Source organism: Stieleria sedimenti (assembly GCF_025060895.1).
GTDB classification, from domain to species: Bacteria; Planctomycetota; Planctomycetia; order Pirellulales; family Pirellulaceae; genus Stieleria; species Stieleria sedimenti.
The window spans coordinates 14,893-67,695 of record NZ_JANZKV010000099.1 but is presented as its reverse complement, the minus strand read 5'-3'; the positions used below and the strand labels follow the sequence as shown (position 1 = coordinate 67,695).

37 protein-coding genes are annotated in these 52,803 nt (G+C 60.3%); 18 read left to right on the top strand and 19 right to left on the bottom strand.

Annotated features, from left to right (window positions below):
- Positions 1-434 precede the first annotated feature (434 nt).
- Together hrpA and NZK35_RS14175 are read left to right on the top strand one after the other, a co-directional pair.
- A complete protein-coding gene (gene hrpA, locus NZK35_RS14180; protein ID WP_259633189.1) occupies positions 435-4,610 on the top strand; it encodes an ATP-dependent RNA helicase HrpA in 4,176 nt (1,391 codons plus the stop codon).
- Positions 4,611-5,094: 484 nt separating this feature from the next.
- Positions 5,095-5,304 (top strand): hypothetical protein, encoded by a 210-nt coding sequence (locus NZK35_RS14175; protein ID WP_259633188.1) that lies wholly within the window; start codon positions 5,095-5,097, stop codon positions 5,302-5,304.
- A gap of 244 nt (positions 5,305-5,548) precedes the next feature.
- Here NZK35_RS14175 and NZK35_RS14170 read toward each other — a convergent pair whose 3' ends face one another.
- The 6 genes from NZK35_RS14170 to NZK35_RS14145 all read right to left on the bottom strand — a co-directional run bounded on the left by NZK35_RS14170 (position 5,549) and on the right by NZK35_RS14145 (position 13,556).
- Positions 5,549-6,781, bottom strand: a complete 1,233-nt coding sequence (locus tag NZK35_RS14170; protein WP_259633187.1) for a M16 family metallopeptidase — start codon at positions 6,779-6,781, stop codon at positions 5,549-5,551.
- Positions 6,782-6,900: 119 nt separating this feature from the next.
- A complete protein-coding gene (locus NZK35_RS14165; RefSeq protein ID WP_259633186.1) occupies positions 6,901-8,166 on the bottom strand; it encodes a M16 family metallopeptidase in 1,266 nt (421 codons plus the stop codon).
- Positions 8,167-8,572: 406 nt separating this feature from the next.
- Entirely contained in the window at positions 8,573-9,982 is a 1,410-nt protein-coding gene (miaB, locus tag NZK35_RS14160) for a tRNA (N6-isopentenyl adenosine(37)-C2)-methylthiotransferase MiaB (protein WP_259633185.1), read from the bottom strand.
- Between the two features lie 3 nt (positions 9,983-9,985).
- Positions 9,986-11,428 carry a dihydrolipoyl dehydrogenase gene (gene lpdA, locus NZK35_RS14155; protein WP_259633184.1) on the bottom strand — a complete coding sequence of 481 codons (1,443 nt, stop codon included), beginning with the start codon at positions 11,426-11,428 and terminating at the stop codon, positions 9,986-9,988.
- 179 nt (positions 11,429-11,607) lie between these two features.
- Positions 11,608-12,216, bottom strand: coding sequence for a 30S ribosomal protein S4 (gene rpsD, locus NZK35_RS14150; protein WP_259633183.1), 609 nt, complete (start codon positions 12,214-12,216; stop codon positions 11,608-11,610).
- Positions 12,217-12,443: 227 nt separating this feature from the next.
- Positions 12,444-13,556 (bottom strand): 3-oxoacyl-ACP synthase III, encoded by a 1,113-nt coding sequence (locus tag NZK35_RS14145; RefSeq protein WP_259633182.1) that lies wholly within the window; start codon positions 13,554-13,556, stop codon positions 12,444-12,446.
- 1,024 nt (positions 13,557-14,580) lie between these two features.
- Here NZK35_RS14145 and NZK35_RS14140 point away from each other — a divergent pair.
- From NZK35_RS14140 to NZK35_RS14110, 7 genes are all read left to right on the top strand, one after another.
- Positions 14,581-15,354 (top strand): gamma-glutamyl-gamma-aminobutyrate hydrolase family protein, encoded by a 774-nt coding sequence (locus NZK35_RS14140; protein ID WP_259633181.1) that lies wholly within the window; start codon positions 14,581-14,583, stop codon positions 15,352-15,354.
- Between the two features lie 592 nt (positions 15,355-15,946).
- A complete protein-coding gene (locus tag NZK35_RS14135) occupies positions 15,947-16,648 on the top strand; it encodes a GntR family transcriptional regulator (protein WP_259633180.1) in 702 nt (233 codons plus the stop codon).
- Positions 16,645-17,598: a dihydrodipicolinate synthase family protein gene (locus tag NZK35_RS14130; protein WP_259633179.1), complete on the top strand. Its 954-nt coding sequence runs from the start codon at positions 16,645-16,647 to the stop codon at positions 17,596-17,598. The genes NZK35_RS14135 and NZK35_RS14130 overlap by 4 nt, the downstream gene beginning before the upstream one ends.
- An 80-nt stretch (positions 17,599-17,678) precedes the next feature.
- Complete coding sequence (locus NZK35_RS14125) at positions 17,679-19,124, top strand: sulfatase (RefSeq protein ID WP_259633178.1); 1,446 nt, start codon at positions 17,679-17,681, stop codon at positions 19,122-19,124.
- Positions 19,124-20,719, top strand: coding sequence for a sodium:solute symporter (locus NZK35_RS14120; RefSeq protein WP_259633177.1), 1,596 nt, complete (start codon positions 19,124-19,126; stop codon positions 20,717-20,719). The genes NZK35_RS14125 and NZK35_RS14120 overlap by 1 nt, the downstream gene beginning before the upstream one ends.
- The gene (locus tag NZK35_RS14115; RefSeq protein WP_259633176.1) at positions 20,716-22,185 is read left to right on the top strand and encodes a sulfatase; all 1,470 of its coding nucleotides are present in this window, start codon (positions 20,716-20,718) and stop codon (positions 22,183-22,185) included. The genes NZK35_RS14120 and NZK35_RS14115 overlap by 4 nt, the downstream gene beginning before the upstream one ends.
- Before the next feature lie 178 nt (positions 22,186-22,363).
- On the top strand, positions 22,364-25,345 hold the full coding sequence (locus tag NZK35_RS14110; protein ID WP_259633175.1) for an exo-alpha-sialidase: 2,982 nt from the start codon (positions 22,364-22,366) through the stop codon (positions 25,343-25,345).
- A gap of 48 nt (positions 25,346-25,393) precedes the next feature.
- On the opposite strand, the gene NZK35_RS14105 is transcribed toward NZK35_RS14110, so the two are convergent.
- The 3 genes from NZK35_RS14105 to NZK35_RS14095 form a co-directional block, all read right to left on the bottom strand.
- On the bottom strand, positions 25,394-27,238 hold the full coding sequence (locus tag NZK35_RS14105) for a sulfatase-like hydrolase/transferase (protein ID WP_259633174.1): 1,845 nt from the start codon (positions 27,236-27,238) through the stop codon (positions 25,394-25,396).
- A gap of 340 nt (positions 27,239-27,578) precedes the next feature.
- Entirely contained in the window at positions 27,579-28,847 is a 1,269-nt protein-coding gene (locus NZK35_RS14100) for a PQQ-binding-like beta-propeller repeat protein (protein ID WP_259633173.1), read from the bottom strand.
- Positions 28,848-28,974: 127 nt separating this feature from the next.
- Entirely contained in the window at positions 28,975-29,595 is a 621-nt protein-coding gene (locus NZK35_RS14095; RefSeq protein ID WP_259633172.1) for an RNA polymerase sigma factor, read from the bottom strand.
- Between the two features lie 463 nt (positions 29,596-30,058).
- On the opposite strand from NZK35_RS14095, the gene NZK35_RS14090 reads away from it, so the two are divergent.
- Positions 30,059-33,805, top strand: coding sequence for a family 16 glycoside hydrolase (locus NZK35_RS14090; RefSeq protein ID WP_259633171.1), 3,747 nt, complete (start codon positions 30,059-30,061; stop codon positions 33,803-33,805).
- A 257-nt stretch (positions 33,806-34,062) separates the two neighbouring features.
- Here the strand turns inward: NZK35_RS14090 and NZK35_RS14085 are convergent, their stop codons facing one another.
- From NZK35_RS14085 to NZK35_RS14075, 3 genes are all read right to left on the bottom strand, one after another.
- A complete protein-coding gene (locus NZK35_RS14085; RefSeq protein WP_259633170.1) occupies positions 34,063-34,674 on the bottom strand; it encodes a peptidylprolyl isomerase in 612 nt (203 codons plus the stop codon).
- A 373-nt stretch (positions 34,675-35,047) separates the two neighbouring features.
- On the bottom strand, positions 35,048-36,448 hold the full coding sequence (locus NZK35_RS14080; RefSeq protein WP_259633169.1) for a DUF1501 domain-containing protein: 1,401 nt from the start codon (positions 36,446-36,448) through the stop codon (positions 35,048-35,050).
- Position 36,449: 1 nt separating this feature from the next.
- Complete coding sequence (locus NZK35_RS14075; protein ID WP_259633168.1) at positions 36,450-39,338, bottom strand: DUF1553 domain-containing protein; 2,889 nt, start codon at positions 39,336-39,338, stop codon at positions 36,450-36,452.
- 765 nt (positions 39,339-40,103) lie between these two features.
- Between NZK35_RS14075 and NZK35_RS14070 the strand changes: the two genes are divergently transcribed.
- The 7 genes from NZK35_RS14070 to NZK35_RS14040 all read left to right on the top strand — a co-directional run bounded on the left by NZK35_RS14070 (position 40,104) and on the right by NZK35_RS14040 (position 44,971).
- Positions 40,104-40,595 carry a 3-hydroxyacyl-ACP dehydratase FabZ family protein gene (locus tag NZK35_RS14070; RefSeq protein ID WP_259633167.1) on the top strand — a complete coding sequence of 164 codons (492 nt, stop codon included), beginning with the start codon at positions 40,104-40,106 and terminating at the stop codon, positions 40,593-40,595.
- A gap of 85 nt (positions 40,596-40,680) precedes the next feature.
- Positions 40,681-41,070, top strand: coding sequence for an acyl carrier protein (locus tag NZK35_RS14065; protein WP_095737163.1), 390 nt, complete (start codon positions 40,681-40,683; stop codon positions 41,068-41,070).
- Complete coding sequence (locus NZK35_RS14060) at positions 41,070-41,579, top strand: 3-hydroxyacyl-ACP dehydratase FabZ family protein (protein WP_259633166.1); 510 nt, start codon at positions 41,070-41,072, stop codon at positions 41,577-41,579. Before NZK35_RS14065 ends, NZK35_RS14060 begins: the two co-directional genes overlap by 1 nt.
- Before the next feature lie 22 nt (positions 41,580-41,601).
- Positions 41,602-42,900, top strand: coding sequence for a beta-ketoacyl-[acyl-carrier-protein] synthase family protein (locus tag NZK35_RS14055; RefSeq protein ID WP_259633165.1), 1,299 nt, complete (start codon positions 41,602-41,604; stop codon positions 42,898-42,900).
- 2 nt (positions 42,901-42,902) lie between these two features.
- On the top strand, positions 42,903-43,298 hold the full coding sequence (locus tag NZK35_RS14050; RefSeq protein WP_259633164.1) for a hypothetical protein: 396 nt from the start codon (positions 42,903-42,905) through the stop codon (positions 43,296-43,298).
- Positions 43,299-43,418: 120 nt separating this feature from the next.
- Positions 43,419-43,625, top strand: coding sequence for a small basic protein (locus tag NZK35_RS14045; protein WP_259633163.1), 207 nt, complete (start codon positions 43,419-43,421; stop codon positions 43,623-43,625).
- 317 nt (positions 43,626-43,942) lie between these two features.
- The gene (locus NZK35_RS14040) at positions 43,943-44,971 is read left to right on the top strand and encodes an acyl-CoA desaturase (RefSeq protein ID WP_259633162.1); all 1,029 of its coding nucleotides are present in this window, start codon (positions 43,943-43,945) and stop codon (positions 44,969-44,971) included.
- Positions 44,972-45,275: 304 nt separating this feature from the next.
- Here the strand turns inward: NZK35_RS14040 and NZK35_RS14035 are convergent, their stop codons facing one another.
- The 6 genes from NZK35_RS14035 to NZK35_RS14010 form a co-directional block, all read right to left on the bottom strand.
- Positions 45,276-45,581, bottom strand: coding sequence for a hypothetical protein (locus tag NZK35_RS14035; RefSeq protein WP_259633161.1), 306 nt, complete (start codon positions 45,579-45,581; stop codon positions 45,276-45,278).
- 97 nt (positions 45,582-45,678) lie between these two features.
- A complete protein-coding gene (locus NZK35_RS14030; RefSeq protein ID WP_259633160.1) occupies positions 45,679-46,491 on the bottom strand; it encodes an inositol monophosphatase family protein in 813 nt (270 codons plus the stop codon).
- Between the two features lie 164 nt (positions 46,492-46,655).
- A complete protein-coding gene (gene infA, locus NZK35_RS14025; RefSeq protein ID WP_094411247.1) occupies positions 46,656-46,877 on the bottom strand; it encodes a translation initiation factor IF-1 in 222 nt (73 codons plus the stop codon).
- Positions 46,878-46,892: 15 nt separating this feature from the next.
- The gene (gene rpsI, locus NZK35_RS14020; protein ID WP_259633159.1) at positions 46,893-47,306 is read right to left on the bottom strand and encodes a 30S ribosomal protein S9; all 414 of its coding nucleotides are present in this window, start codon (positions 47,304-47,306) and stop codon (positions 46,893-46,895) included.
- A gap of 85 nt (positions 47,307-47,391) precedes the next feature.
- Positions 47,392-47,823 (bottom strand): 50S ribosomal protein L13, encoded by a 432-nt coding sequence (gene rplM / locus NZK35_RS14015; protein WP_095737125.1) that lies wholly within the window; start codon positions 47,821-47,823, stop codon positions 47,392-47,394.
- 375 nt (positions 47,824-48,198) lie between these two features.
- Complete coding sequence (locus NZK35_RS14010; RefSeq protein ID WP_259633190.1) at positions 48,199-49,584, bottom strand: cryptochrome/DNA photolyase family protein; 1,386 nt, start codon at positions 49,582-49,584, stop codon at positions 48,199-48,201.
- Between the two features lie 186 nt (positions 49,585-49,770).
- Between NZK35_RS14010 and NZK35_RS14005 the strand changes: the two genes are divergently transcribed.
- Positions 49,771-51,129 carry a prepilin peptidase gene (locus NZK35_RS14005; RefSeq protein ID WP_259633158.1) on the top strand — a complete coding sequence of 453 codons (1,359 nt, stop codon included), beginning with the start codon at positions 49,771-49,773 and terminating at the stop codon, positions 51,127-51,129.
- Here the strand turns inward: NZK35_RS14005 and NZK35_RS14000 are convergent.
- Positions 51,046-52,506, bottom strand: coding sequence for a GntP family permease (locus NZK35_RS14000; RefSeq protein ID WP_259633157.1), 1,461 nt, complete (start codon positions 52,504-52,506; stop codon positions 51,046-51,048). The genes NZK35_RS14005 and NZK35_RS14000 overlap by 84 nt on opposite strands.
- Positions 52,507-52,803 lie beyond the last annotated feature (297 nt).

Here is a 52,803-nt window from a genome sequence, read left to right as displayed (position 1 = left end):
CAACCCGCCTAGGAATCACCCTGGTCTGCGATGCGGCGAAGGTGCTTGGTGCCCTCCACCGGCCCGCGTCGCCGGAGGGGCGTTTGAACCGAGCGGTTGTCGTCCAACACCCATTCGGACATCGCAGCAATGCCTCAAAAAACCTCGGTCCTGAGTGATTAGCCATTAAAATCCGCGAAGAACCCCCAGAGGGAGAGAATCTAAATCGGTTGCCAAATCCTGCAGTAAAAGAAGCGACGTCCCGCAGGGAGGGTCGATCGCAGCGAGGATGACGTCCAACCCGGAACCGGCGTCTGCGCGAACCGGCGGGTGTCCTGCCAGTGTCGCTGGGGCTTGTTCGTTTGCCTGCCCCGCCCACTGTCAGGCCGGCGATAATTTCGTACCGTGTGGTCTTCCACCTGACTTCTTCGCCGCGTTTTCTGTTCCCCTGCTCCATGAATTTCAAACCTTCCAGCCCTCGATTGGAGCCTCAGCCCGAGCCCGACGAGGCGACCTCGGCATCGTCGGGTGGTGACGAGGGCGACGTTGCCCGACCGGAAGCGTCCGCGAAAGCCCCCGCGTCTGAATCCCCGACCCAGCTCGACGCCGCCGACATTCCCCACGACCAACTGGTGATCGAGTACGCGATGCGGGCCGACCAGTTTCGGCTCCGCCGCCAACAAAAGCGTCTTTCCAACGAAGAATTTGAATCGCGTTTGGCCAAATCGATCGCCCGACGCCGACAACGCGAATCGTACACACCGCGGCTGGACTACCCGGCCGAATTGCCGATCACCGGCTACAAGGATCAGATCATCGAACTGATTCATTCGCGTCAAGTGATCGTGGTGTGTGGCGAAACCGGCAGCGGCAAAAGCACCCAATTGCCCAAGTTCTGTTTGGAAGCCGGTCGCGGTCGCGCCGCGATGATCGGTCACACCCAACCGCGACGGCTGGCCGCCCGCAGCATCGCCACGCGGTTGTGCGAGGAGATGCAATGTCCACTCGGACAGCAGGTCGGTTACCAAGTTCGCTTCGGCGACCAGACCGGTCCCGAAACGATGATCAAACTGATGACCGACGGCATTCTGCTGGCGGAAACCGGTTCGGATCGATTCCTGGATCAATACGACACGATCATCATCGACGAAGCTCACGAACGCTCGCTGAACATCGATTTCTTGCTCGCGTACCTGCGGGGGCTGCAACAAAAACGCGCGGATCTGAAAATCATCATCACCTCGGCAACGATCGACGCCGAACGGTTCGCCGAACATTTTGGTGACGAACAAGGGCCGGCACCGATTTTGACCATCGAAGGCCGCGGTTATCCCGTCGAGATGCGGTATCTTCCTTGGGAAGACGTCGCCGACGAGAACCGTTCGTATGACCTGGCGCACCATGTGATCGCTGGGATCAAAGATCTGTCGCGCGGTCACAGCGGCGGCGGTGACACGCTGATCTTTCTGCCCACCGAACGTGACATCCGTTTGGTGTCGCATCGCGTGGCCGGTCACTACAAACGTCTGGGACTGGAGGGACGTGTCGAGATCTTGCCGTTGTACGCGCGGTTGCCGCAAAAAGATCAACAGCGGATCTTTCATCCCAGCGGCCAGAAACAACGGTTGATCTTTGCGACCAACGTCGCGGAAAGCTCGCTGACCGTGCCCGGCATTCGCTCGGTGATCGACACGGGCACCGCACGCATCAGCCGCTACAGCCCACGCAGCAAACTGCAACGATTGCCGATCGAACCGGTCAGCCGTGCGAGTGCGGATCAACGCGCCGGTCGCTGCGGCCGCGTCGGTCCCGGCGTCTGCGTGCGTCTGTATTCACCCATGGACTTTGAGTCCCGTGATGCCTTCACGACACCCGAGATACGTCGGACCAACTTGGCTTCGGTCGTGCTGCAAAGCAAGATGCTGGGATTCGGATCGCTGGACTCGTTGCCGCTGTTGGATGTGCCGCGACCGGAATCGATCCGCGAAGGCGTGCAGACGTTGCTGGAACTCGGTGCGATCGACGAACAGCAAGAATTGACGGTGATCGGAAAGTCACTCGGCCGCATGCCGGTCGATCCGCGGATTGGACGCATCATCCTCGCTGCGGATGAACTGGGTGTGCTGCCGGAAATCTTGCCGATCGCGGCGGCGATGGAAATCCCCGATCCCCGACAACGTCCGCAAGACCAGCAGCAGGCGGCCGACCAGGCGCACGCGGAATTCCGCGATGCCGAAAGCGATTTCCTTTCGTTCCTCAGGCTGTGGCGGTACTACGAACAGGCCCGCGCCGATTGCTCACGGGCCAAGCTCACACGACAACTGCGTCGGCGTTTCCTGTCACCGACACGCATGCGGGAATGGGCCGATACCTACCGGCAACTCCGCGAAATCGCCTCCGACCTGAACCGCTCGCGGGTCGCGGCCACGTCGTCCCCGCGACGGCGAATCGGTGCGATTGAGTTCGCCGACGATCAAACCAAACACACGATCGACAAAGAACGCTATGCAGCGGTCCACCAGGCGCTGCTGAGCGGTTTCCTGTCCGGCGTCGCCATGGCCGGCGAAAAAAACGTCTACCTGGGTCCACGCAATTTAAAGCTGTTCCTGTGGCCGGGCAGCGGCGTGTTCGATTCCAAACCGAAGTGGATCGTCGCCGCCGAACTGGTTGAAACCAGCAAACAATATGCCCGCACCGTAGCGAAGATTCAGCCGCAATGGGTCGAAGCCGTCGCTGCCCACCTGCTCAAGTCGTCGTACAGCGATCCACACTGGAGTCAGAAGTCCGGCGGTGCGTTTTGTTACCAACGTCAATCCTTGTTCGGACTGCCGATCGTCGTCCGCCGCCGCGTGCCGCTGCCTCCGGTCGATCCGGCCACGGCACGCGACCTGCTGATCCAGCACGGGCTGGTCGAACAGCAATTGCAAACCAATGCCAGATTTGTGCGACACAACCGATCACTCCGAGAATCGTTCGAAGTGCTGGCGGCCAAGACGCGACGACGCGACATGGTCGTCGATGACTTTGTTGTCGCGCAGTTCTACCAACAACGCTTACCGGCCGAGGTTTGTGACAAGGGACGTCTGGAGAAACTGGCCAAAACGATGCCGGTGCCCGATTGGGCCCGCCGGCTCACCGATTCGTCGGCGCTGTCGGCCTGGTTGCATGACCGGCCGGACGTGCCAGACGACGAGACCACGTTGTTCATGATGCCGTCCGATTTGATCGACATCACGACGGATGAAATCTCCGGTGACGCGTTTCCCGACCAGCTGACCGTCGGTAAAACCGAACTGCCGCTGCAGTATCGGTACGAACCCGGCGCCGAAGATGATGGTGTCAGCTTGCGGATCCACCAAGCGGCGGTCTCGCAAATCAGCGACGATCGACTCGGTTGGCTCGTCCCGGGCCTGCTGCCGGGCAAGATCATCGCGATGATCAAATCGCTGCCCAAGCGGATTCGTCGCAACCTGGTTCCGGCGGCCGACGTCGCCCAGCAACTCTACGAAGAACTGTTGCCCCAATACGGCCAAGTCCCCTTCATGCCCGCGCTGTGCAGTGCGATGTCACGCCATGCGGAAATGACGATCAGCGAATCTGATTTTCAAGACGAAAAACTGGACGATCATCTGCGGTTCCTGATCTCGGTCGTCGATGACGAGGGCAAGCTGATCGCGCAAGGTCGATCGGTCGATCCGCTGGCCAGGCAATTCGGAGGCAGTGGTGGCGAAGCATCCAACGACGCCGGCGGCCCGGTGGATGCCGATTTGCCGAGCGAGCCGATGCGTTCCTTCGATCTGGATCATTTGCCGGTCGATGTCACGCGGCAGCGCGGCGGGGTGCGGGTCGCGCAGTATCCAGCACTCGTCGACCAGGGGGATCATGTCACCATCGGATTGTTCCCCGACCAAGCCACCGCCGATTCCATCATGCGGCAAGGCCTGACCCGACTGTACGCGATCAGCGAACGCGCAGAACTGAGACGCCAAGTCCGTTGGTTGCCGGAATTGAACGAAACCAAAATCCGACTCGCCGGCGCGGTTCCAGCGGCCCAGTTCGAACCGTCGTTGATCGACCTGCTGGCACGGATCGCGTTTGTGGAAAACCAAGACCTGGTGCGGAGCCGCGAGGCATTCGAAGCGCGCAGGATCGATCGCGTGGAACGCATTTCCGTCGCCGTTCAAGAAGTCGCCAAATGGCTGACCCCGTTCGGCCAGTCGTACTTGAACATGCGGAGCGAAATCGAATCGCTTTCCAACTCGCGGTTCTCCGCCGCCGGCAAGGACGTGCAGCAACAGCTCCGCTGGCTGGTTCATCCTGACTTCTTCTCTGTCACACCCTGGCGGTGGCTTCAGCACTACCCACGCTATCTGTCGGCGATCACCTATCGGCTGGACAAACTGCGTAGCGGTGCCGGATCACGCGATCAATCCGGTGCGGAAACCATCGGGGAGCTCTGGCAGCAATGGATCGCACGTTTTGCCGATTCGGAACAGCATCCCAAAGCCCGCTCCGCGGACGAATTTCGCTGGATGATCGAAGAATTGCGAGTCAGCCTGTTTGCCCAGCCGCTAGGCACCTCGATCAAAATTTCCGCCAAACGCTGCGAAAAATGGCTGGCGAAACAGTGACCGTGACCCCTACCGCTTCATTGACCCTGGTAATCCGAGTGCTAAATCGGCCAAAAAAATATTTAAAGTCGCAACGGGCTCCTTTATCAGACGATAACGGAGTATTCTATGGCAGTGCGGTCTCTTTGAGCAATCGGAGGCGTCCGCTGCATGAAGAAGTGGCAGTTTTGAAACAAACCGTCGCCAGAACGACACACCCCTGGTTGCATCGGAATCGGTTCGAGATTGCCAAAAATAAATTTTCGAGTTGTTTTGCGAGTGAAAAGAGGATGAATTCCACGGTCAGTCCCCAAGAAGGGCGCGGCAACGCCGAAAAAAGGCATGCGGCTTGCTGCGACTGAAACAACATTCCCCAAAGAACCTTTGTTATTACGATGAACCCCGAGCTTGGTGGGCGCGTCTAACTGGCAGAGACGAGGTGGGACTGAGATTCAGTTTCCAGATTTGATCACATCATAACCACCCCCAACCGGAGGGTTTCGATATGTCGACATCCAGCGACAAACAAACGCCAAGTTTGAAGAGCGAATCGGCCAAGCAGGTGATCACGACCAATTGGGATCAGTTCACCGCGCTGGTCGAAGGCGTCTCGCGGGCGGAGTTTGCCACGTGGCTCGACGAAGAGCTGATCCAACTGGAAAAGGATCTGGATCGGTTCGTGACCAGCAACTCCCGGTACAGCGGTCGTCGGTAGGCGTTGATGATCGATGCGCCCGCGCGTCTTGGCGGGCCCATCGCGCAATGGCATGCGCGACTCGTTTTTTAGCGGCAGGGCGCAAGCGGGCTGTCGTTTTTGTGAGCCGCGACGCGTCAGCGGCCGGGCATTCCGACGCTGCCCGAGGCCTTACGGCCAGTGGCTCACCATTGACTCAACCGATCCCGATGAAGTCGACAGACCGCTCGCGCCCTTCCGCTCACGAAGGCTTCGCAACATTGCCTCACAAGGCCAAGATTTCCGTCGGTTCTTCGGACAAATAGGTTTTGGCGACCTCGGCGATCGCGGCCTGATCGACCGACCGAATGTTGGTCAGGGATTGATCCAGGTCGACGTATTCGTTGTGGATCAACCAGCGGCTGCCGATGCTAAACAATCGATTGCTCGGTCGTTCGCTCTGCATGATGTAGCCGGCCGCCGTCTTGTTGACCGCTTGCTCGAGCTCTTCTTTGGTGACGCCTTTCTCGACGACGCTGTGGATGATTTCGCGCATGAAGCGTTGGTTGCTTTCCAAATCGTCGGGCACGCAAACCAGGTAATTGAACCAGGCGCCGCAATCACTGAATTCCTGTGGCCAGCACGTCGCCACTTCGGCACGCCCGGTGTCGATCAAATCCCAGAAGAACCGGCTGCCGCCTTCGTCGCCCAGGATGGTTGCCAGCAACCGCGCCGCATGCCGCTGGCTGCTGCCTGAGGAGGGGCCGTTGCCGATCTGGATGCAGTAGGCCTGCACCGCATCGGGTGTCACGACTCGATGGGACAACTCGATTCCTTCGGGGATCGAATCGGCGTCATCGGCGGGGAGCGTTTCCGCGGCCACTCGGTCCGCCCACGATGCCGTGCGTTTATCGATCTCACCGACCAGAGCGTCAAAGTCGACGTTGCCGGAGGCGGCCAGCACGATGTTCTCGGGGCGATAGCGTTGCTTGAAATAGTCACGCATCCGTTCGGCCGTCATCGCTTCGATCGATTCGCTGGTGCCGAGCACCCGTCGTCCCAGCCCACGCGGCGAAAAGTAGATTTCCATCGCGCGTTCGAATCCACCGAAGGGAGGCTGATCTTCGTACTTGGCGATCTCTTCCAAGATGACGTTGCGTTCGGTCTCGAATTCGTCTCCATCGAGAATCGGCGACATCATGTCGGTCAACAAGTCGACGATTCGGTCCTGGAACTTGGGCAGCACGGTCGCGTAGTACACCGTTTGTTCTTCGGACGTGTAGGCGTTGGATTGGCCGCCGAGTTCGTCGAGTTCGCGGTTGACGTCTTCGGCACTCCGCCGCTGCGTCCCCTTGAACATCATGTGTTCAAGAAAGTGGCTGAGCCCGGATTGTGGGTCGAGTTCGTTTCGCGATCCGGCCTGGACGAAGTACCCCAAGGACATCGAGTAATTTCGCGGATCCGTTTCGGCAACGATGCGCAGTCCGTTGGCGAGGGTGGCTTGCTGGAACTTGGGCATTTGAAATTCAGACGAGGGGTGTCGTTCGGTGGTGTTTGGGGGCGGACCGGCCTTCGGTCGCGGGCCGACGGGCGATCGGCCTTTCAACCCGACGCGCAAAGCGAAAGCGTCGCAGCGGGTTAAACGTTGAGCTTCTCGGGTCCGAGGGTGACGATCCGATAGTCCGACGGCGGGTGTTTTTCCCAATAACCCTTCACGTCATCGAGCGTCAACGCTTCGATGATCTCACTCAGTTCGGCCGTCGGCATCGCCCTGCCGATCTGATAGAAATCGCTGGCCAGGGAACTGGCCCGCGAAGCACTGGATTCCTGTTCCATGATCAGCCCGCTTTCGATGCGAACCTTCCAACGGTCCAACTCGCTTTGCTCCAAGTCGCTGGGCAGATTCCGGATCTCTCCCAGCGTGACATCCAACGTTTCTTGGGCGCGGGCGGGCGTGGTTCCGGCGTAGCCGAACACACCGCCGGCATTGATCAGCGAATGGCAACTCGCCGAGACGGTGTAACACAGCCCGCGTTTTTCGCGGACGCGATCGAACAGCCGGCTGCTCATTCCGTCGCTCAGGATGCCGATGCCCGCACGCATGGCGAAATAGTCCGGGTGACCGTAAGGGATGCTCGGGAACGCGAACGCGATGTGGGTTTGGCTGCTGGCCGCTTGGATGTGTTCATACACCGGTGCGCCGCTGGGCAACGGGGCGTCGTCAACGTCCTCCGTTCGCCAGTCTCCGAATGCTTCCTGGGCGAGCTGCACCACCGTGTCGGCTTCGACGCGCCCCGCAACGGTCAGGATCGCACCACCGGCGTGATAGGTGGCTTGATAAAACTGTCGAATGTCATCGCTATTGATCGCGGCCAACGACTCCATCGTTCCTTGGTTGCCGCGTCCCAGTCGAGAGCCATAGTGCAGCTCGCGGACACGCTTCATCACCCGCTGTGTCGGCTCGTCTTCGATCGCACGCAGCTCCTGGATCATCATCATCCGGGCATCTTCGATTTGATCCGCCGGCAGATGCGGCCGCCGCACGATGTCCGCGTACAGGTTCAACGCTTCACCGAACGATTCGGCCGGCATCGCGGCACCAAACGATGACGTCGCTGTCGAAACACCGCTGTTGCGATCCATGCCCAGATTGTCCTGCATCGCGACCAGGTCACGGCTGCTGAAGCTGCCGGCCCCGCGCTGGACCATCTCGCAGACCATCGACGCCAGACCGGCTCGGTTCTCCGGCTCGGTCTGAATGCCGCTGCGGAGCGAGAGGGTGAAGGCCGCGGTTCGTAGCCAAGGCATCGGTTGAACCAGGACCGTCATTCCGCACGGCAGCGGATGCGTCGTGATCTCGCTCTGGGAGGATGGGTCCGCCGAGGATTGGGTAGAAGTGGACATAGGTATGTTTTGTAGGGGAGAGTGCCCGGATTGTCACGAATGCGGGCGGCGAAGCACAGGGGGCAACGGCGAGCAGCACGACGCCCGGGGACCCTGCGGGAAAACCGTCATCGATCGTGTCCCGGTTGCCCCGGCCGGTGGGTCGCAAGGGTGATTTCTCACCCTCACCTTCCGTTTTTTGTTAGCGGCAGGGCGCGAGCCCCTTTGGTTTTTCAAAGTGTTTTCAGGCTGAAACCGGACGGTTTGCGGGCTGTCGGTTTTGTGAGCCGTGACGCGTAAGCGGCCGGGCAATCGGGCGCCCGCCCGAGGCCTTACGGCCAGCGGCTCACCATCAACTCAGCAGATCTCGATTAAATCGACCGGACGGCTGGCGCCGCTCACTGCACTGTGCCGCACGAGCTACCCGCTACATCCCGATCGAGACGACGTCGACGGTTTTGACTCGGCCGATCAAGGTGTGGCTGCTGACGTCGTCGACATGGATGTCCAGCAACTGTCCCGCCTGGCGACGATTGCCGTCGAACACGACGATGCGATCACAGGGGGTCCGCCCGGTCATTTGAACGACGGGGCTGTCTGCATCGGCGTCGGCGGCTTTCTTGCTGGGGCCTTCGACCAACACCTGAACCTCGCGGCCGATCATTGTGGCGTTTTCTTCTTTCGCGATCCGGTTCTGGACCTCCAGCAAGCGATGGTTCCGCTCGGCTTTGACCTCCCGCGGCACGTCGTCTTCCAATCGTTCGGCGGCTTTGGTGCCGGGCCGGACGCTGTATTGGAAGATGAAGCTGTTCTTGAAGCGGCAACGTTCGACCAGCGCGACGGATTTTTCAAAGTCCTCGTCCGTCTCGCCGCAGAACCCGACGATGAAGTCGCTGCTGACGGCGGCCTCGGGCAAGATCCGCTCGATCCGCTCGAACATCTCCATGTAGTCGGCGATCGTGTAGCCGCGTTTCATGCGTTTGAGCACGTCGTCGCTGCCGCTCTGGGCGGGCACGTGCAAATACGGCGAGACCTTCGGCAAGTCGCGGACGGCCACCAGCAACCGTTCGGTCATGTCTTTGGGGTAATTGGTGACGAACTTGATCCGCTCGATCCCATCGACATCGTGCAGCATTTCCAACAGCGACGTCATGTCCGTCGTTTCGCCATCGGCGGAATACTGGTAGCTGTTGACGGTTTGACCGAGCAACGTGATTTCGCGGCATCCCTGTTCGGCCAGCACCTGCGCCTCGGAGACGATTTGCCGGGGCGGACGACCTTGCTCGGGACCGCGCGTGTTGGGGACGACACAGTAGGTGCAAAACTTATCGCAACCGATCTGGATCCGCAGGTACGCCTGGAACGGGGTCGGCCGCATCGTGGGGTCACGGAGCGGGTCGAACGTCTCGTGGCTCCGCGCGACGACGGCTTGTTTGTCGTCCTTGCGGCCCAGCGAGATCGCCATCTGGCGGCCTTCGCCGTTTCGCAGTTTGGTCAGCAGATCTGGGATCGTGTGCAGTTGCCCCGGGCCGACGACCATGTCGACGTACGGCGCACGTTTGAAAATGATCTCCTGATCCTTCTGGGCCATGCAGCCCATCACGCCGATCAATTTGTCCGGATGATCCTTCTTGGATTCACGGATCTTGCCCAACGCGCTGTAGACCTTTTCCTCGGCATGCTCGCGGACGCTGCAGGTGTTGTACAGCACGCAGTCCGCTTCTTCGTGCGAGTCCACGACGGTGTAGCCGTGACGTTTCAAGTCAGCGATGACCATTTCGCTGTCCAGCACGTTCATCTGGCAGCCGACGGTTTTGATGTAGACGCGTTGTGTCATGGATCAACCCACTGACGCAGGTTTTCGTTTGGGTTTGAAAATTTCGGTGGCGGTGCCGAAGTGCACTTCACCGGCATTCATCAACGTTTCACTGAGCGTCGGGTGCGGGTGCACGCTTTCGGTCACGTCATGGACTTCGCATCCCATCTCGATCGCCAAGACGGCTTCGGCGATCAATTCACCGGCCCCCGATCCGACGATCCCACAACCGATCACGCGTCCGGAGTCCGGATCGACGAGCCACTTGGTCAACCCTTCGGTGATCCCCAGAGCCTGAGCCCGTCCGCTCGCCGCCCAGGGATAGACCTCCACCGCGACCTTCACGCCGTCTCGCTTGGCTTCGGTTTCGGTGATGCCCGCCCAAGCGATCTCGGGATCGGTGAACACCACCGCCGGGATTGCTTTCTTGTCAAAGCTGGCGGCTTTACCGGCCAGGACTTCGGCGGCCACCCGGCCTTCGTGCGTCGCTTTGTGGGCGAGCATCGGATCCCCGGCGACGTCACCGATGGCCAGGATGTGTGGATCGGCCGTGCGTTGCCGGTCGTCGCATTCGACGAAGCCCCGCTCGTTGACGACGACGGAGGTGTTTTCCAGTCCCAGGCCGCGGGTGACCGGACGCCGACCGATGCTGATCAGCACACGATCAAATTGCTCGTGCCCGAAATGGGCCGGCCCTTCAAACGTCACTTCGATCTTGTCGCCGACTTCGGTCAACGAGCCGACCTTGGTGTTCGTCAGCACGCGGCCTTCGCAAAGTTTGTCAATGCGTTTGGCGAGCGGTTTGACCAGATCACGGTCCGCTCCAGGCAACAAGCCCTCGGCCAATTCGACGACCGTGACCTTGGAACCCAGATGGGCGTACACGCTGCCCATTTCCAGTCCGATGTATCCGCCGCCGACGACCAGCATCGATTCGGGGATATCCGCGAGCGCCAGTGCACCGGTACTGTCCATCACGCGGTCGCTGCCGATGTTGAACGCCGGCGGCATCGCGGGGACGCTGCCGGTGGCCAGGATGCAGTGGTCGAACGTCAGTTGTCCGCCGACGGGGATCGATTCGTGGTCGCCTTCCAATTGCAACGTGGTCGAGTTGACAAAGCTGCCGCGGGCTTGGATCACGGTGACGTTGCGACGCTTGGCCAGATTGCCGAGTCCGCCGGTCAGGTTGGAAATCACCTGGTCCTTGCGGGCCCGCACCTTGTCGATGTCGATCGTCGGTTTGCCGGGGTATTCCACGCCCCAATTGGCTCTCAAGTCGTCCACTTCGTGGATCACTTTGGCGACGTGCAACAGCGCCTTGCTGGGGATACATCCGCGCAACAAGCAGGTCCCGCCGAGCCGGGGTTCCGCTTCGACAATGGTGACGTCCAATCCTTCATCGGCGGCCAAAAACGCGGCCGCATAACCACCGGGACCACCGCCCAAGACAACAACGGGACAATGCATTTTTCTCTATTCGATTGGCGAGGAAGACTGTTGGTTTGGGAGACCACCGTCGGAGCAAAAAAGAACGGACGCCGAGGCGTCCGCGACGGAAGCTGAATTGTACTGTCAAACCGCAACTTGGCGTATGCTTCCAGCCTGCGAAACCCCGTGAAGGCAAGCTGGACGCCACACCGATTCGATTAACGAGACAGGAATTCGACGACGGAGTTCGCGTCGACCGGCAAGCTGATGTCGCTCGCACCGGGCATCCCCAGCATCGTCGCCTTCAAGCTCTCGCTGTCAAACGCGACCCAGTCCAGTGCATCGGGGGCCGCGTTGGCGATCACACCCCGGTACAGGTTCTTCAGGTTCTCGCGGTTGCGGACTTCGACAATGTCGCCCGGACGCAGGATGTAGCTGGGCTTGTCGACCTTCACGCCGTTGACCAGAAAGTGGCCGTGCGCGACGCCTTGACGGGCCTGGGGACGGGTCTTGGTAAATCCGACTCGGCGAACCACGTTGTCCAGCCGACGCTCGCACATCAGCAACAACAGCTCACCGGTGTTGCCCGACTTGCGACCGACGGCGTCAAAGTAGCGACGCAGCTGGCGTTCGCCCAACCCGTAATAGTGCTTGATCTTTTGCTTTTCTTGCAATGCCGCACCGTAGTTACTCGGGCGACGGCCGCGGACATGCATCCCGGGCGGCGTGTTGCGACGGTCGAGCGCACGAGCGGCACCCGCGGTTTCATAAATCAGGGTGCCGAGTCGACGGTTGACGCGTGCTTTAGGGCCGGTGTAACGAGCCATAGACGGTGATTCTCCTGGGTGTCCGCAATCAGCCCCACTGACGGATCGGCAAAAAACCAAGCCGCGGGTGGACCGCTACAGATCAATAAAGGGGGGCGGGCTGCGGGACGAACGGTTTATCCAAACCGATCGAAACGCTGCCGGCGCGATCCGCTGTTTTCACCCGGAGAGACGATTCTCCGAGGGCGGTCGCGCGTCGGTTTTGGGAAGCGGCAGAGTGTCGCCGCTCAGCTCGGGATTTTCAAGGCCAACGGGACATTTTGAATCGCTTTGATGTTTCCCGCGATCGCAGTGCTTCCCCAGCGGGCCGCCAGCATCACGCTGTTGATCCCCGACCCGATCCCCAACATCGCTACCCGGTCCCCCCCGGTTAGGTCGCCTTGCTCGGCCGCCGACGCGACCGTCAGGGGCAGCGCAACCGAGCCCGTGTTGCCGAGTTGGGGGAATGAAACGCTGTCCCGCTCGGTGGAAAGCCCCATCGATTCCAGCATCGCCACCCGATGACGCGTCCCGACCTGGTGGCAAACCGTTCGCTCGATCGAACTGCGGTCCCAGCCGCTTTCGGCCAACAGTTTTTCAAAGGCCGCAGCCCCTGTGGCGATCCCCTCGGCCATCAGCTTCTCCGAATCCGTCTCCATCAGCGGCTGCATCGCCGCGCCGGCCGAGTCGCTGTCGCTGACGCACAGATCGTGAAATCGGGTGCGGGCCTCGGCGATGCCGACTTCGATCGAGGTCGCCTCGGGCGCCAAACGCTCGTGGGTCAGCAGCCAGGCACAACTGCCCGATCCGATCGTCAGCGACGCAAACGCGCCCTTGATGTCCTTGCGCCGCAGCGACGTGTCCCCGTTGAGGGCCTGGATCGTCGATTCGAGCAGCATCCGGCTGTTTTCGGTGCCCACCACCATCCCGGCGTCGATCGCGCCGCTCTGGATCATCATCGCGATCTGAATCGCGCCGTTGATCAGGCCCAGGCAGGCATTGGAAACGTCATAGACCCAGCAATCCGAGGACAGCCCGATCCCGTGGTGCACCCGCGATGCCGTCGCCGGCTCCAGAAAATCACGACACACGCTGGCGTGAATCAGGCAGCCGATCGATTCGACGCCCACCCCGGCAGCCTGGACGGCCAGCTTCCCCGCTTCGATGCTGGGCCCACTGGGGACAGTCCCCGCCGGCCAGACGCGGCGCCGGGCGATTCCCGACATCAGCTCCAATCGGCCTTCGGGCAACTTCAGACGCTGGTAGAGCGGTTGCAGACGCTGTTCGATCTGATCGCTCGACCAAACCTCGTCGGGGACCAACGCACCGATGGCCGCCAGTCGAACGTTTTCAAATTTCACGGACGCGTTTCCTTGTCGGTTGAATTTTTGTCGGTTGAATTTTCAGGACTGATTCTCTGCCTGATTCTCTGACGCTCTGTTTCAGCTGAGTTGCGGTAGTCTACCCCGGCAGCATTCTCAGGGAGAGGCGTCGCGGAGGCCGTCGGTGGCCTGGCGATGGAATCCAGATCACACGTGGGATTAGCCGTATCGCGCTAGCGTACGGGCCACAGCCCGATACCGCTAAATCGAGATTTAGCGCCGCGCGGACGCTGCCGTTCTCCTTTGACACCAAACGCAGTGATGCTTGTGAGCGGCAGGGTTCTGCGCTTGTCAAAACCTTGTCGATTGAGCGGTATTGGGCGCGAGCCGTCCGGCTTCAGCTTGGAAACACCGTGAAAGACCGGAGGGCTCGCGCCCTACCGCTAACAAAAAACACCCCGGTTGGTGTCAAAGTATGTGGCATTGGGCGCGACGCTACGGGCCAAACCCGAGGAAACGATGTTCAAGGTAGCATTCCGGTCGCGTTCCGGGTTGATTCCGGGTTGATGCCGGTAGCCATCGGCATCCAAACGCCGCATTGATAGCAAAAAAGCGTATTGCTAGCACTGTCTGTCGTGCTAGCACACGCCAGTTTGCACAAGATGTAGAGATTGTTTGGAACCGATGAAAATTGCCGCTACTTTTCGCACCGCTCGGAGAGACTTGCGTAACGTCGCCGGTCTCTGACCCAGAGCCGACACCGCCGGGGCGGTCCTGATTAAGGACGATCACTATGGATTCCAAGATGGATTCTTATCGCTCTTCTATTCATCGAGTTCAGCGGGCTCACCCCGACTCGGCAGTTCGGTTTGGCAATCCCGGTTCACTCGCAACCGCTTTGCTGCTGCGTTTTCCTGCTTCCCGTCACCTCCGACCGACGCATGGTTTGCGTCGAGCCGAAGTGGTGGGGCGTTCTTCCAGGTAACCGTGCACCCCTTTTTTGACGCAGCACGCGGCTGCGTTGTCATTCTTGGATTTTGCGACTTTTATGAGGAAACGTCGGATGTCAAACGAAGCTCTGGTTAGCAAGCCGATCATTGGTATCAACTGTGATTTCAAAGCTGCTGATCGCAGTAAACCCGGGTTCGCCTATCTGGCGGCGGGCTACTTTCAGTCGATCCTTTCGGCCGGTGGCATTCCGGTCGTCGTGCCTCCGATGGACGACCCTGAATCGATCGCCCGGGTACTGGATCACGTTGAAGGCTTCATGATGATCGGTGGCGGAGACTTGGATCCGCGCAACGACGGCTTCATGTTGCATTCGAGCGTTCGCCCGATGGATCCGGTGCGTGAAACCAGCGACCGTCACTTGGTCGCAGAAATCGCCGAGCGTCGCATCCCGTTGCTGGCGATCGGAGCCGGCATGCAACTGTTGAACATTCAACAGGGCGGCAACCTGTTCCTGCACATCAAAGAAGACTTGCCGGCGGCGGTTCCGCACCTGGACCCCCATGACCCCAATCACCGACACACCCTGGAAGTCGAAAGCGATTCGCTGGTCGGCCGCGTCTTCGGCGACGGTGAGATTCGTGTCAGCAGCCGTCACCACATGGCGATCGACGAGGTCGCACCGGGCTTCCGCGTGACCGCCCGCTGCCCCGATGGTGTGATCGAAGCCATCGAAAGTGAAATGATGGATTGGTTCGTGGTCGGAACCCAGTTCCACCCCGAATGTGCCGCCGCCTCGGCGCTGGACGTCCGCATCTTCGAAGAGTTCATCGAAGGCATCTGCGCGGCCAAAGAGCAGGAAGCCGAGAAACTCCGTCTGGTTGCCTGACGCCAGACGATTCTAGTATCCCGGAGGGATGCCAGCGGGTAGCCGGAGGTCAGCGTCGCGCCACCTCCGGGGAAGTCGCCGCGGCATTCCCATCAACTCCTTTAAGTTTTAGCGGCAGGGCGCGAGCCCTCCGGTCCTTCATCTTTTCCAAGACGCCGGAGGGCTCGCGGGCTGTCGATTTAGTCGGGATCTGCTGACTCCATGGTGAGCCGTTGGCCGTAAGGCCTCGGTCGGGCGCCGGAATGCCCGGCCGCTCACGCGTCACGGCTCACTAAATCGACTGCGGTGCTAGCGGCACCATGGTGAGCCGTTGGCCGTAAGGCCTCGGGCGGGCGCCGGAATGCCCGGCCGCTCACGCGTCACGGCTCACTAAATCGACTGCGGTGCTAGCGGCACAATGGTGAGCCGTTGGCCGTGAGGCCTCGGTCGGGCGCCGGAATGCCCGGCCGCTCACGCGTCACGGCTCACTAAATCGACAACCCGCTCGCGGCCTGCCGCTAAACGATGCTTCAGCGGGTTGTCTCGCCGGTCGCTTGCGTGCCGCTGCGGTTCTGGTAAAGTCTATAGACCTCTACAAATCAGAGTGTCTCCCGTGACTTCCACCCACGCCCAACTGGCCTACCGGAACCTCCGCTCGCGGCTGATCGCCGGTGAGTTCGCTCCGGGCAGCCGGATTCGCTATGGACCGATCGGACAGGAACTCGGGATCAGCGCCACGCCGGTCCGCGAGGCGATGGGATTGTTGGCCAACGAAGGATTCGTCGAACTGGTCCCGCAGCTCGGGGCGGTCGTTCGCACGATCAGTCCCGACGAGTTGGTCGAACTGTACGAAATGCGTGAAGCCATCGAGCCGTACGCGGCGGCCAAGGCGGCCGAACGCGCCAGTGAGGCTCAGATCGCCGCGATCGAGCGGGCGCTGGGGCGGATGCGGACGATCGCCGCCAAGGTCGCAAAAACGAACAACCGACAAGCGGGCAAACGCGACACGGCTGATTTTGAACGCGCTGACCTCGGATTCCATATGTTGATCATCGACGCGACCGGCAACCAAACGATGGTTCGATCGAGCGAAAGTTCCAACGCACTGGTCCGTGTCTTCGCCGCCGATCGGCACGCCTACGACGCCGCGATCATGGAGTCCACGTGCGACGATCATGCGGCGATCTTTGACGGGATCCGATCCAGGGACCCCGAGCGCGCCCGCGATGCGATGCAGCGTCACATCGCAGCGGGGCTTCAGTTGACGCTGCAGGAAATTGAATCCAGGGAAACCAATCGATGGGAAGTGTCGTGACAGATCATGCAAGTGGACAAGCGGTTCCGGGCTCCAGCCGCATTTCGCTTCAGGGGATCGTGCCACCATTGGTCACGCCGCTGGCGGCCCGAGACGAGTTGGACCGCGCCGGGTTGCAGCGTTTGTTGGACCACGTGATCGACGGCGGCGTGGCCGCGGTGTTCATTCTGGGGACCACCGGGGAGGCACCGAGTTTAAGTTACCGGTTGCGACGCGAGATGATCGCCGAATCGGTTCGCCTCGTCGGCGGGCGCGTGCCGGTGCTGGTCGGAGTGACCGACACCGCCTACATGGAAACCGTCACCCTGGCGGAGTATGCCGCCCAATGCGGTGCCGATGCCGCAGTGCTGACGACCCCTTATTACTTTCCCGCCGGACAGACTGAACTGACGCGCTATGTGCAGAGTATCGCGCCGGATATTCCGCTGCCGTTGATGCTCTACAACATGCCGGGGCTGACGAAGGTTTGGTTTGAAATCGACACGCTGAAACGACTGTCCGAAATCCCCTCGATCATCGGCGTCAAGGACAGCAGCGGGGACCTGGAGTATTTCGGGAAACTGTGTCAATTGAAATCGATTCGCACGGATTGGCAGGTCTTGATCGGCCCGGAAGCCCTGTTGCCCCAGGCGATCGCGTTGGGAGGCGATGGCGGTGTCAACGGTGGCGCCAATGTCATGCCCAGCGTCTTTGTCGATTGCTACCAGGCGCTCATCGCCGGTGACACCGAAGCGACCGATGCCGCCTTGGCAACGATCTTGAAATTCCAAGAGATCTATGAGGTCGGCAAGTATGCTTCACGGCACATCAAGGCGACCAAATCCGCACTCTCGTTGATCGGCATTTGCGAAGACCTGCCCGCCGATCCTTTCAACCGGTTCCTCGACCCACAACGCGAACAAGTCGCGGAAGTGCTGAGAGAGATCGGGGTGTTGGAGAAGTCGGAATGATGGGGGCAAAACGATGGTAAATCTGAAATCTGAGAACTGAAATCTGAGAACTGAGAACTGAGAACTGAAAAACTTCCCCCATGATTCGAACGATATTCATCTTATGGTTGACGTTGGCGATCACGTCAGATGCTTTTGCAGACGATCGTCCCAACGTGCTGTTCATTGCGGCGGATGACTTGCGCTGTGATTTGGGTTGCTATGGTCACCCGTTGGTCAAGACGCCGCATCTGGATCGTTTGGCCGCGCGGGGCACTCGATTCGATCGAGCGTATTGCGCTCAAGCACTCTGCAATCCCTCGCGCAGCAGTTTGCTCACCGGTCGGCGGCCGAACACCCTGGCCCAGTACAACTTGACCAAGCATTTTCGCGACGCGATTCCCGACGTCGTGACGCTGCCGCAGTATTTCAAACAGAACGGCTATTTCGCCCAGGACATCGGCAAGATCTTTCACAATTGGGCCACGGACATTCAGGGCGATCCGGAATCGTGGAGCGTGCCGGCGGTGATGCATTTTGATTCGCACCGACACGATGTGCCTCAAGTTGAAGGGCAGCTTCCGCGCGATTTCGCCGAAGCGATTCGGTGCGAATGCCGTGACGTGCCCGATGACGCCTATTTCGATGGCCGGATCACCACGCTGGCACTCGCTGCGCTGCGGGAGCGCGCGGCGTCGCAACAGCCGTTCTTTCTGGCGGTCGGATTTTGGAAGCCCCATTTGCCGTTCAACGCGCCCAAGAAGTATTGGGACCTGTACGATCGCGACGAGATCACCGGGCCCGATTGTCCACAATGGCCGGTCGGGACGCCGCGGATCGCTTGGCACAATAGTCAGGAACTGTTGGGCAAAAGCAAACCGGCGACGTTGAGTAAGGACGACGAGCAAGAGCTGCGTCACGGTTACCTTGCCGCGATCAGCTACATGGACGCACAAGTCGGTCGGCTGCTCAGTGAATTGGATCAATTGGGTTTGACCGAGCAAACACTGGTCGTGTTCTGGTCCGACCACGGGTTCCAGCTTGGCGATCACACGCTGTGGTGCAAGACGTCCAATTTTGAACTCGACGCCCGCGTGCCCCTGATCATCGCGCCGCCGAAAGCTGTGGCGGTGAAACAGACCGATGCGATCGTGGAATTGCTGGATCTCTACCCGACGATCGCCGACCTCTGCGGTTTGGACGAGCCGAGTGGAATCGAAGGAGTCAGTCTTCGGCCGTTGATCGATGGTGACGCCGTGCAGGTCAAGCAGGCCGCACTGACTCAACATCCCCGTCCGTCCTACTACGGCAATTCGATGAAAGCGATGGGCCACAGCATCCGGACTCCGCGATTTCGATACACCGAGTGGCATTCCAGCGAAGACGGATCGCCGGCCGGTGGCGAACTGGTCGGAGTGGAGTTGTATGATCACGACGTGGATCCATCCGAATCGGTCAACCGTGCCGACGACGGCGACTACCAGAAACATCGTTCGGAGTTGCGAGCGGTGTTGAATTCAATGGCGGGGGAGCCGAAAGGACAGTGATGATCGCAGCGACATTTTTCACGGGCATCGACTGGCTCGTGCTCATCGTCTACTTCGTCGGCATTCTGGCGATCGGCTTGGTGTTTTGGCGGCGCAACAAATCGGCCGACGACTTCACCGCGGGCGGGCGGTCGTTGCCGGGATGGCTGTGCGGCATGTCGATCTTTGCGACCTATCTGAGCAGCATCAGCTACCTGGCGTTGCCGGGCAAGGCGTTTGTGGACAATTGGAATGCGTTTGCCTTTTCACTCGCCCTGCCTCCGGCCGCCTGGATTGCGGTGCGGTACTTTTTGCCGATGTACCGGGCGTCTGGCGAAGTCAGCGCGTATTCCTTGTTGGAACACCGGTTCGGGTTGTGGGCCCGTTTGTTTGCCAGTGCGTTTTACCTGTTGTTTCAGGTCGCCCGCATCGGCGTCGTGATGTACTTGATGGCCTTGCCGATGGCGATCCTGTTCGGCTGGGACATCCGCACGCTGATCTTGGTGACCGGCGTGATCGTGACGGCGTATTCCTTCATCGGCGGCATCACGGCGGTCATCTGGGCCGATGCGATCCAGGCCTTCGTGTTGCTCGGTGGTGCCTTGCTGGCGCTGGCGATCCTGTTGATGGGAATGCCCGAAGGTCCGGGGCAGGTGTTTGACGTCGCAGCGGCCGAAGGCAAGTTTTCGCTGGGCAGCCGATCGTTGACGGAGTGGGACACTCCGACCTTGTGGATTGTGTTGGCCTACGGGTTGTTCGAAAACCTTAAAAACTTTGGCATCGACCAGAGTTACGTCCAACGTTACATCGCCTCCAGCAGCGATCGGGAAGCCGCAAAAAGCATCTGGTTGGGGGCGCTGTTGTACGTTCCCGTCAGCGCGTTATTCCTGTTCATCGGAACGGCGTTGTACGCCCACTATCAAAATCATCCTAAAGACATGGACGCGGTGCGAAACATCGTGGCCAGTCAAAAGCTGATGCAAGCCGGTGTCGATCCGGAATCCGCCGATTATCAAGATCGATTGCAAACCACGGCAGACGGGTTGTCGCAAACCGACTTGGGCGATCGCGTTTTTCCCCATTTTATCGCGGCGAATTTGCCTGTGGGAGCGCGCGGGTTACTGATCGCGGCCGTGTTCGCCGCGGCGATGAGCACCGTGTCGACCGGACTCAACTCTTCGGCAACGTTGGTGATGAGCGACTTTTACAAGCGGCTGTTGCGGCCCGATTCCAGCGATCAGGCCAGCATGCTCGTGTTGCGATCGGCGACGTTGGTCTGGGGGACCCTCGGGACGATCGTGGCGTTGATTCTGGTGCGTTTGACCAATAGCGTTTTGGATATCTGGTGGACGCTATCGGGAGTGCTCGGCGCGGCGATCATCGGACTGTTTTTGCTGGGAACCACCTCGCCGAGACTGCGGGAACGCCCGGCGATTCTGATTCTCACCGCCGGCGTCGTCTTGATCGCTTGGATGACGTTCTCCAAAACCTTCTACTGGCCGGTGGCGCTCGAGTCGATCGCCAGTCCGTTCCATCCGTTCCTGGTGATCGTCTTCGGTCCCGCGGTGATGATGATGCTTGGTTTCCTGGTTTCACGAGGGAGAGCGGTGCAATGATGCAACGACGATGGGAGAAGCCGGGGCAACTGCTGCTGGTTCTGATGCTGTTGGTAACGGGATCGACGCGTTGCTTTGCCGAGGCGGCGGATCGGCCCAACATTCTGTTCATTCTGGCTGACGATTTGGCCTGGGCAGACTTGGGATGCTACGGGCATCCCTGGCATCAAACCCCCAATCTTGATCGATTGGCCAGCCAAGGCATACGGCTCAATCACGGCTACGCGTCGGCGCCGATCTGCAGCGCATCGCGAGCGAGTTTGCTAACGGGCAAGACGACGGCTCGACTGGGGTTTGAATTTGTCACCAAGGACCAACCGGGGTTTCAGAAGATCGAGGGGAAGACGATGCTGCAAGCACCGCCGTTGACCTTGAATCTGCCGCTGGAGGAAACCTCGATCGCCGAGCATTTGAGCGGACTCGGTTACGAAACCGCGTTCTTCGGAAAATGGCACCTCAATCAGCATCACGGCGGTTACCTCGGCTGGAGCCCGACACACGGTCCGGCGGCGCAGGGATTCGAGATTGCCGTCGAGGACTTTGGTGCGCACCCGTATTCATGGAAGCGGTCTCCCGTGGGGAGCATCGAGCGAGAAGGTGAGTACGCATCCGATTCGATGATCGACCAAGTTTGCGACTACCTGGTCGAGAAACGGGACCGACCGTTTTTCGCAATGGCATCGTCGTTTTATGTGCACACACCCGTCAAAACGCCTTGTAAGTGGCTGGTCGACCGATTCGATCGAGTCATCCCGCAAGGTCTCCCCAATCGTGACCGACGCGTCATCTACGCCGCGTTCCTGCAGACACTGGACCATCACGTCGGTCAAATGCTCGATGCCCTGGACGCTTCGGGGCAAGCCGATCAAACCTTGGTGGTGTTCATGTCGGATAACGGTGGTCATCCCGAATACGTGTCCAACGCACCGTTGCGGGGCTCGAAATGGAACCTCTACGAGGGCGGAATCCGTGTGCCGATGATCGCCAGGTGGCCGGGCAACATCGATGCGGGGAGCGAGTCGGATGTGCCGGTGGTTGGCTATGACTTGTTGCCGACGTTCGTCGACGTCGCTGGCGGCACGGTGGACCACGTCGACGGTGCATCGATTCGGGGCGTATTCAAAGGGGAATCACAGCGGGCCGATCGCAGTCTGGTCTGGCACTTTCCTTACTACCATCCCGAACGCGGGTACAAGGATGCGAAACAGTCGATCGGAATCGACGATTTCTGTGTCAGTCAAACCCGGCCCCAATCCGCACTCCGCCGCGATCAATACAAACTGCTGTGGTTCGCCGAAGACGATCGCGTCGAGCTCTACGATTTAAAATCCGACCCCGGCGAACAACACGATCTTTCCCAATCGTCTGTGGAGCTAGCCGAAACGTTGCGCCGCGAGTTGCAAAGGAAACTGAAATCCATGAAGGCGCGGATGGCGACACGGCGCGGAAGAAAAGTGGCAGAATGATACGGGGCAGAATCATGGCCATGCCCGATCACACTGTCATCCATCATTCTGCCCCGTATCATTCTGCCTTCCCTCCGATCCCTCCCTTCGATCCTTCCCATCGTCTTGCCCCCATCGTTTTGCCCACCTCCCATCCACCCGCCTTCCATCGTTCTGCCACTCTCCCCACGACAAAACCATGAATCGCCACACCCACCCTCTATTGCTACTTGGACTCGTCCTGGTCACCGGTTCCCTTCACGCCGCCGACCCGGATTGGAAGCTTCAACCGCTCGAGTACAACCACCCCGGATTGGAAGTCGATCTCGGCGTCGGGCTTTGGGCTTGGCCGATGCCGATGGATTACGACGGCGACGGCGACATCGACTTGCTGGTTGCCTGTCCGGACAAGCCCTCCGGAGGCGTCTACTACTTTGAGAACCCGACCCAGGATCCGACCATCAAGATGCCGGTATTCAAACCCGGCGTTCGGCTCGGTAAAGCCGGCCACAACTTGCAGGTCAGTTACGTCGATGGGCAGCCGAGGATTTTGCAACCGGGAAGCGAATTTCCGCGGGACGCATCGACCGCCGCGTTTGATTTTGACAAGCCTGAGAAGATCTACCCCAAGTCCAACGTTCATGCCAATCGCGTGCGTGGCAACATGTGGCGTTACGTCGATTTCGATGGCGACGGCGATCAAGACATCGCCGTCGGCACCGGAGACTGGACGGACTACGGTTGGGACCACGCCTATGACGCGGCCGGGCGATGGCGAAACGGTCCGCTGCATGGAAACGTCTACATCATCGATAACGAAGGGTCGGACGAGCAACCGAGTTATTCTTCGACACCCCAACGTCTCACCGCGGCCGGCGGCGACATCGATGTTTACGGTTGGCCTTCGCCGAACTTCGCGGACTTTGATGGCGACGGAGACTTGGACCTGTTGTGCGGCGAGTTCTTGGACGGGTTCACGTACTTCGAAAACATCGGGTCACGCACCGGGCCGGTTTACGCCGCCGGCGTCAAGCTCAATAACAATCTGGGCGAGCCATTGGTGATGCATTTGCAGATGATCACCCCCACCGCTATCGACTGGGACGGCGACGGCGACATGGACTTGATCGTCGGTGACGAAGACGGTCGCGTGGCATTGATCGAGAACACCGGCAAGTTGCAAGAGCGTCAACCGGTCTTTTTGGCGCCTCGTTACTTCCGACAGGAAGCCGACACGTTGAAATTCGGTGCGCTCGCCACGCCCTATGTCTATGATTGGGACGGCGACGGCGACGAAGACATTTTGTGTGGGAATACCGCCGGCAACATCGCGTACTTTGAAAACCTGGGCGCCGGCAGCAACGGATTGCCGAAGTGGTCGGCACCCTCGCTGGTGGAAGTGCAATCGGCCGATGGACGAACCAGTGCGCCGTTTCGCGTGATGGCCGGCCCCAGTGGTTCGATTCAGGGACCTTGTGAAGCGAAATGGGGATACACGACGCTTTCGGTCGCCGACGTGGACGACGATGGTGATCCCGACATCGTTTACAACTCCATCCTTTCCCGCCTTCAGTGGTTGCGAAACGACGGCGGCGTGATGGTCGAAGCAGAGACCGCGGGAACGCCCACGGAGGCTCCGCCGGCGTGGTACTGGTGGCAAACCAAGAGCCAGTCGGCGCTCACCCAGTGGCGGACCACACCGTTGGTCGTCGATTTTGATGCCGACGATAAACTGGACTTGGTGATGCTGGATCAAGAAGGCTATTTGACGCTCCGATCCGATGCCGGCGAAGCGCAACGCGTGTTTGTCGATGAACAGTTGCAACCGATTCGATTGAACGAGAAATCGTGCGGCGGATCGGGTCGCTACAAGCTTGCCGTGGTCGATTGGGACGGCGACAAGCGGCTGGATGTGTTGGTCAATTCCGAGAACGCGATCTGGTATCGAAATTGTGACACTGTCGACGGCAAGGTCGTCTTGAAGCGGATCGGCAATCTGGCCCGCCGCAACGTCGCCGGACACACCTCCAGCCCGTCGGCTTGCGACTTAGATCAGGACGGCAAGCCCGATTTGATGGTCGGCGCGGAAAACGGACGGATCTACTACATCGCCCATGACGACTGCATTGAGTATTCCGACGAGCAGATCGACGCAGACATCGTCAATGAAGCGGAGACGCCACGCATGCCCGGTTTGGTGAGCGAAGAGTTCATCTATAATAAATTGCCGACGAAACAATGCCACGCCTCGACGATCTGTCGGACGACCCGTGGTTTGGTCGCGGCCTGGTTTGGCGGAACGAAAGAGAAGCACAAGGATGTCGGGATCTGGACCAGCTATCACGATGGAAGCCGTTGGTCGTCGCCGTCGCAAGTGGCGACCGGCGTTCAGCATGATGGCTTGCGTCATCCGTGCTGGAATCCGGTGCTGTTTCAACCACCCGGCGATGCTCCGACGCTGTTGTTTTTCAAAGTCGGCCCCGACCCGCAGAGTTGGTGGGGCGAGATGATGGTCAGCTATGACCGCGGGCGAACATTTCGCGATCGCGTCCGATTGCCCGAAGGCATCGACGGTCCGGTGCGGTGTAAACCGATCTTGACCGATGACGGGCGTCTGTTGTGTGGATCGTCGACCGAATACGACGGTTGGCGAGTCCATTTCGAGAAAGTGGATCTTCTCGGTGGTCAGCCCGCAGGGACGTGGAATCGAATCGGCCCGATCAACGACGCGTCCAAATTCAACGCGATTCAACCGACCCTGCTGCAACATGCCGACGGCACGCTTCAAGCCTTGTGCCGAAGCAAAGAAGGGGTGATCGTCAGCGCTCGGTCGAGCGACGGCGGAACCACTTGGTCGGCGCTAAAAGCCATCGATCTGCCCAATCCCAATTCGGGCATCGAAGTCGTCTCGTTAGCCGACGGCCGTCACTTGCTGATCTACAACCATCTGGGCAGTGGGAGCACCGGTTGGGGACGACGCGGGATGTTGAACTTGGCGATTTCCGAAGACGGGGATCACTGGACCCGTGTCGGGACCCTGGAACAGGAAAAGAACGCCGAATTCAGTTACCCGGCGATCATCCAGACCGACGACGGCATGGTCCACGCGACCTACACTTGGAAGCGACAAAAGGTCAAACACGTCGTGATCGATCCGAGTAAGTTGGTCGAGGAGAAGTGATACCCAGACGGGAATCGTGCGTAGGGCATGCTGTGCATGCCAACGGGCTCACTCCACCGGCTCCAACGTGATCCGGTTCAGTCGCATCAATTCGTCGCCCGGGCACTCGGCGACTTCGGCGACCAGTTCAACGCGGCCTTGTTGCAGATGCAGCACGCCGGCCGCGTGGCTTTCGAATTGGTCCGCGGTGGCGCTGGCCAGGACGACGTGGCGGAGGATGTCATCACCGCTGCGTAAGATCAATTCGCCACCGGCGTCGAGGGGACGGCACCCGTAGGTCAGGCGAACGCGGTAGGGGCCGGCGTGCCCGACGTCCAATTTCCAACTCGCTTGTTCACCGGGTTCCTTCCAGCCCTGGATCGTGTCCCAGTCGTAACCGTCGAACACGTACTGGATCTGCTCGCCGGTCCAGGTCGCCCAACTCGGTTCGATGTCGACGCTGACGTCACCGACAGGGACGGGAACCGGCGTATAAGATTGGCCCGCGGTGACGTCATTGAACCAGCGGACGAATTCGGTTCGCAACCGATCCACCTGGTCGGGATGCTGTTGGGCGACGTTCTTTGTTTCGCCCGGATCGGCCTGCAGATCGAACAATCGCCAGTTTGATCTCGACGGCGTCGTCGAGCTACCGACTTGGCACAATAGTTTCCATCGGTCGTCGCTGATGGACCAGCGTTTTTCGGCGTTGGGTTGGTAGCGATCCCAGGTGTGGTAGACGTACTGATGATGATGTGTCTTGTCGTTTCCGCGGGTCAACAAATCGACCAGACTGACCCCGTCGATCGTTCGGTCTTGTGGGACGTCGATACCGGCCAAGTCACAAAACGTCGGCAGCCAGTCGACGTGTGAGGTTTGAGCCTGAACGGTTTGGCCCGGTTGGATTCGTTTCGGCCAGCGAACAAAACAGGGTGCCCGGACGCCGCCTTCGTAAACCCCCGCCTTGTTCCCGTTCATCCCGCCTTTCCAAAACTTGCTGACGCCGCCGTTGTCGCTGGTGAACACGACCAGCGTGTTTTCCGCGGCGCCGAACCGTTCGATCGCTTCAAGCAACCGTCCGATGTTTTGGTCGACTCGGTCGATCAATCCATAGATCCGAGCTTCGCGGATCGGAAGCCCGCGATCGAGGTATTTCTTCAGCGTCTGGTCGCCTTCGGGTTGTGCATAGTGCGACGTGTCCAACAAGAACGGCGAATGCGGTGCGTTGAACATCAACGCACAATAAAACGGTCCGTCCTGTGATTCGACGGAGTGTTGGATGAAGTCGATGGAGGCATCGGTGAAGACATCGCTGACGTAACCGCGTGCTTCGACCGGTCGTCCGTTGTGATAGACCTGGTTCGGAAATTGGTAGCGTTCGATGTGCCCGTGGTAGTGTCCAAAGAACTCGTCAAAGCCGCGCTCTTGCGGTTGATAGCCGGGGTATTTTCCCAGGTGCCATTTACCGAATAGCCCGGTTCGATAGCCCGCTTGCTTGAGCAGTTGGGCGACGGTGATTTCGCCCAAGCCCATCGAGTCGCCGCCGAAGCGTGTGTTGTACAAACCGGTTCGCAGGTAGTACCGTCCGGTCATCAATCCGGCTCGCGTGGGGGCGCAAACCGGCGCCGCATAGTAGCGATCCAACTGGATGCCCTGGTCGGCGATCGCGTTCATGTTCGGCGTGTCGATGTGCGGATTTCCGGTCGCCCCGGTGTCCCAGTACCCTTGATCGTCGGTCATCACGAATACGATGTTGGGCCGTGGCGGCGACTGGGCTTTCACCGCGGGCATGTCGAGGGTTGGCGTCAACAGGCCTGCCGCCGCAAGTCCGACGAGTGTCGCGATTGGATAGAACCATCGACGTGGGAGTGGTCGTCGGCAACGGGCCTGTGCCGAGGCGAGAAATTGAATCATCTTGAATCCCATTTTGCACCGGTATCGGCCGCCGGTGCGCAGTGAAAGGGTCGAAACTCGCTCCGGTCGCTGGCACCTCCGCGTCCAAGCGGCTTCGGTTCGAGCTGGCGGTTGGTCCAACCTCTGGACTGAAGGGGCCCGCGATCGATAGGACCAATAGGACAGATGGGACCCATACGTCCAATGGGTCCCATTGCACGATCGTTGCCCCGGCGGGAAAGCATCAAGCAACATCGCGGGCGCTCCGGTTTCATCGACCGGAGCGGCAACGTTCAGGTGGCCATCTCCAGCAGATCAACCGAACCGCGTGAATGACCGGCACTGTTGTCGCAGTCGGCGACTACTTCTTGACATTGTAGCAGTAGATCTGGTCGCCTTCGCGGAGATAGAGTTTGCCGCCGACGACGACGGGGTGTGCCCAACTGGGACGCTCTCCGCTGCCGGGGATTTTGAAGCTGCCTTGCTCTTCGTATTCGTCCGGTGATGCGGGGACGAGCGCGACGGTGCCGTCACTGAAGCGGATGAAAAGCTTGCCGTCGGCGGCGGTCATGCTGGCCGATTTCTTTCCGGACCCACGCGATTTCCATTGCGTCTCGCCGGTCATCAATTCGGCACAGAACGGGACGCCCTGGTCTTCCGAGTCGCCGTACAGGTAGTCGCCGACGAGCACGATCCCGCCGTGTTTGTTTCCCAGTTTGGGATTCGGAGGATAGATCTCGTCTACGCTCACGCCGTCCCCGTCGGGGACTTGGCGGAGCAGGCCGCCGCCGGTGCCATAGCCGGCGGAAAAGGACACCAGGTCGTCTTTGACGATCGGCGTGGGGATCACGGCGGTGGTGCGTTTGATCTCGTAGGACCACAACAGCTTTCCGTCATCGGCGCGAACGCCCATGGGGCCGCTGCCGGTCGTTTGGACATACACGTTCGTGTCGCCGATCTTTGACAGGACGACCGATGCATGTCCGGCACCACGGTCCTCTTTGCGGACGCAGGTCCACAGGATTTCACCGGTGATCTTATCGAGAGCGGCCATCGTGCATTCCGGACCGCCGGGGGTGCAGATTAATTTCGCTCCGTCGATCAAAACGGATTCGCTGTAGCCCCAGCCGTCAGCCTTTTTGCCGCCGAGATCGTCTTTCAGATGGCGTCTCCATCGTTCGTGTCCCGTCGTGCTGAAGCAGATCAATTCACCGTACGCGGTGAGGACATAGACGCGATCGCCATCGACGGTCGGCGTGCTGCGAGAGCTTTGCCAGGATTCTTGTCCGCTGGTCCACGGGGCGCCTGTCGCACTGTGCCACAGGGGTTGGCCGGTTTTTTGATCAAAGCAGATCAGGTATTCGTCTTCGTCATCGGCGATGGAAAGTCCGTCACCGAGTGTGAACAGCTTGCCTCCCGAGATCGCGACGCTGGCGTAGCCACGTCCGGCACCTTCGGCCGTCCAAATCAATTCGGGGCCGTCGCTGGGCCAGTGGTCCAACAGACCGGTGTCACTGGAAACCCCGGATCGGTCGGCCCCACGAAAAGTCGGCCAGCTGTCTTCACCCTGGGAAGCAGACGGAAGCGACAGGCCGGCGAGGATCGCAGTGCAAATCAGAGGACGCATCATGTTCATGGTGTTCTTTTCAGAAAAAGGGATCTGAACGGATTGCCCCCTGCATTGACCGCATACCGTCTGGTCCGTCACATCAGGTTGACATCACCGCGGATCGGGCAGGGACATCTGGCGGATCGATTCACGACCGTTTGATCGCGAATGACGTTTGGTGGCAGGGGGCGCAAGCTCTCAGCATATCGTCAATGTCTTCGCCATGTTCCTGCTGCAGCGATTTTTTCAACCCGGATCGGGCGCGCTGAACCAGGGATTTGAGGGCCATCTCTGACAGCATCAATTCCTTCGCCGCGGCCAGATAACTGTAGCCATGAAAATGGACCAGGCGGAGGGCCTGTTGCTGCCGCTGTCCCAGTCGAGTCATGGCGCGTTGCACCGCCAGTCGGCATTCGCTGCGGACCAGATTGTGGGCCGGATCCGAGTTGACCGATATCTCAAATGGGGTCTGAAACTCGATCTTGGCGTCGGACACTCCTTGGATGGAGACTTCACGACGCCTGGCCAGTTGCCGATTGGTGTTGGAGACGACGTTGCGGGTGATCGTGTACAGCCAGCTGGAAAACTTGGCCGTCGCTTGGTAGGTGTGCCGCGATTTGTAAACCCGCAGAAATACCTGTTGGGTCAGGTCCTCCGGGTCGACCACGCTGGGGGCCTGGAAATGCCGGATGAAACGCAGCACCGTCGCACGATTGCGTCGCACCAACCGGTCAAAAACATCGCTCTCGCCGTTTTTAATCCTTAACATCAATTGGGCATCGATATCATCCGGATGGTGAAAGTGGCTGGGGGCGATCATAGCATCGGTCGACGAGGTAGGCGAAAACACGAGAGTTGCTAAATCGTCTAAACGGCATCGAGTCCGTCACTTACACTCACGCCCAGGAAAATAGTGCGGCAAATCGGCAAAGCGGCCGAACTGGGCCGCTTCTCCAACGGCAAGGACGGTCGGCGATGCCGACATTGCGTCCGATCGCGAAAGTATTACGGTGCTGGCATCCCCCCAATGTCACGGGTTTTTTCGTGCCGTTTTCGGGATTTACCCTCCTGGAAATCGTCGGCATCAGCCGGTTCGCGCCGGCGTCCGGGCGATTGATTTGGTGTTCGCCGCCACCCTTTCTGAAACGAACCAGCTAAGATCTATGGCGACGGATATCGTCGAGGACGAACACCGGCCACTGCTTTTTTCCGAATAGCGGAAACGAAATTCGATGCGACGACTGCGATTATTACTGTTAGGACTTCTTGCTTGCACCGCGACGATCGGATGGTGCGAGGGGCCGAAGTACCAGGTCCTTTTCAATGGCGAGGATCTTTCCCAGTGGAAGGGATTGGCTGCCTTTTGGTCGGCTCGTGATGGGGCGATTGTCGGGGAATCAACGAAAAAAAACCCGGTTCCCACCAATACCTTCCTGATTTGGCAGGGCGGCGAGGTCAGCGATTTTGAGTTTCGCTGCCTGGTGCGTTTCGAAGGAAATAATTCCGGCGTCCAATATCGCAGTGCGCTGGTAGACGAAAAACAGTTGGCGCTGCGTGGCTACCAGGCCGACCTGCATCCCAAGCCCGAATACATGGGCATGATGTATGGCGAAAAAACGGGGCGTGGGATCATCGCCACCGGAGGTCAGCGGGTGACGGTCTCGTCGGACGGCAAGTCCGACGTGACCGCGGCCTTGACGCCGCTTCGTGGGATCGTGACCGAGCAGTGGAATGAACTGGTCATCGTCGCCGTGGGCAACCGGATGATTCATCAAGTCAATGGCGTCACCACCGTCGATGTCACGGACAATCACCCGGATGCCCAGCGGTCCGGATTGTTGGGGCTGCAACTTCATCAAGGTCCGGCGATGAAGGCGGAGTTCCGCAATCTGTTGCTGCGTCCGCTCAAGGGTTCCGAGGCACAACAGGTCTTGCAGGCTGCGATTGATTCGACATCATCCGCCGGCGCAGCGACCGAGCGTGGTGCGGACGAAGCGGCCGCCAAACCGAACGCCGAAACCTGGCTCAAGCAATCACCCATGCCCCAATGGATCTGGGCCGACAAGCCGGCGGGGAATCAAAAGGTCTGGTTTCGAAAATCGTTTCAAGTCGCATCGGCGGTAAAAAACGCCCGCTTGTACGCCACATGCGACAACCGCATGACCGTCTTTCTCAACGGAAAGCAGGTCGCCAAGAGCGACGCTTGGGAGTCGCCGATTGATCAGGATGTTGCCAAGCAGCTTCAGCCCGGACGCAACGTGATCGCGATCGCCGGCCAGAACGAAGGCGGTGTGGCGGCGTTGGTCGCCAAGTTGTCGCTGGACGATTCCGACGGCAAATCCACCTCCATCGTGACCGACCAGACGTGGAAGCGTTCCGAAACGCAAGCCGGCGATTGGAATGCCGTTGGATTCGACGATTCGACTTGGGCGGGTGTCAAAACCATCGCCGCGATCGGTGCGGGGCCTTGGGGGATTCCGACGTCCGAGGGTGCGGATGCCGGCGGCCGGGCGACCCTTCGTCCCCAACAGATCTATGCGCCGGCGGGGTTTGTCGTCGAACAGGTTTATGAGGTGCCGAAGGAACAAGGCAGTTGGGTGTCGCTGGCGACCGATCCCCAAGGTCGTTTGTATGCCTGTGACCAAGCCGGCGCCGGGCTGTACCGGGTGACGCTGCGACCGGGAGAGTCACCATCGGTCGAAAAGGTTTCCGAGGGGCCGTTGGCCGGTGTCTCTGGGGCGCAGGGCTTGCACTGGGCGTTCGAAAGTCTGTGGTTCCATCGCAACGGTGGGAACCTGATGCGGCTGAGTGATTCCGACGGTGACGACGTCTTGGACGTGGCGGAAACCTATCCGGGAACCACCGGCGGCGGCGAGCATGGCAATCATGCCGTGTTACCGATGCCCGACGGAAAGGGACTTTATTTGGACGGAGGCAACGCGGCACCCTTGGCCAGTCACAGTCGCAGTCGCGTGCCGACCTGGTACGAAGGCCATCTGTTGCCGCGAATGTGGGATGCCAACGGCCACGCCCGCGGTCGCTTGGCGCCCGGCGGCTGGGTCACGGAATTAGACGTCGCGTCGAAGCAACAAGTCGTTCGCACGATCGGATTTCGAAATCAGTATGACATCGCACTGAACCGTCACGGTGATCTGTTCGCTTATGACGCCGACATGGAGTGGGATCTCGGTTTGCCGTGGTATCGGCCGACGCGAATTTGTTTGGCGGCCAGCGGCGCGGATTACGGTTGGCGAAGCGGGTCGGGAAAGTGGCCGACCTACTACGAAGATTCACTGCCGCCGGTGGTTGAAATCGGACCGGGATCACCGACCGGCATGGTCTCGGGATTGGAAGCCGATTTTCCGACACGCTATCGCGACGCCCTGTTCGCGTGTGATTGGACCTTCGGCACGATGTATGCGATTCACTTCAAGCCCGACGGAGCCGGATACCGTGGCGAGGCCGAGCCGTTTCTTTACGGTTCACCGCTGCCGTTGACCGACGCCGTGATCGGTCATGACGGCGCGCTCTACTTCGCCGTCGGCGGACGGGGCACGCAATCGGGACTGTATCGCGTCCGCTATGTCGGTGACGCGTCTCGGGCAGAACCGACCGCGACCGATCCCGCAGCGGAGGCCGCGCGGCAACAGCGTCGATCGCTGGAAACGTATCATGGCATCGTGTCACCCGATGCGATCCAGGCCGCTTGGCCGTTGCTTTCCAGCGACGATCGTTTCCTTCGTCATGCCGCCCGAATCGCGGTCGAAAGTCAGCCCCTGGAAACTTGGGCCGAGCGCGCGGTCCTCGAATCGGATCCCCAAGCACACATCACGGCGACGGTCGCGCTGGCACGGATGGGCAACGACCACCATCGCGCCGGTGCCCTGGCCGGCTTGCTGCAGTTGCCGCTCGACTCGCTCAACACGCCGCAAATGCTGGGCATGCTCCGTGCCTATGCGTTGGTCTTTGAGCGGCTCGGCAAACCGACCGACCTGGAATCCCAACAAGTCATCGCCAAGCTCGATCCGCTGTTGCCCAGCGACGACGACGACGTGAACACCGAACTGATTCGTGTGTTGACTTATCTGCGAAGTGAGTCGGTGATCGCCAAGACGATGGCGTTGATCGAAAACCGCGGGCCGACGGAGCCTCCGCAGTGGTCCGAGCTTGCCAGTCGTAACAAGGGCTACGGGCGGGCGATCGACAACATGATCCAGTCGATGCCGCCGTCGCGTGAGATCTTGTACGCGTTCATGTTACGGAATTTGAGAAAGGGTTGGACCCTCGACCAGCGACGCAGCTACTTTGCGTTTCTCAATCAAGCCGCCAAGGCATCCGGCGGAGCGAGCTATGCCGGCTACCTGACTCGCATCCGCGATGAAGCTCTGGCTAATTGTTCGTCCGAGCAACGCGTGGCGCTACAGGAAATCACCGGCGAAGACTTTAACCCGCAGCCCGATTTTCCGATCATCGAGCCCCAAGGTCCTGGCCAGAAGTGGACCGTCGATGCGGCGTTGGCCGCCAACCGTGGCCCCAAAAACTTTGAGCGGGGACGGTCGTTGTTCTTCAGCGCCAAGTGTGCCGCGTGTCATCGCTTGGCAGGACTGGGTGGTGCGATCGGGCCAGATTTGACCAGCATCCCCAACAAATTCGACGAACGTTATTTGGTCGAAGCCATTGTCCATCCCAGCAAAGACATCTCGGACCAATATGGATCCTCCCGCGTGCTGACCGACGACGGCCAAGTGCTGATCGGGTTGGTGGTCGAGAAAGAAGACGGAGACTTGACCGTCTATCCGATCGACGAAAACGCGAAAGCGGTGGACATCGACGCCGACAGTGTGGAGCTGATCGAAGCTTCCAAGGTCTCTCAGATGCCGGAGAATTTGTTGGACCGGCTGTCGGCCGGGGAAGTTCGCGACTTGCTGACTTACTTGATGACCGCCGGCAATCCCAACGACAAACGCTGGGGGCGGTGAGTAACTTTGGAACAATAAGTGACGGGAATTGAGTGTGGGATAGGCTTCCAGCCTGTCGTTTTCAGCATGACAGGCTGGAAGCCTATCCCCACATATTTCGCTTGTCCCCAGGCTCCGCCTCCAGATCGCGCCGGCGAAGCCGGCCGGGGTGGCAAGCAGGATGCTTACCCCACTTTGCCTTGTCCCCAGGTGAAGCCTGTGAACGAGTCACGACGCCCTACCGGGGCAACGCGTGACATCGATCGATCGGGCGACGGTTACTCCGCCTTCAGTTCACCGCTGTCGGCGATGACGATCGGCAGTCGGGTCGCGCCGCTTCGCGATCCGAGCGACTCGATTCGCTTGACGACATCCATCCCTTCAATCACGCGGCCGAAGATGACGTGCTTGCCGTCCAACCACGGCGTCTTGACGGTGGTGATGAAGAATTGCGAGCCGTTGGTGTTCGGGCCGGCGTTGGCCATGCTCAGCAATCCGACTTCGTCGTGCGGGAAGGCGAATTTCTCGTCGGCAAACTTTTCACCGTAAATGCTCTCACCACCGGTTCCGTTTCCCGCCGTGAAGTCACCGCCTTGCAACATGAACTCGGTGATCACGCGGTGAAACTTGCTGCCTTTATAATGCAAGGGTTTGCCCATCTTTCCGACACCTTTTTCGCCGGTGCAGAGGGCGCGGAAGTTTTCGGCGGTTTTCGGGACGTCTTCGCCGAACAGGCCCATCACGATCCGGCCGGCGGGCTCGCCGTTGATCTCAATGTCGAAATAGACTTTGTGGGTGACTTCTGCTTCGGAGGCGGATTTAGCGGATGCTTCGTTGGTCATGGTCAGGAAGGTGGCTGCGAGAGCCAATGCGGTTAGGGTTCGTAGCATGGGGAGTTCCGATGGCGGGGAGTCTACAGGCAAGACGGGGAACGAACTAGCGGATCGGCCGACAGGGCCGCTCCTTTGAGTCCACATTATCGTCATGCCGCCAGGTTTGGCCAGAGGCGAAACGGTGCCCCCCAAGTGTCCCTCCGGCCGGGAAATATCGGCCCATCCTGCGAGTGGCCTGTCGGAGCAGAAAAGGACGCAGGCACGAATGGCACGGGCATTAGTAAAACGAGATTCAGCAACCGTTGGTGTNNGCCTGCACACCAACGCTTATGCCGTGCCAATCGGGTCAGGTGCCAAAAACCAAATGGCCCGCAGGGTGCTTCGCATTTTTGGTACCTGACCCTTTTCCGCGGCACCCATCGACAGGCCGCTACGCCACGATGCCGTCGACGAGCTTGCCGTGGACGTCGGTCAGCCGAAAATCGCGTCCGGCGTAGCGATACGTCAGCTGTTTGTGATCGATCCCCATCAGATACAGAATCGTGGCGTGCAGGTCGTGCATGTGGACCCGGTTTTCGCGGGCATAGTAGCCGAACTCATCGGTTTGGCCGTAGGCAAACCCGCCCCGCACCCCGCCGCCGGACAGCACCACGGAGAAACCTTGCGGGTTGTGGTCGCGGCCGTTGGATCCCTGCACGACAGGTGTCCGCCCGAATTCGCCGCCCCAGACGATCAAGGTGTCGTCCCAGAGGCCGCGTTGCTTGAGGTCGGTAATCAACGCTGCGATCGGTTTGTCGGTCGCCAACGCGTTTTTCTCATGTCCCTTTTGTAAATTGCTGTGTTGGTCCCAGACCTGTCCGCTGGACACCGTGATGAACCGCACGCCACTTTCGGCCAATCGTCGCGCCAACAGGCAACTTCGGCCGAATTCACGGGTCGCTGTTTCGTCGATTCCATATGCCTGTTCGGTGGCTTGGGTTTCGGAGTCCAAGTTAAAAACATCCGGTGCGGCCGAACGCATCCGTCGGGCCAGATCGACCGCCTGGATGGCACCCTCGATTTCACGATCCGGACCGCTGTGGGACAGATGGTTTGCGTTCAGAGCGGTGAGCATCTCGATCCGCCGGTCCACGCGATCCGAATCCAGGGTTCCGGTGAGATGGGGGATCTTGGCGGATCCCGGTTTGCCGTTGCTGCCGATCGCGGTCGCTTGGTGCATCGCCGGCAAAAAAGCGGCACCGTAGTTTCGCGGTCCGCCGTGCGCGGTGGCAGGGCCGATCGCAATGTGTGCCGGCAGATCGGGATGCCCGCTGCCGAGCGCGTAACTGAGCCACGCTCCGACGCTCGGCCGGACCAGGTTGTCGCTGCCGGTGTTGATCATCCCGACGGCCTGGCCGTGGGATTGTCCGCGCGTGTGCATGCTGCGGATCACGCACAGCGAATCGGCCAGTGTGGCCATGTGGGGTAACAGTTCACTGACCCATAAACCCGACTGCCCGCGGCGCGCGAATTCCCACGGCCCCTTCATCAGCTTGGGGACGGCGTCCAGGTTTGGTGGCAGGTCAAACGGCAGCGGCTTGCCGTCGTCGATCGCCAGTCGCGGCTTGTAGTCAAACGTGTCGACGTGGCTCGGTCCGCCGTGCATGAACAGAAAGATGACGCGTTTGGCGCGAGGCTTCGGATGCAATCCGGCGTTCAGGTCGATCGCACCGGTCGCCCGTGCTCCGATCGGCGTCAGTGCGGAAACGGCCAGCGACCCGATCGCAAAACCGGCTTGTGCGAGCAGGCTGCGGCGGCCGAGTTGGAGCGGCGGGGTGGAGGAATCAGTCATCTTAATCCAGCATTCGAAATTCGGTCGAGGCAAAGATCGCGGCGACAAAGTCTGCGAAGCGGTGCTTGAGTTGGTCGTCGCTCAGTGACTGGGAAAGCCCGACGTAGTGTTCGGCCATGTCCAAGTCGTTGGGGGAGGGGTGTCGGGAAAGACAGAGGCGATAGGCCGCCCGCAACCGGGCTTCCCAAGTCGACTCGGATTGGAGAACCCGGTCGGCCGTTTGTTGCGCCCAGCGGATCACATCGTCGCTGTTGATCAGCACCAATGCCTGGCCGGGCACGTTCGTCGTCGGACGTTTGCCGACCAGCAAGTCGGGGTCGGCCGCATCGAGCGCGGTCATCAGCGGAGGGAGGTAGCCGCGGATCACGGGCAGGTAAATCGAACGAACGGGTTGGTCGATGCCGGAGGCGACGGCTTTGGTGACCGCATTGTTGGCCGTCACCAAGACGCCTTTGTCGGCGACCGGTTCGGTGCGTTCCTCTTGGGTCAGCGCGCCGGCGGCGAGCACCATGGTGTCACGAATCGATTCGGCCGACAGTCGTTTGCGATGCGCCCGCCAAAGCAGTCGATTCTCTGGATCGGTGGCGTAAGCCTGTTGGTCGAACTCGCTGCTGCGCGCGTAGGCTTGGGAAAGAACGATCCGCCGCAGCAGGGGTTTCAGTTGCCAGCCTTGTCGCATGAAGTCGATCGCCAAGGCATCGAGCAATTCGGGGTGCGAGGGGCGATCGCCGCGGGTGCCGAAGTTGTCGACCGTGCGAACGATGCCTTCGCCGAACAGGTGCATCCAGATTCGATTGACCAGCACGCGGGCGACCAGCGGGTTGTCGGGATCGGTCAACCACTGGGCCAGTTCGACCCGACCGCTGCCGGTGGGCGTTTCGATCGTCGCGTCGCCGGGGCCACAGACCTGCAAGAAACCGCGTGGGACCACATCGCCGACGTTGTTGACTTCGCCACGGATATGAACAGGGCTGTCGGCGATCTTGCCGGTGGGCAGATCTCGCGGTGCCATCGCGACCGGCAGCGGCGGCGGTGCGTTCTTCTTGGCGGCATCGAGTTGCTTCTTCCGTTCGTCCAGATGTTTCTGGGCGGCAGCGATTCGCTCGGCCGCCTGACGCGACTCGCCCGACTTCTCCGCCTGTTCGGCGGAGACGAATGCGACGGCGTCGGCGATCACATAGCCGTCGGTCCCGTCGTTGCGGATCGTCACCACCGCATCTTGGTCGGCGGAAAACTGGAACGTCCCCAACTCATTCCAAGGCGGCGTGTCCGACCGTTTCCGCTGGTCGACGATCAGCGATTCGCTTCCATCGGCGGTGACGATGGTGACCGGAACTTTCGCGGCCCGACTGTCGTTGCTGCTGAAGGCAAATCGCACGGCGTAGCGTCCGCTGGTCGGCAGACGTTTGCGAAACTCGATCGACAGCGATCCCTTGTTGGTGTTGTTGTCGTGAACGTACCCCGAACCGATGAAACCTTTCGTGTACGTGGATCCCACCCAGTCGCCGATCTTGGTCGCTTCGCGGTCGTCGACGACGATTCCATTGGTTTCGCTTTCCTTCGCCAGCTGCAACGCCTGTGTCGATTCCTTCACTTGGCTTTCCAGGGACGCGACCGTTGTGCGGTGCTGGTCGAGTGCCTGCCGGTGTTCGTCCGTGGTCGGCAATTCAACGCGATTCCAAGTGCTGACGTATTTTTGCGATTCGCCGTTGAGGGTTTGAGTGCTTTTGAAAATCCCAGCCAACGCGTAGTAATCTTCGGTGGGGATCGGATCGAACTTGTGATCGTGGCAACGGGCGCATCCGAGCGTCATGCCTAAGAACGCGCGGCCGACCGTGTCGATCTGTTCGTCGACCACGTCCAAGATCAATTTGTCTTTCGCCCGCTCGCTGAGCATCTTGGGGCCGAGCATCAGAAACGTCGTCGCGACGACGTTGTCATGGCGTTGCTGGTCGGTCGCGGCGGGCAACAGGTCGCCGGCGACTTGCTGGCGGATCATTTCGTCCAGCGGCCGATCGCTATCAAACGAATCGATCAAGTAGTCACGGTAGCGCCAGGCTTCGTGGAAGGTCGCGTTGAAGTCGCTGCCGTTGCTGTCGGCGTAACGGGCGACGTCCATCCAGTGTCGCGCCCAGTGCTGGGCGAAGCCGCGGGAGCCGAGCAATTCGTCGACAATTTGGACCCACGTTTCTTCAGTCGCGGATTCCGCCCAGCGAAGCTGGATGGATTCCGACGGCGGCAAGCCGGTCAGGTCAAAGGCCAAACGCCGCAACCGAACCTCGGCAGGCGCGGTGCCGACCGGCTCGATTCCGTGTTCGGCCAGTTGTGCGTCGAGCTGGTAGTCAATCACGTTTTCGCCGATCGCCGCTTTGGATGCCGGCGAAAGCGGTTTGCGGAAATCGGTCAGGGGGCGAAAGGCCCAGAACCGACGTCCCTGCTGCAAATCAATATCATCAGCCGCTGGACGGGGCGACACGCTGGCGGTGTTTGTTCGCGGGTCGATCGCGCCGGCGTTGATCCAGCGGACGAAATCGTCAACCACCGCGGGCGGAAGCGGTGCGGCCGGTGGCATTTCACTGGATTCGTAGCGGATCGCGGAAATCAGCAAGCTCGCGTCGGCATCACCGGGGCGGATCGCCGGTCCACTTTCCCCGCCATCACGCATCGCCGCGGCGCTGTCCAACCACAACGCTCCGCCGATGGTTTCGGATTCACCGGAGTGGCATTCGTAGCAGTGTTTGACGAGAACCGGGCGGATCTTGGTTTCAAAGAATGCTTCGGAGTCAGCGTCGATCGCCCTCGCGGTCCCCGCGATGGAGCACAGCAAGGCAAGCAGCGGCAAGGCCACAAGGCGGGAGAGGGGGCGGCAAGCGGAAGTGGAAAATCGCATCGGGACGGGCTATCGGGGAGACGGCGATGCAAAAGGAAGGTCCCGTAGCGTAACAGGAATCCCCCCGCGAAGCCAATTTTCCCACCGGGGACAGACCCCGGATGATCGGGGGGCCATGGGGTGAATGGGACCAATGGGACAGATCGGACCTATGTGTCTCATTGGTCCTATTGGTCCTATCTCGCGACCGATCGAAACCACTACCCCGAATTTCCCCGGGGACAGACCCCGAATTTCCCACCGGGGACAGACCCCGGGTTTTTTGCGCACCGGGGACAGACCCCGGAATTTCCCACCGGGGACAGACCCCGGGTTTTTTGCGGCCGGGGCCAGACCCCGGGTTTCCCACCGGGTTTTTTGTTGGGGATGCCATGGGGTGAATGGGACCAAGGGGACAGATAGGACCTATGTGTCCTATTTGTCCTATTGGTCCCATCTCGCGACCGATCGAAACAACGTCTCGGCGGGGACAGACCCCGGGGGGGCTGGTGATAAAAACCTTGCCGGCAAGCCGCGGACTTCGTCGTGCTGTGGTTGAGCGAATTTGCCCAGATCACTATTTTGTGGCTGCGGAAAACATTGAGTTTTCCGAATCGGCTGACATTACCGCTGCCGATACCCATCCAAACTCAAGCGTGAAGGTCTCAACAGCCGATGGCTGGAGAGAGTGAAAACGCGTGTAGGGCTCACAATCGCATCGAGATGGCAAGACGCCATGCCTACTGATTCTTCGCCCACTGATTCTTGGTTTACCATTGCCGTTTCATGAAGTATCGCCAACTCGACCGCATCGTCAGCCTGGATCCCGGACAACGGATCGTGGCTGAACGCACCTTGCGAGCGGACGAGGAATATTTGAAAGATCACTTTCCGCGATTTCCCGTGATGCCGGGTGTGATGATGCTCGAAGCCTTGCATCAAGCCGCGGTTTGGATGATCCGGACGGGAGACGATTTTGCCTCGCCACTGGTGCTGCTGCGTGAAGTCCGCAACGTGAAATTCGGCGACTTCCTGTCGCCCGATGAAACGCTTCAGGTCACCGCCGAGCGTGTCAAAGAGGCGGACGGGCTGATCACGGTCAAAGCGAATGCCGAAAAACAGGGGCGGGTGACCGTCTCGGCGCGGCTGATTTTGGAGCGTTCGGGTAGCAACGAGCCGCCCGAGACTGGTACAGACGCGGACATTATTCGGCGGGCAAAAAAGCAATTCAAAGAGTTGTTCGGTGACGTTTCGATCACCCCCAATCCAACCACCTAGTTTCATCTGCAGGTCCAGTTTTGAACCGGGGGACAGACCCCCTGGGCGGGACGTGCAGAAAAGCATTTGCAAAGGAAAACACGAGATGGCTCTGACAGAAGACGAAATTTTTGCGAAGGTTCAATCGGCACTCGAAGACGCATTGGGCGTCGACGATGACGAGGTCACGATGGACGCCACCCTGGTCGGTGACCTGGGCGCCGAGTCGATCGACTTCCTGGACATCGTTTTTAAGCTGGAAAAGGCGTTTGATATCCAGATCCCGCGGGAGGAGCTGTCTCCCGAGGACATCCTGACCAACAGCCAATACGTTCAAGACGGTGTGGTCACCGCCGACGGCCTGGCGGAACTGAAAAAACGCATGCCCTGGGCTGACTTGAGCGACTTCGAAGCCGACCCGAAGGTGCAGAACTTCGGCAATCTGCTGACCGTCGGTGATCTGTGCCGTTACGTCGGTGCCAAGGTCAACGACTGATGCGATGGCTCTGGGTCGATCGGTTTACCGAATTTGTCTCTGGCTCGCACGCCAAGGGCATCAAGAACGTCAGCTTGGTTGAAGAGGCCGTCGACAACTATTGCCCGGGATACCCGTTTTTGCCGCCGACCCTGATCATTGAGGGGATGGCGCAGCTGGGCGGGATCCTGGTGGCGGAGCATTTTTTGTTCGACAAACGCGTCGTTCTGGCCAAGGTCGGGCGCGCAAAGTTTTATGCGCCCGCGCTCAACGGCACCACGCTGCGGTATGAAGTCAAAATGGACGCCGTTCAGGACAATGGCGGCACCGTCACCAGTACCAGCCACTGCGACGGAGAGATTCAAGCGGAGATCGATTTGATGTTCGCGTTCCTCGAAGATGGCTATTTGATCGACGGTCCGTTGTTCGAGCCGGACGATCTGAAGGTAATGCTGCGGATCATGAAGTTTTTTTCGGTGGCGGTCGACGCCAACGGAAATCGATTCCCGACTTACGAAAAACTCAATTAGTTTCCAGCGCCGAGAAGTCAGCATGCAGCGTGATCACAAAGACCGCCGTCGCGTCGTCGTCACCGGGATCGGCATGGTCAACCCGATGGGGCACGACGTCGATTCGGTTTGGGCCGGGCTTCAAGCGGGCAAAAGCGGCGTCGCCTACACCACCCTGTTCGACGCCAGCGGGTTTCCGACCAAGATCAGTGCCGAGGTCAAGGATTGGGAGCTGGCCGAAGAAGATCTGCCCCCCGGTCGTCCCAAGACCTTGGGCCGCCACACCAAATTCGCCATCGGGGCCGCCCGACAGGCGATGGCCGACAGCGGGATCTTGGAAACGATCACCGATCCGACCCGCTTCGGCGTTTACCTGGGTAGCGGCGAAGGGAACCAGGATTTCAACACCTTCAGCCAGATGATGACGGCGGCGATTGCCGGCGGGGCATTTGATGCGTCGAAGTTCATCGCCCGCGGGCTGGAACTGCTCGATCCGGCCAGCGAGCTGGAGCAGGAACCGAACATGCCGGCGGCGCACCTGGCGACGCTGTTCAATGCGCAAGGCCCCAACATGAACTGTCTGACCGCCTGTGCGGCCAGCAGCCAAGCGGTCGGCGAAGCCACCGAAATGATCCGCCGCGGCGACTCCGACGTGATGCTGGCCGGTGGAACGCACAGCATGATCCACCCCTTCGGTGTGACGGGCTTCAACCTGCTGACCGCGCTGAGCGAAAGCAACGACGAGCCCACCAAGGCCAGCCGTCCGTTCGACCGGCTCCGCAACGGATTTGTGCTCGGCGAGGGGGCGGCGATGGTGATTCTGGAAGACCTCGACCGCGCAAAGGCCCGCGGGGCGACGATTTATGGAGAAATCGCAGGTTATGGAACGACCGCCGATGCCTATCGGATCACCGATATTCCGCCCGACGGCCACGGAGGGATCGCGGCGATGCGGATGGCGATCGCCGACGCCGGCCTGAAACCCGCCGACATCTGTTACGTCAACGCCCACGGCACCAGCACCACGGTTAACGACAAAGTCGAATCATTGGCCTGCCATGAAGTTTTTGGCGAGGATGCGGCCAAGGTTCCCGTCAGCAGCACGAAGAGCATGATGGGGCACCTGATTGCCGCCGCCGGAGTGACCGAGATGATCGTTTGCCTGTTGGCGATGCGAAATTCGGTGCTGCCGCCGACGATCAATTACGAAAACCCCGATCCCGCTTGTGATCTGGACTACGTTCCCAACGAAGCGCGACCGGCGGACGTGAAGTACGCTTTGAACAACAGCTTTGGCTTCGGAGGCCAAAACGTCACCCTGTGCCTCAGTCGCGACGTCTAGCGATGCCCGAATTCACCGATGCCGAACTGGTCGCGTTCCTCGACGAGGCGCTCTCTGATGAGCGGTCCACGGCACTGGAGGGGCAATTGCGAGAGGACGCGGAGTTGCGGCAGCGGTTAATCGCCGTGCGTGGCCGCGAGAACGCCGGGCTGCACACGCTGGGTGCGATCTGGCGACGCGGACGGCTGTCCTGTCCCTCGCGAGAGGAGCTGGGCCAGTTCTTGCTGGAGACGTTGTCGGACGAGCAATCGGACTACATCCGCTTCCATCTGGAGACCGCGGAGTGCCGGTACTGCCAAGCCAATCTGGCCGATCTGGTCGCCGCGTCCGATGCCGACCGGCATGTCGTCCGGCGTCGAAAGTATTTCCAAACGAGCGCCGGTTACTTGAAAAAGTGAACGTGCCCCCCGGTGGCGAAAATTCGCGGCTCAGCCTTGCGGATTCCGGCCCCAGGCATTAACCTTCGCGGCTCGAAACCACTTCAAAACACCCCATTTCCCTCCCCCGAGGAAGCTACCATGACGCTCGATCGCAGCCTGAAGGTAAAAGCTGGGGCGATCAAAGCGCGGAACGTGCTGACCCGAGCCGAGCGGATCGCCCAGTTGCAACGACTTGATAAATTCAACGAAGACGAAGCTATCTTGGGCATGCCCAAGGTGCGTGTGGTGAAGGTCTCGCTGAAGAAGAAGAAGAAGGTCAAGAAAGCCGACGACGACAAGAAGTAGTCGAGCCGAGTTGTCGCGCACGTTCAGCTGCCGCTGTGCGTTGCCGCACGAACGATCAAGCCGTGAGCGAATTCTTTCGCCCGCGGCTTTTTTCTTCGCCGTTTGGCCTGCCGGAATGCCCCGGCGTTCGCGTACAACTAAGGTCTTCGGAAACGTTTGCCCCTGCATCCCCCGCCGCCTACCGGCGAATGTCGTGGCGCAATCGCTTCGGCCGTCCGGGACGACGGCGTGGCCGAGTCGAGTTGGGGTGCATGTGGGGCTTTTTTGGCATGCGGGCAGCATCCGCCACTCGCCAACTCCCTCAACCCGGCCTTTTGATGTCCACTGCCGACGCAACCGCAAAGACTGTCGCGGAAACCGACCCCACCGAGTCAGGCTCGACCGCGGAGACCGAGATGGTCACTGAGGCGGCCAGCGATCCCGCCAGTGATCCGACTGCAGCGATCGATCCCCAGCGTCTTCCCCACCCCGAGCAAACGCGGCCGACGCGGATTCTGTGGGAGTACGTCGCCGTGCTCACCGCCGTCCATCTGGTTGCCCTGCTGGCCTTCGTCCCTTGGCTGTTCACCTGGTCGGGGCTGGTGATTGCGATCGCCGGTCACTTTGTGTTCGGAATGTTGGGGATCACGATCGGCTACCATCGGTTGCTCACGCACCGGGGATTCACGTGTCCTAAATGGCTGGAGCACGGTTTGGCGATTCTGGGGATGTGTAATTTGCAAGACTCGCCGGCTCGCTGGGTCGCGATCCACCGCATGCACCACCAACACAGCGACGACCAGCCCGATCCGCACTCGCCGCTGGTCAGCTTTCTATGGGGCCACATGGGCTGGGTCGTGGTTCGCAATCGAGACCTCGATCGGACGTCCCACTACGAGCGCTACGTCCGCGACTTGCTGCGTGATCCGTTCTATTTGCGGCTGGAGCGAAAAGGCGGCTGGTTCTTTGTCTTCCTGGGGCACGCCATCACGTTGACCCTGGTCGGCGCGCTGGTGGGTTATTTTGTCGACGGCGGTGCCGGCGCGCTCAAGTATGCGGCCAGCTATTACGTCTGGGGCGTCGCGGTCCGGACCGTGTTCGTGCTGCACGGTACCTGGGCGGTCAATTCGGTCGCCCATGCATTCGGCTATCGCAGCTACGAGACGCGTGACCATAGCCGCAACAATTGGCTGGTCGCGCTGTTCAGCCACGGCGAGGGCTGGCACAACAATCACCACGCCGAACCCCGATCGGCCGCCCACGGTCACCGTTGGTGGGAATTCGACATGTCGTGGCGTGTGATTCGATTCATGGAAATGATCGGGCTGGCGAAAGACGTCGTGCGCCCCAAATCGATGACGAAGTAAGGCCGGTGAGGGCAAGGCCGAGTAGCTTGCGCCCAGTGCCACTCACTTTGGCGCTAAAAGGTGTTAGCGGAACGGCGCAAGCGGGCTGTCGATTTAGTCGGGGTCTGCTGAGTCAATGGTGAGCCGCTGGCCGTAAGGCCCCGGGCAGTGTCGGAATGCCCGGCCGCTTACGCGTCGCGGCTCACAAAAACGACAGCCCGCAAGCCGTCCGGTCGCGCTTCAAAAACACCGTCAAAGACCGGAGGGCTCGCGCCCTGCCGCTATCAATAAACACCCCGCTTGGTGTCAAAGTAAGCGGCTCAAGTCACTTCCCCGGCAGGTTGTAGTTCACTTGTTCTCCAGAGACGGTCACGTGCTTCTTGGCGATCAGTTGGTTGACGACGCGTTCGATGTCCTGGTCTGGCAGTTTCTTCTTGAACGAATTGGAACGGGCGTTGCGAAGTGTCTCAAGCTTCCGCGGCCGGGACGCCTTGTTCCGTTTCAGAAACGCGATTGCCGCCTCGAAGCGTTGCGTCAGCGTGCCGTCGCTGGCGGGTTTGGGCGACTTCGCCGCCGTCGGTGAGTAGGGCGCAGGATGGTGGCTGGCACCTTTTGGGGCCGCAGGTGGCACCTTGTGACCGCACCACAAATCGGACCGATCGGACACATAGGTCGTATCTGTCCCATTCGTCCCATCGCGCTGGAATGGCGGGTGGCGTCTTTCAGCACTACGCCGGGTGATGCTTCGACGTGATCGCCAGGGCGGCGTCGTAGAGGCCGGGGCAGCTCGCCAGCACGCTGGACGGTTCCAGGCCCAGCGGGTTTCCCTGGGCGTCGGAGATCCTGCCTCCGGCTTCGGTCACGATCAGTTGGCCGGCGGCGAAATCCCAGGGCGAAAGCTTGTATTCGAAGAACGCTCCGAACATGCCGTTGGCGACGGCGCACAGGTCCAGTGCGGCGGTCCCGAAGCGGCGGATCCCGTGGATGTGGTGGCCAAAGAAGTCTTCGATCGCCGCGAGGGTCGATCGCATCATCGCGCCGCGGTCGTAATAAAAGCCGCAGCCGATCAGGGCCGTGGACAACTCGGTCGCGGCTGACGTGCCGATGTGATCGCCGTTGTGGGTCGCCCCTTCACCTTTTACCGCCGCGTAGGTGTCGCCGCTGATGGGGTTGTGGACGACACCGACGGTCGGAATGCCGTCGTGGTAGTAGGCGATCGAGACGGCGAAGTGCGGCACGTGGTGAAGAAAGTTGTTGGTGCCATCGAGCGGGTCAATGACCCACAGGTGCTCGGCACCGGTGTCGCCCACCAAGTCTTCTTCGCCCATCAGTGCGTGATCGGGGAATTTCTCGGCGATCAGATTGGCGATCACCGATTGGCTTTCCAGATCCGCATCGCTGACCAGGTCGTAGCTCTTGCCACCGACTTCTGACTTATCGCGCAGCTCAACGCCTTCGTGCCAGTAACGATGCAGGACGTGGCCGCCGGAGTAGGCGGCCGACTTGGCGGTGCGGAGGATGGATGCCAGGTCGCTGGGCATGGACGGCTCGGGCGAGTTGCTGCGACTGGGGAGCGGGCGGGGCCGGTGTACCGTCTCGTTTCACTCGTCAGGCGCAAGCTGGAAGCTTACGCCACTTACTCGCGGACCCCGAACGAGACGTCGCCAAAGTGCTCGAGGCCTGCCTGCGTCCTGTCCGCAGACCGCTAGCGTTCTCGGTAGGTGATTCGACCCTTGGTCAAATCATAGGGCGACAGCTCGACACGAACCTTGTCGCCTGGGACGATACGGATGAAGTGCTTGCGCATCCGCCCTGCGACGTGCGCCATCACTTCGTTGCCGGTTTCCAATTGGACACGGAACCGGGTGTTGGCGAGGGCCTGAGTGACAGTGCCCTCGACTTCGAACGCTTCTTCTTTCTTTCCCAACTGTTTTCCTAGGGGTTATCGTTTGCTGAACTGGACGCCACGTCGGGCGCCGCGCAAACCAGGTTTCTTTCGTTCCTTCATGCGAGAGTCTCGCGTCAGGAACCCGCCATCCCGAAGGGCATCGTGAAGCGACTCGTCGTAGCTGACGAGTGCACGACCGAGTCCCATACGAACCGCTCCGCTTTGACCGGTCAGACCGCCACCGGTGACACGCACGACGACGTCGAGCTTGTCCGCTAATTCGACGGCGGTAAGGGCTGCGGTGATTGCAGCTTGATCTTGGTCGTTGACGAAATATTCGTTCAACGGTTTTCGGTTGATCGTAATCTTGCCTTCGCCGGCACGGACACGAACGCGAGCGACGCTGCTTTTGCGTCGACCGGTTCCGAGGGCGTCACCGTTGATCTTGTCTTTTTTGACCAGGGTCATCAGTAGAGTCGGTAAATGAGTCGTTTGGAGGGTGGTTTCAGGGTGCTAGCTGAGCGAGGCAGTCGCACGGGGTGAGCGAATTCGGCTAGCTAACTTTCTTGCCCGTCCGGGCCAGCGGCTTCGGATCTTGGGCGACGTGCGGGTGATCCGGGCCGGCATAGATCTTCAGTTTTTTGATCATCTGGCGGGCCAGCTTGTTTTTCGGCAGCATCCGGCGGACGGCGTGGAAGATCAAGTCTTCCGGCTTGCGCTGCTGGCGATCGGCATAGCTTTCCAATTTCAGTCCGGGATAGCCGGTGTACCAGGTGTAGTGCCGGTCGTCCATCTTGCGGCCCGTCATCGCGACCTTGTCGGCGTTGGTGACGATCACGAAATCGCCGCAATCGACGTGCGGCGTGTACTGCGGGCGGTGTTTGCCCATCAGGACGACAGCGATGTCACTGGCCAAGCGTCCGAGTACCTCGTCAGAGGCGTCGACGACGTGCCAATTCTTTTCAACTTGGCCGGGTTTGGCCATGTAGGTAGGTTGCGTCACGGAAACAGTTCTACGGGTAACGGAAAATGTGCGGTCGGGCGAAGGTCAAACGGAAGGCTCAGCACAACGGGATGAACAATCTGGTCTTTGCCAGTCTGGTCGTTGCCATCGATGCGGTCGCTGCAATTTTGACGTGCAGATCGGCCGTGTCGTCAGGCACCCTTTGTCTTCGGCTGCGATTTCAGCCGGTCTATCACGGCAGCATCTCGCTTGGAAGTTGAGCGAATCGAGTTCGCGGGTCTGCCGCCGAGAAAGACCGAGAACGGTCCTCGGGCGGAGGATTCGGAAGCGTATCGACACCCGCGCGGCTCGGCAAGGGCTTTTCAGAGTTTTCGGGGTCGAAATTGGGATGCCGCCTCAACTTTCGAATCGGCTTAAGTACTTCGTCAGCCGAAGTTTCTTGCGTGCGCTGTCGCTGGTCATGTAACGCAAACTCCCAAAGATGGGGCGTTTGGGACCCCAAGCCCGGTCGTAGCGTCCCAGCACCCAGAAAATGCCGCTGTAGGAATTGGGGTCACGCCCATCGAGAGCATATTTGTTGTTCAGGTGGATCATGAACTCCAGCGCCTGCTCGGCGGATTCGGTCCAGTGCAGGATTTTCTTCCCCCACAGCATCCGCATGTAATTGTGCATCACGCCTTCGCGGACGAGTTGCCGCTGGGCCGCGTTCCAAAGTTCGTCATGGGTTTCGGCTGCGTCAAATTGCTCCAGCGTGTAGGTCACCGGACGCTCGTCGTCGGCCGTTGCCGCGATGGACTTTTTGGCCCAATCGGGCAACGACTCGATTTTGTCGTACCGGTCGGGCTCGCGAAAAGCCAGGTTGAAGCCCATTTCACGCCAGGTCAGGATTTGGTCCAAAAAACCTTCGGCCGGCTCGCTGGTGTTCCAAAACCCGTGATTTTTGCCGTTCGCTTCGGAGGCCTGGTCTGGTGTCCATTGTTCGTGATCCAAGACCCGTTCGACGATTTCGTGGGTGGCGATGTGCCCGAAATGCAGGTGCGGGCTTAGTCCGGTCGTGGCTTCTTCGTCGGGATGATTCCGATCGGTGTGATAAACTTTCATCCGCTCGGCCAAGAACCGGTCCAGGCGTTCCGCGGCGGCCGCAGTGCCACCGGTTACCACCGGACTGGGGGCAACGTCATGGTCGATCGGGATCTTTGCCAGTCCGTCGGGTTGGAGCAGCGCATCCAGGTCCGCCGGCTTCCATTTTCTCGTCACCGCGGCCGGCAGTTGATCCAGTTCGGGCAGCGAAACGCCGCTGAGCGGGTCGGGTTCGGGCAGCTCGGTCAGGCAATCGAGGATGTTTTTTTGCATCCAGCGTCGGTAGCTGTGTGCGACCGTGAACGTCCGCTCGGGCAGCCGCATCGGCACGACGCCATTGCCGTCGACCAGTTCCAATGGCACTGGCAAGCGATCTTTGACCGCGTCGATCATGTCGGGCAGGAAGAAGCAAGGGTATTCATCGGTGACCACCGTACACGCCTTTTCGGCCAATTTCGCCAGCAGCGGCGAGCCGCGACCGGGTTTCGGCTCGACGTAGGGAAAATAGGTCACCGGTTTGTCGCGCAAGGCGTCGGCGTTGTCACGCATGCCTTCGATGATGAAGCGATGGATGCGATCGCTGGCCCAGCGGTAGCGGACGCGGAGCGGTTCGAAGATCACCAGCGGTTTGCCGAATTCTTGGGCCCGGTCGACGGCATGCTGCAGCGCGAAGCTGTAACGTGTTCGTCGTGACGCGATCATCCAGTACAACACGTACCGGCCATCAGGTTGCGGGGAACGGGAATTCGCCTGAGAGAGTCGAATCTCGGGGATTGGCATCTTGGCTCATGGACGGATGGAATTTTCAAGCAAGACTGTAGCGGACGTCACCACGGCGATAGTATTGTGCCAGAGCAACCGGCCCGGCATTCCTTCGGATCTGAGAACTTGACGCGAAATCGACTGCGAAAAAAGCTTCCCCTGCTGGCCACGTTGACCCTGATCGTGCTCGCCGCTGCCGCCTACATCTTCGGATTGGCGTGGATCCAGTCGCGGATGTATGCGTTTTACGACTTCGGGGATCTGATCCAGCCGCGGTTGATCGATGCGACCATCGCCGGTTGGCTGCTGTTTTTCTGCAGTTCGATCGGCAGTTTCCTGAACGTCGTCGCTTGGCGGATGCCTCGCGGCGAAGGCATCGGTGGTCATTCGCATTGCCCGCGTTGTGCCAACACGTTGAAGATTCAAGACAACGTTCCGGTTTTGGGTTGGGTCTCGCTGGCCGGGCGATGTCGGTTCTGTTCGCTGCCGATTTCCCGCCGTTATCCGATCGTCGAAGCGCTGGTCGGGATCTCGCTGGCGCTGATCGGAATCACTCAGCTGTATTCGCTTTCGCTGCCGGCTCAATTCGTCCACGCGCACGAAGGCCCGCTTTGGACGCCCCGCGTGTCACCGGAGCTGTTGGCGATCTTGACCTACCACACCGTCGCGGTTTCGACGCTCTGGGCGATGGCGTTGATCCGGATCGACGGGACGCGATTGCCGACCCGATTGATCGTGTTTGCCGGTGTTGCCGTGGTCGCTGCGATGCTGGCCTATCCGACCGTGATGGTCGTCCCGTGGCAGGCGACTCGGCCGTTGTACTGGGTACCCGAGGGGCTGCACGTCGATGCGATCATGCGGGTGGCCACCGCCCTGGTTGCCGCGGCGCTGTTCGGACGCGTGCTCGCCAAAGGACTGTGTCCCTCGGCCGATCTCAAGCTGGATCCGCTGGGAGGTGGCACCAGACGGCTGGTCGACCTGATCGCGATGCTGTCGATCCCCGCGATCGTGATCGGCTGGCAATCGATGCCGGCGCTGGTGATCGGCGCGGCGATCCTTTCGTTGCTGCTGCGTCCGTTGTTGCGGTGGATCCCCATCAATGATGGACCGAAAGGCCAGATCGCCGATCGGGGTGCGATGGAGGCGTTCGCGTTTGCGTTGCCGTTTGCATTGACGCTGCATTTAATGTTCTGGCGTGTGCTTTGGGAAACGCCGTACTGGCCGAGCGACCAGAGCAGCCGCAACGTCATCATCGTCTCGGCGCTGCTGGTTTTGGTGGTGCCGTGGTTCGTTCGGGATCGCCCCGCCGCCACCACGGACGTCGCGTCGCTGGACGCGGTTGCCGATGAACGTGTCGGTCGGCAAGCCGGTGTCGATGAAGCGGAGGTCGCCGCGGCGGGCTCAACCGACGAATTGCCAGAACACCATGGCGATGGCGAATCCGATCAGCGAGATCAGGGTCGAGATCACGCCCCAGGTCCGTAGCGTCTGGGCTTCGGACATCTGAAAATAGCGGGAGATCATCCAGAACCCGGAATCATTGACGTGAGAAAAACCGGTCGCTCCGGCCGCGATCGCGACGGTGATCAGTGCCAGTTGCGGCTGACTCATGCCATCGACAAAATTTCCCATCAGTCCGGCCGCGGTCAGCATCGCCACGGTCGCCGACCCTTGCGCGACGCGAATCAGCGTCGCGAACACCCACGCCAACAGCAACACGGAGATACCCGAATCGCGAAAGATCTCTTCCATCGCGTCGGTGATTCCCGTCGCGGCCAGCACGCCCTTGAACACCCCGCCCGCTCCGGTGATCAAGATGATGATCCCGGCCGGGCCGAGCGCCTTGGTCGAAATCTCCAGCAACGTCTCGCGGTCCACGCCGCGTCGTGTGCCTAAAAAGTACAACGCGAAGATCGTTGAAAACAGCAGCGCCATCACGGGGTGCCCGATGAACGTGATGAACTGCACCACGGGCGATGCGGCGGCCAACGTCGCGGCGAGTTGTGTTCCCCGCTCGTCACGCGTCAGGCCTTCGGGCAGCCCGGCCGCGATCCATTGCTCGACAATCGTGTTGGCTAATATCAATCCGATCGGCAGCGCGATCAAGAACAAAATGAAACCGAAGGACGGCAACGCGACCTGCTCTTTTTCGTCGACCAGCGGGGCCGGCGGCAGGTTGATCTCCACGCCCTTGGCCAGCTTCACGCACAACCACGGGCCACACAGAATCGCCGTCGGCAAACCGACCATCACGCCGAACAGAATCACCCAGCCCAAGTTGACTCCCAGCAGATACGCCACCGCGACCGGTCCGGGCGTCGGAGGCACGAACGCGTGGGTCACGGCCATCCCCGCGACCAACGGCAAACCGAAATGCAGGAATGGCCGCTTGGTGTCTCGGGCCAATGCAAACAACAGCGGCGCCAAGATCACCAAGGCGACATCCAGGAAGACGGGGATGGAGATGATGAACCCGGTCAACAACATCGCCCACGAAGCGCGTTTCGGGCCGAAGATGCGTACCAGATGATTGGCCAACGCTTGCGTGCCGCCGCTGTGTTCCAGAATCGCGCCGAAGATCGCGCCGATCCCGATGATCGTCGCGATGAACCCGAGCGCGCTGCCCATGCTCTTGACGATCGTGTCGGCGACTTGGGTCAGTGGGACCGCTTCCGGATTGACCGTTCGACTGGTCGCGGCGACGAAAACCGAGACGACCAACAAGGCCAGAAACGCGGACAGTTTCAGTTTCAGGATCAGCACCAACAGCAACGCGATGCCGAACACCAGCAGCGCGATCAACGGACCCGCCGGCGGCGTCACCGTTTCGGTTTGCCCCCACAGCATCGCATCAGAAGTCATCGACAGGAGATGAACCGGGGGAAGCAAAGACGCATCGATCAACGGAGGCACCGTGTGGAGCAGGCGGAGAGATGGAAGGGGATGCCCGAGCAGCATTCAGCGGCTCCGGAGTCGCTGGCGGGAGCGGCGAGTCTAGGCGGGCGGCCCGCGTGGGTCAAGATTTGGCCCTTAGCGGGGTGTCGCGGGGGAGGGACGCGTGTGCCGGTGTGCAGGCTTTAGCCGCCCATTCTCGCTGCGAAGCAGCGAGGGGGAGTCGCCTGAAGGCTGGACACCAACCTGTGCTGGTGTGCAGGCTTT

Excerpts from the sequence above, each read along its gene's own strand:
- hrpA (WP_259633189.1), top strand. The coding sequence starts at position 435 with ATGAATTTCAAACCTTCCAGCCCTCGATTGGAGCCTCAGCCCGAGCCC.
- NZK35_RS14175 (WP_259633188.1), top strand. The coding sequence starts at position 5,095 with ATGTCGACATCCAGCGACAAACAAACGCCAAGTTTGAAGAGCGAATCG.
- NZK35_RS14170 (WP_259633187.1), bottom strand. The coding sequence starts at position 6,781 with ATGCCCAAGTTCCAGCAAGCCACCCTCGCCAACGGACTGCGCATCGTT.
- NZK35_RS14165 (WP_259633186.1), bottom strand. The coding sequence starts at position 8,166 with ATGTCCACTTCTACCCAATCCTCGGCGGACCCATCCTCCCAGAGCGAG.
- miaB (WP_259633185.1), bottom strand. The coding sequence starts at position 9,982 with ATGACACAACGCGTCTACATCAAAACCGTCGGCTGCCAGATGAACGTG.
- lpdA (WP_259633184.1), bottom strand. The coding sequence starts at position 11,428 with ATGCATTGTCCCGTTGTTGTCTTGGGCGGTGGTCCCGGTGGTTATGCG.
- rpsD (WP_259633183.1), bottom strand. The coding sequence starts at position 12,216 with ATGGCTCGTTACACCGGCCCTAAAGCACGCGTCAACCGTCGACTCGGC.
- NZK35_RS14140 (WP_259633181.1), top strand. The coding sequence starts at position 14,581 with ATGTCAAACGAAGCTCTGGTTAGCAAGCCGATCATTGGTATCAACTGT.
- NZK35_RS14125 (WP_259633178.1), top strand. The coding sequence starts at position 17,679 with ATGATTCGAACGATATTCATCTTATGGTTGACGTTGGCGATCACGTCA.
- NZK35_RS14120 (WP_259633177.1), top strand. The coding sequence starts at position 19,124 with ATGATCGCAGCGACATTTTTCACGGGCATCGACTGGCTCGTGCTCATC.
- NZK35_RS14115 (WP_259633176.1), top strand. The coding sequence starts at position 20,716 with ATGATGCAACGACGATGGGAGAAGCCGGGGCAACTGCTGCTGGTTCTG.
- NZK35_RS14110 (WP_259633175.1), top strand. The coding sequence starts at position 22,364 with ATGAATCGCCACACCCACCCTCTATTGCTACTTGGACTCGTCCTGGTC.
- NZK35_RS14105 (WP_259633174.1), bottom strand. The coding sequence starts at position 27,238 with ATGATTCAATTTCTCGCCTCGGCACAGGCCCGTTGCCGACGACCACTC.
- NZK35_RS14100 (WP_259633173.1), bottom strand. The coding sequence starts at position 28,847 with ATGATGCGTCCTCTGATTTGCACTGCGATCCTCGCCGGCCTGTCGCTT.
- NZK35_RS14095 (WP_259633172.1), bottom strand. The coding sequence starts at position 29,595 with ATGTTAAGGATTAAAAACGGCGAGAGCGATGTTTTTGACCGGTTGGTG.
- NZK35_RS14090 (WP_259633171.1), top strand. The coding sequence starts at position 30,059 with ATGCGACGACTGCGATTATTACTGTTAGGACTTCTTGCTTGCACCGCG.
- NZK35_RS14085 (WP_259633170.1), bottom strand. The coding sequence starts at position 34,674 with ATGCTACGAACCCTAACCGCATTGGCTCTCGCAGCCACCTTCCTGACC.
- NZK35_RS14080 (WP_259633169.1), bottom strand. The coding sequence starts at position 36,448 with ATGACTGATTCCTCCACCCCGCCGCTCCAACTCGGCCGCCGCAGCCTG.
- NZK35_RS14075 (WP_259633168.1), bottom strand. The coding sequence starts at position 39,338 with ATGCGATTTTCCACTTCCGCTTGCCGCCCCCTCTCCCGCCTTGTGGCC.
- NZK35_RS14070 (WP_259633167.1), top strand. The coding sequence starts at position 40,104 with ATGAAGTATCGCCAACTCGACCGCATCGTCAGCCTGGATCCCGGACAA.
- NZK35_RS14065 (WP_095737163.1), top strand. The coding sequence starts at position 40,681 with ATGGCTCTGACAGAAGACGAAATTTTTGCGAAGGTTCAATCGGCACTC.
- NZK35_RS14060 (WP_259633166.1), top strand. The coding sequence starts at position 41,070 with ATGCGATGGCTCTGGGTCGATCGGTTTACCGAATTTGTCTCTGGCTCG.
- NZK35_RS14055 (WP_259633165.1), top strand. The coding sequence starts at position 41,602 with ATGCAGCGTGATCACAAAGACCGCCGTCGCGTCGTCGTCACCGGGATC.
- NZK35_RS14050 (WP_259633164.1), top strand. The coding sequence starts at position 42,903 with ATGCCCGAATTCACCGATGCCGAACTGGTCGCGTTCCTCGACGAGGCG.
- NZK35_RS14045 (WP_259633163.1), top strand. The coding sequence starts at position 43,419 with ATGACGCTCGATCGCAGCCTGAAGGTAAAAGCTGGGGCGATCAAAGCG.
- NZK35_RS14040 (WP_259633162.1), top strand. The coding sequence starts at position 43,943 with ATGTCCACTGCCGACGCAACCGCAAAGACTGTCGCGGAAACCGACCCC.
- NZK35_RS14030 (WP_259633160.1), bottom strand. The coding sequence starts at position 46,491 with ATGCCCAGCGACCTGGCATCCATCCTCCGCACCGCCAAGTCGGCCGCC.
- rpsI (WP_259633159.1), bottom strand. The coding sequence starts at position 47,306 with ATGACCCTGGTCAAAAAAGACAAGATCAACGGTGACGCCCTCGGAACC.
- rplM (WP_095737125.1), bottom strand. The coding sequence starts at position 47,823 with ATGGCCAAACCCGGCCAAGTTGAAAAGAATTGGCACGTCGTCGACGCC.
- NZK35_RS14010 (WP_259633190.1), bottom strand. The coding sequence starts at position 49,584 with ATGATCGCGTCACGACGAACACGTTACAGCTTCGCGCTGCAGCATGCC.
- NZK35_RS14000 (WP_259633157.1), bottom strand. The coding sequence starts at position 52,506 with ATGACTTCTGATGCGATGCTGTGGGGGCAAACCGAAACGGTGACGCCG.